At 39.7% G+C, this 42,170-nt stretch carries 44 protein-coding genes and 3 pseudogenes; 16 read left to right on the top strand and 31 right to left on the bottom strand.

Features of this window, described 5'->3' with window-relative positions; all coding sequences use genetic code 11:
* Positions 1-172: 172 nt before the first annotated feature.
* Positions 173-743, bottom strand: a pseudogene (locus ACTJJG_RS17480) (TetR/AcrR family transcriptional regulator).
* An 87-nt stretch (positions 744-830) separates the two neighbouring features.
* Between ACTJJG_RS17480 and ACTJJG_RS17475 the strand changes: the two are divergent.
* Positions 831-2,044: pseudogene (locus ACTJJG_RS17475) on the top strand (oxygenase MpaB family protein).
* Positions 2,045-2,111: 67 nt separating this feature from the next.
* Here the strand turns inward: ACTJJG_RS17475 and ACTJJG_RS17470 are convergent.
* From ACTJJG_RS17470 to def, 4 genes are all read right to left on the bottom strand, one after another.
* Complete coding sequence (locus tag ACTJJG_RS17470; RefSeq protein ID WP_005072046.1) at positions 2,112-2,318, bottom strand: hypothetical protein; 207 nt, start codon at positions 2,316-2,318, stop codon at positions 2,112-2,114.
* A 53-nt stretch (positions 2,319-2,371) separates the two neighbouring features.
* Positions 2,372-4,486 carry a TonB-dependent copper receptor gene (locus ACTJJG_RS17465; protein ID WP_005072043.1) on the bottom strand — a complete coding sequence of 705 codons (2,115 nt, stop codon included), beginning with the start codon at positions 4,484-4,486 and terminating at the stop codon, positions 2,372-2,374.
* A gap of 72 nt (positions 4,487-4,558) precedes the next feature.
* Positions 4,559-4,984 carry a DUF2946 family protein gene (locus ACTJJG_RS17460; RefSeq protein ID WP_032070742.1) on the bottom strand — a complete coding sequence of 142 codons (426 nt, stop codon included), beginning with the start codon at positions 4,982-4,984 and terminating at the stop codon, positions 4,559-4,561.
* Positions 4,985-5,027: 43 nt separating this feature from the next.
* The gene (gene def, locus ACTJJG_RS17455; RefSeq protein ID WP_002114101.1) at positions 5,028-5,558 is read right to left on the bottom strand and encodes a peptide deformylase; all 531 of its coding nucleotides are present in this window, start codon (positions 5,556-5,558) and stop codon (positions 5,028-5,030) included.
* Between the two features lie 122 nt (positions 5,559-5,680).
* Between def and ACTJJG_RS17450 the strand changes: the two genes are divergently transcribed.
* From ACTJJG_RS17450 to ACTJJG_RS17440, 3 genes are read left to right on the top strand one after another with little or no spacing between them, the layout of a single operon-like run.
* A complete protein-coding gene (locus ACTJJG_RS17450; protein ID WP_032070741.1) occupies positions 5,681-6,835 on the top strand; it encodes a LysM peptidoglycan-binding domain-containing protein in 1,155 nt (384 codons plus the stop codon).
* A 20-nt stretch (positions 6,836-6,855) separates the two neighbouring features.
* Positions 6,856-7,989: a DNA-processing protein DprA gene (gene dprA, locus ACTJJG_RS17445; RefSeq protein WP_031945342.1), complete on the top strand. Its 1,134-nt coding sequence runs from the start codon at positions 6,856-6,858 to the stop codon at positions 7,987-7,989.
* Between the two features lie 51 nt (positions 7,990-8,040).
* Positions 8,041-8,610, top strand: coding sequence for an L-threonylcarbamoyladenylate synthase (locus ACTJJG_RS17440; protein ID WP_005072030.1), 570 nt, complete (start codon positions 8,041-8,043; stop codon positions 8,608-8,610).
* 392 nt (positions 8,611-9,002) lie between these two features.
* Here ACTJJG_RS17440 and ACTJJG_RS17435 read toward each other — a convergent pair whose 3' ends face one another.
* Positions 9,003-9,923: a DMT family transporter gene (locus ACTJJG_RS17435; RefSeq protein WP_081309328.1), complete on the bottom strand. Its 921-nt coding sequence runs from the start codon at positions 9,921-9,923 to the stop codon at positions 9,003-9,005.
* A 103-nt stretch (positions 9,924-10,026) separates the two neighbouring features.
* On the bottom strand, positions 10,027-10,680 hold the full coding sequence (locus ACTJJG_RS17430) for a TetR/AcrR family transcriptional regulator (protein ID WP_079380979.1): 654 nt from the start codon (positions 10,678-10,680) through the stop codon (positions 10,027-10,029).
* Between the two features lie 135 nt (positions 10,681-10,815).
* On the opposite strand from ACTJJG_RS17430, the pseudogene ACTJJG_RS17425 reads away from it, so the two are divergent.
* The 4 genes and pseudogenes from ACTJJG_RS17425 to ACTJJG_RS17410 all read left to right on the top strand — a co-directional run bounded on the left by ACTJJG_RS17425 (position 10,816) and on the right by ACTJJG_RS17410 (position 14,219).
* A pseudogene (locus ACTJJG_RS17425) lies at positions 10,816-12,029 on the top strand (MFS transporter).
* Positions 12,030-12,050: 21 nt separating this feature from the next.
* Positions 12,051-12,815 (top strand): AraC family transcriptional regulator, encoded by a 765-nt coding sequence (locus ACTJJG_RS17420; protein WP_005072018.1) that lies wholly within the window; start codon positions 12,051-12,053, stop codon positions 12,813-12,815.
* 120 nt (positions 12,816-12,935) lie between these two features.
* On the top strand, positions 12,936-13,481 hold the full coding sequence (locus tag ACTJJG_RS17415; RefSeq protein WP_005072014.1) for a glutathione peroxidase: 546 nt from the start codon (positions 12,936-12,938) through the stop codon (positions 13,479-13,481).
* A 141-nt stretch (positions 13,482-13,622) separates the two neighbouring features.
* A complete protein-coding gene (locus tag ACTJJG_RS17410; protein WP_025469874.1) occupies positions 13,623-14,219 on the top strand; it encodes a hypothetical protein in 597 nt (198 codons plus the stop codon).
* A gap of 58 nt (positions 14,220-14,277) precedes the next feature.
* Here the strand turns inward: ACTJJG_RS17410 and ACTJJG_RS17405 are convergent, their stop codons facing one another.
* The 10 genes from ACTJJG_RS17405 to ACTJJG_RS17360 all read right to left on the bottom strand — a co-directional run bounded on the left by ACTJJG_RS17405 (position 14,278) and on the right by ACTJJG_RS17360 (position 22,454).
* A complete protein-coding gene (locus tag ACTJJG_RS17405; protein WP_002114076.1) occupies positions 14,278-14,697 on the bottom strand; it encodes a F0F1 ATP synthase subunit epsilon in 420 nt (139 codons plus the stop codon).
* 17 nt (positions 14,698-14,714) lie between these two features.
* Positions 14,715-16,109 (bottom strand): F0F1 ATP synthase subunit beta, encoded by a 1,395-nt coding sequence (gene atpD / locus ACTJJG_RS17400; protein WP_002114045.1) that lies wholly within the window; start codon positions 16,107-16,109, stop codon positions 14,715-14,717.
* 30 nt (positions 16,110-16,139) lie between these two features.
* A complete protein-coding gene (gene atpG / locus ACTJJG_RS17395; RefSeq protein WP_002114131.1) occupies positions 16,140-17,009 on the bottom strand; it encodes a F0F1 ATP synthase subunit gamma in 870 nt (289 codons plus the stop codon).
* A gap of 77 nt (positions 17,010-17,086) precedes the next feature.
* Positions 17,087-18,631: a F0F1 ATP synthase subunit alpha gene (atpA, locus tag ACTJJG_RS17390; protein WP_002114049.1), complete on the bottom strand. Its 1,545-nt coding sequence runs from the start codon at positions 18,629-18,631 to the stop codon at positions 17,087-17,089.
* A 46-nt stretch (positions 18,632-18,677) separates the two neighbouring features.
* Positions 18,678-19,214 carry a F0F1 ATP synthase subunit delta gene (locus ACTJJG_RS17385; protein ID WP_002114070.1) on the bottom strand — a complete coding sequence of 179 codons (537 nt, stop codon included), beginning with the start codon at positions 19,212-19,214 and terminating at the stop codon, positions 18,678-18,680.
* Between the two features lie 12 nt (positions 19,215-19,226).
* Positions 19,227-19,697 (bottom strand): F0F1 ATP synthase subunit B, encoded by a 471-nt coding sequence (locus tag ACTJJG_RS17380; protein WP_001024691.1) that lies wholly within the window; start codon positions 19,695-19,697, stop codon positions 19,227-19,229.
* Positions 19,698-19,735: 38 nt separating this feature from the next.
* Positions 19,736-19,981, bottom strand: a complete 246-nt coding sequence (gene atpE, locus ACTJJG_RS17375; protein WP_000424060.1) for a F0F1 ATP synthase subunit C — start codon at positions 19,979-19,981, stop codon at positions 19,736-19,738.
* An 84-nt stretch (positions 19,982-20,065) separates the two neighbouring features.
* Positions 20,066-20,941 (bottom strand): F0F1 ATP synthase subunit A, encoded by an 876-nt coding sequence (atpB, locus tag ACTJJG_RS17370; RefSeq protein ID WP_002114072.1) that lies wholly within the window; start codon positions 20,939-20,941, stop codon positions 20,066-20,068.
* Between the two features lie 104 nt (positions 20,942-21,045).
* Entirely contained in the window at positions 21,046-21,444 is a 399-nt protein-coding gene (locus ACTJJG_RS17365; protein WP_005072004.1) for an ATP synthase subunit I, read from the bottom strand.
* A 170-nt stretch (positions 21,445-21,614) separates the two neighbouring features.
* Complete coding sequence (locus ACTJJG_RS17360; RefSeq protein WP_032013085.1) at positions 21,615-22,454, bottom strand: metal ABC transporter solute-binding protein, Zn/Mn family; 840 nt, start codon at positions 22,452-22,454, stop codon at positions 21,615-21,617.
* Between the two features lie 127 nt (positions 22,455-22,581).
* On the opposite strand from ACTJJG_RS17360, the gene ACTJJG_RS17355 reads away from it, so the two are divergent.
* From ACTJJG_RS17355 to znuB, 3 genes are read left to right on the top strand one after another with little or no spacing between them, the layout of a single operon-like run.
* Positions 22,582-23,079, top strand: a complete 498-nt coding sequence (locus tag ACTJJG_RS17355) for a transcriptional repressor (protein WP_032013083.1) — start codon at positions 22,582-22,584, stop codon at positions 23,077-23,079.
* On the top strand, positions 23,052-23,840 hold the full coding sequence (gene znuC / locus ACTJJG_RS17350) for a zinc ABC transporter ATP-binding protein ZnuC (protein WP_032070740.1): 789 nt from the start codon (positions 23,052-23,054) through the stop codon (positions 23,838-23,840). Before ACTJJG_RS17355 ends, znuC begins: the two co-directional genes overlap by 28 nt.
* A 3-nt stretch (positions 23,841-23,843) precedes the next feature.
* On the top strand, positions 23,844-24,653 hold the full coding sequence (znuB, locus tag ACTJJG_RS17345; RefSeq protein WP_005071996.1) for a zinc ABC transporter permease subunit ZnuB: 810 nt from the start codon (positions 23,844-23,846) through the stop codon (positions 24,651-24,653).
* A 1-nt stretch (position 24,654) separates the two neighbouring features.
* Here znuB and ACTJJG_RS17340 read toward each other — a convergent pair whose 3' ends face one another.
* Entirely contained in the window at positions 24,655-25,281 is a 627-nt protein-coding gene (locus tag ACTJJG_RS17340) for a LysE family transporter (RefSeq protein WP_005071994.1), read from the bottom strand.
* Positions 25,282-25,439: 158 nt separating this feature from the next.
* Between ACTJJG_RS17340 and ACTJJG_RS17335 the strand changes: the two genes are divergently transcribed.
* Positions 25,440-26,360 carry a Dyp-type peroxidase gene (locus tag ACTJJG_RS17335; protein WP_005071991.1) on the top strand — a complete coding sequence of 307 codons (921 nt, stop codon included), beginning with the start codon at positions 25,440-25,442 and terminating at the stop codon, positions 26,358-26,360.
* 44 nt (positions 26,361-26,404) lie between these two features.
* Here the strand turns inward: ACTJJG_RS17335 and ACTJJG_RS17330 are convergent, their stop codons facing one another.
* Positions 26,405-28,102, bottom strand: coding sequence for an NAD-dependent malic enzyme (locus ACTJJG_RS17330; protein WP_002114135.1), 1,698 nt, complete (start codon positions 28,100-28,102; stop codon positions 26,405-26,407).
* Positions 28,103-28,596: 494 nt separating this feature from the next.
* Between ACTJJG_RS17330 and argS the strand changes: the two genes are divergently transcribed.
* Positions 28,597-30,387 (top strand): arginine--tRNA ligase, encoded by a 1,791-nt coding sequence (gene argS, locus ACTJJG_RS17325; protein ID WP_032013153.1) that lies wholly within the window; start codon positions 28,597-28,599, stop codon positions 30,385-30,387.
* A gap of 155 nt (positions 30,388-30,542) precedes the next feature.
* Positions 30,543-31,157 (top strand): SPOR domain-containing protein, encoded by a 615-nt coding sequence (locus ACTJJG_RS17320; protein WP_032063709.1) that lies wholly within the window; start codon positions 30,543-30,545, stop codon positions 31,155-31,157.
* Positions 31,158-31,192: 35 nt separating this feature from the next.
* Here the strand turns inward: ACTJJG_RS17320 and ACTJJG_RS17315 are convergent, their stop codons facing one another.
* From ACTJJG_RS17315 to guaA, 6 genes are all read right to left on the bottom strand, one after another.
* Positions 31,193-31,861 carry a glutathione S-transferase family protein gene (locus tag ACTJJG_RS17315; RefSeq protein WP_032013151.1) on the bottom strand — a complete coding sequence of 223 codons (669 nt, stop codon included), beginning with the start codon at positions 31,859-31,861 and terminating at the stop codon, positions 31,193-31,195.
* A 113-nt stretch (positions 31,862-31,974) separates the two neighbouring features.
* Positions 31,975-32,382 (bottom strand): OsmC family protein, encoded by a 408-nt coding sequence (locus tag ACTJJG_RS17310; RefSeq protein ID WP_002114081.1) that lies wholly within the window; start codon positions 32,380-32,382, stop codon positions 31,975-31,977.
* Positions 32,379-33,326, bottom strand: a complete 948-nt coding sequence (locus tag ACTJJG_RS17305; RefSeq protein ID WP_032013149.1) for a pirin family protein — start codon at positions 33,324-33,326, stop codon at positions 32,379-32,381. The genes ACTJJG_RS17310 and ACTJJG_RS17305 overlap by 4 nt, the downstream gene beginning before the upstream one ends.
* A gap of 156 nt (positions 33,327-33,482) precedes the next feature.
* Entirely contained in the window at positions 33,483-33,788 is a 306-nt protein-coding gene (locus tag ACTJJG_RS17300; protein WP_002114086.1) for a DUF3861 domain-containing protein, read from the bottom strand.
* A gap of 60 nt (positions 33,789-33,848) precedes the next feature.
* Positions 33,849-34,340 (bottom strand): PadR family transcriptional regulator, encoded by a 492-nt coding sequence (locus tag ACTJJG_RS17295; protein ID WP_032013147.1) that lies wholly within the window; start codon positions 34,338-34,340, stop codon positions 33,849-33,851.
* 190 nt (positions 34,341-34,530) lie between these two features.
* Positions 34,531-36,099 (bottom strand): glutamine-hydrolyzing GMP synthase, encoded by a 1,569-nt coding sequence (gene guaA, locus ACTJJG_RS17290; RefSeq protein WP_002114136.1) that lies wholly within the window; start codon positions 36,097-36,099, stop codon positions 34,531-34,533.
* Between the two features lie 385 nt (positions 36,100-36,484).
* On the opposite strand from guaA, the gene ACTJJG_RS17285 reads away from it, so the two are divergent.
* Positions 36,485-37,702: a DUF445 domain-containing protein gene (locus ACTJJG_RS17285; protein ID WP_170815250.1), complete on the top strand. Its 1,218-nt coding sequence runs from the start codon at positions 36,485-36,487 to the stop codon at positions 37,700-37,702.
* A 67-nt stretch (positions 37,703-37,769) separates the two neighbouring features.
* Here ACTJJG_RS17285 and ACTJJG_RS17280 read toward each other — a convergent pair whose 3' ends face one another.
* On the bottom strand, positions 37,770-38,207 hold the full coding sequence (locus tag ACTJJG_RS17280; RefSeq protein ID WP_002114126.1) for a DoxX family protein: 438 nt from the start codon (positions 38,205-38,207) through the stop codon (positions 37,770-37,772).
* Positions 38,208-38,401: 194 nt separating this feature from the next.
* Here ACTJJG_RS17280 and ACTJJG_RS17275 point away from each other — a divergent pair, with 194 nt between their 5' ends.
* Positions 38,402-39,043, top strand: coding sequence for a DedA family protein (locus tag ACTJJG_RS17275; RefSeq protein ID WP_005071971.1), 642 nt, complete (start codon positions 38,402-38,404; stop codon positions 39,041-39,043).
* Positions 39,044-39,051: 8 nt separating this feature from the next.
* On the opposite strand, the gene ACTJJG_RS17270 is transcribed toward ACTJJG_RS17275, so the two are convergent.
* From ACTJJG_RS17270 to ACTJJG_RS17250, 5 genes are all read right to left on the bottom strand, one after another.
* Positions 39,052-39,642: a LysE family translocator gene (locus ACTJJG_RS17270; protein ID WP_005071969.1), complete on the bottom strand. Its 591-nt coding sequence runs from the start codon at positions 39,640-39,642 to the stop codon at positions 39,052-39,054.
* Between the two features lie 214 nt (positions 39,643-39,856).
* Positions 39,857-40,243: a hypothetical protein gene (locus ACTJJG_RS17265; RefSeq protein ID WP_005071968.1), complete on the bottom strand. Its 387-nt coding sequence runs from the start codon at positions 40,241-40,243 to the stop codon at positions 39,857-39,859.
* Positions 40,244-40,253: 10 nt separating this feature from the next.
* Complete coding sequence (locus tag ACTJJG_RS17260; protein WP_005071966.1) at positions 40,254-41,096, bottom strand: ParA family protein; 843 nt, start codon at positions 41,094-41,096, stop codon at positions 40,254-40,256.
* Positions 41,097-41,172: 76 nt separating this feature from the next.
* On the bottom strand, positions 41,173-41,565 hold the full coding sequence (locus ACTJJG_RS17255) for a SirB2 family protein (protein WP_005071964.1): 393 nt from the start codon (positions 41,563-41,565) through the stop codon (positions 41,173-41,175).
* Between the two features lie 11 nt (positions 41,566-41,576).
* Positions 41,577-41,885 carry a BolA family protein gene (locus tag ACTJJG_RS17250; RefSeq protein ID WP_002114074.1) on the bottom strand — a complete coding sequence of 103 codons (309 nt, stop codon included), beginning with the start codon at positions 41,883-41,885 and terminating at the stop codon, positions 41,577-41,579.
* Positions 41,886-42,170: the final 285 nt, after the last annotated feature.

The raw sequence follows: 42,170 nt of genomic DNA, 5'->3' as shown, positions 1-42,170 counted from the left end.
TATCTGCATCACCGCCGATGGATGTGCATTATAGACCATCTCATCCCCTTTGCAAGCGAAAATTAAAAATTAATGACTTGAGCGTTTACTTTTAAACCACCACACGAATTAAGCTATTGTTTTATATTGATAATTATTTTAATTTTTTATTTTTGACTTAAATAAGCCAGTATCATGCTCGATAATTCGCGTTTAAGTTGTTGTTCTGAGATAAGAAAATTGTTCTGACTTACATATCGCATCATCGTAAAAAGCGTACTATTAATAATTACAAAGGATTTATGCTTTACCTGTTCGAAGTCCCACTGATGAGGATTTCTACTGAATGTATATAGCCCTACTTCAAAAAAATGCTTTTCTAAAATCTGAGCAGCTTGCGAATGACTATAGTCATGCCAGTGTTTCAGCACTTCTATAAAAAATCCATGATCGGCTTTTAATGCATTAAATCCCAACTCTATTGCTAAGGGAATGAGCAGCTCTAAAGGAATATTTCCTTGTCGCACAACTAATTCTTTAAGTTGTTGCCCCAGCAATTCGCTTTTACGGCGCAATAGTTCTTCTATGATTTGATCTTTATTCTCAAAGTATTGGTAAATCGACCCAACACTTACTCCAGATTTCTCTGCAATTTTAGGCGTCGTCGTATGTAGTAATCCATACTGCGCGATACACTGCTGTGTCGCCTCTAAAATATGGTCAACAATAATTTTTGAACGCTGTTGTTGTGGGGCTTTTCTCATCGTTTTTTATTCGTTAAATGCGAATTGAATGCGAATAATTATTCATATTAGCCTATTTATTATTCAGTTCAATAAGTAAGTAACGATATGCAAATGATTAGCCCGACTCGACTTGCTTCTTTTAATGACATGCAAGACAGTAATTTCTTTACTCAGTTTTTAAATATCTGTTGCGAAAAACCTGTACAACCAAACTATAAAGAATATGTGTCTTTACAACGTGCTCTTTGTGAAGGGGACGTTGAAATGGATAAGGTGATTGATTGGGTTATGCAAGATCCTAAAGGTCACCGAATGATTTTTGAGAAGATATTATTTCAAGGCCGCGATAACCTATCTGAGCCGCTACCTACTGAGTTAGAAAATTTCTTTAATTACATTGAGCAAAAGCCTGAATGGTTAGATCAGCGTCAAATTGATGAGGCTGTTAAATTTACTCATCGTTTAGGAATAAATAATGGTTTTATTCTTAGAGATTTATCCTTAATGGCGGGATATTTATATCCGGGATTTAATCAGCCGCTAATTTTAACGGGTGCATTAAAGAAACAGGCGGGTACTCGTTTAGCTGAAACCACAAAATGGTGGGTTGATATTACTGAACCTCAAGGACTTGAGCGTCTAAGCACAGGTTTTATATCAACGATTTATGTTCGCTTTATTCATGCACTCGTCCGCCGACAATTAAAAAAGTCTGATCGTTGGGATAGTGAAGTTTGGGGAGTTCCACTTAATCAATTTGATTTAGCAATGACTAATTTGGCTTTTAGCAGTGTAGTTTTACTCGGTATTAGAGCTTTGGGTGTATGGCCAACCAAACAAGAAACCAAGAGTTTTTTACATTTTTGGCGTTATGTTGGCTGGTTGATGGGTATTGATGAAAAATGGCTTATTCAATCTGAATCTGAGGGTTGGAGGTTACTTTACTGGATGCAGTTTGCTCACCCTCGCTCCGATCACAGCAGTGTTGAGTTAGGATCAAGCTTATCTAAAGAGCTTTTGAGAGAAAATATCTGCATTTACGCTCTTTGCAGCAGAAGCTTGCTTATCGACAACATTTAGAACTTACCCAATTTTTTATTGGTAAGAAGAGAATGAAACTACTCGGATTGCCTCACCAGTCAGCTTCATGGTTTGCTTATTATCTGATTGTGCGTAATTCAATACTTTATAATGGCGCGAAACTTTCACCAAAAATTGAAAAGTTTTTATCCAAATCAGGCCGTAATATACAGAAACTTGGCTTAACGCTTTATCAGAATCAAGGTAAGGCAAAAACCTTAGCGAGTATGCATCAATAATTTTTAAAACCTAAAAATAAAAATGGAAGCCCGTTAATTAGACTTCCATTTTCAAATATTAAGGAACTTATTGAGCTGATGAACTGTGCATTTCAGCGTGATTCATTTGCTCGTGTGACTCCATCATCTGCTTCTTTTTCTGACTTGGCATGTAGTCAGGTTCATTGTTGATTGCCAAGTAAAAAATAATCATAAACAATAAACTCAAGATAGAAGCCACAATAAGTAACTTCCATCCCCACCAAGATTGTTCAGGTGATAATTTATTAGTCATTTCATTTCTCTCATTAAATTAATAATTTCAGTTCTTTAATTCGCTAAAGCTTATTAAAACTTCATGCTCATACGAACCCAGTAATTTCTTCCGATATTGTTAAACTGCTCTTCGCTCGCAAATCCAAAGCCTGCACTACCCGCTTTATTTAAGTGTTCGGTATAGGGCTTATCTAATACGTTATCAATGCCAACAGAGACATCAATATCTTTACGAAGGTTGTAACTTCCGTTTAAAGAAAGTGTTGAGAAACCTTTACTTGGTTTTAGGTCATATCCCACGATATTACCTTGATGTAGACTCACACGGTTTTGCTCAGCAACAGCTCGCCATAACAGACCTAAGTTATATTTGTCAGCCACATAGCGAATATTTAAACGACCTTCTAAAGGTGAAATTTGAGGTAGAGGTTTGTCATCTGTGGTATTTTTGCCCCACGCATACATCGCACTCAAATCTGCCTGAATACGGTCAGTGAATTGGTACCCAATACCCGCTTCCGCACCAGCGATGGTTGCATCGACATTTTTGGCTCCCGCAGTAATATCATGGCTCATATCATGTCCATCCATTCCCATACTTGGGTGATGGTGGTAACTCATTAATATGTAGTCATCCACCAAACCTGCATAAACAGAAGCCCATGTGCTTAAAGCACCATGCTGTTGCTGAAAACCTAGATCCAACTGTAATGTTTTCTCAGGATTCACACCGTTAAAAGTATTGGTTGAACCCGCATTACCATGTTTAGGCGAGAAAAGTTCCCAATAATCAGGCATACGCTCTACATAACCTAAACCGATATAGCTTTTTAGGTCATGCTCAGGATGTTGATTTTCCCAACGGACAAATGCACTCGGTAAAGTCTTTTCAAGTTTAGTATTAAAGCCTTTTGCTTGAGAATCAGCACGCTCATCTTCAACTGTAACTCGATCTAAACGTGCACCTGCAACCATTTTGTTGAAATCGTTCCATTGATAGCCGAGTTCGCCAAAAGCACCATATGATTGAAAACGCATATCTTGGCGATATGGAATATTCATAGAAGGCATTGTTGGCGATGACATGCTACCGCCATGTTTATTAAATTGAGAGTCAACGCCTGTGATCAAACTCCATTTGTTCCATTCAGAAGTTATTGCCAAACGTGAGTTTAATGTACGGCGTGTCACTTGCATTGCCATTGGATTCGGCATCAGCATGGTCATACCATCATGATTCATTTCAACTAATGGCGGTGTGCGCAAACTAAAGTTATCCATAATATGATCGTTATAGCTGTAGTTCACCTGCCCTTCAATTTTCTTAATGACATCAGTGATATTTTTCTTTTCGAATCGCAGACCTAAGCTTTCACGCGCAAACTGAGATCCGTCCATTGAACGTCCAGCATAAAGCGATTCACCATCAGATTTTCCACCAGTGAGCTCGACCCACGTGTTTTCATCTGGAGTAAAGCCAAGTGCTACATCAGCATTCCACTTTTTCCATGCTGACGGCACAGTATTTCCATCACCATCTTGATAACTATTCGATTCTGAACGGTTGGCATTTAAACGGATATATTTTTTCTCATCGCCCACTGCTGCTTCAACATTATGGTCAATACGTCCATATGAACCTAGCAAGACACTCGCTTGACCGCGATAAGGTTTTTCAGAGGTGAGTTTCTCAGGCTGACGTTCAAAAAGGACTGTTGCAGCAGAACCTGTATTGGCATATTGAACTGTTTGCGGACCTTTAATGACAGAAATACGATCATAACTTTCTGGTGAAATATAAGAAGTCGGTGCATCCATACGGTTTGGGCATGCACCTAAGTTCTCAGTTCCATCTGTCAAAATTTTGATGCGTGACCCAAACATACCTCGGAATGTCACATCACCATTCGTTCCCCCACTTTGTATTGAGTTAAAACCCATAATACTTTGTAGGTAGTCTGCACCATCTGTAGCAGGCACTGGCTGAATTGGCTGTTTCGGGTCTGCATGTACAATCAAGCCATTTGCATCGTTGCCTTGTTGTGCTGTAACAACAATAGGTGCTAATGAGTGAAGCGCTTTAGTATCGGCATTATTTTTTTCTGAATTAGCAAAAACTAGTCCCGAATGAGAGACAGCAAACATCGCAACCCATAAAGGTTGTAGTAAAAATTTAGAATGTGGCATTTTTATACGCTCTAAAACATAAATAAAGTGATATCGAAGTCAGTTAAGACCCCAACAAAAAATTGCTTTTATTTATGTAAATAGAGGTGGTGCACGCCCTTGCGGGAGTAGAAAAAGTCGCTGTAGTGCAAAGTAGACATGTCTAAATGCTTGTTGATAAGCGACTAAGCGGACTTGTATGCGGACTAAAACTTCTTTTACGCCAAATTCAGGTGGCAAAACCAGATTGGCATAGACGGTACAATATTGACACTGATGATTTGCATCATGATGATCATGTTGCCCAGAGGCTTGTGCCTGTTCAATATGATGTTCATGATGTGAATGCATGGAATGTGACATGGTTTCCATCTGTGCTTTAGGTTTAAGCAAAGCGAGGGTAATAGTTTCACAGACCGGAGCAATTTGATACTGCTTCGGTAATAGCGGCTGTAGAAATACCGCGACCTGTAAAAATACTGCTGCACATGCAAGCAGTAAACCACTACGAAAAACCAAAAATCACATCCACACTACATTAATGTTTCAAGAATAGAAATTTTTAACGTTTTACTGCAACTTTTTCACGCTCACGTTGACGAACAACTTTTTCGACTTTTTCTCGAGCACGCTGACGCTTAAGTGGCGACAAATAATCCACAAATAATTTGCCATTTAAGTGATCCATTTCATGTTGGATACAAACAGCGAGAAGTCCATCAGCTTCTAACTCAAATGCTTGACCTTCAAGGTTAATTGCCTCAATTTTCACACGTGACGGGCGCTCAACTTTGTCGTATATTTGTGGCACCGATAGGCAGCCTTCTTCGTACTGCTGCTTATCTTCTGTCAGTGGAGTTATTTTGGGGTTAATGAAAACCATAGGGTCATCTTTAGATTCAGACAAATCTATGACGATAAGCTGAATATGACGATCGACCTGAGAAGCTGCTAAACCAATACCTGGTGCCGCATACATGGTTTCAAGCATATCTGCTGCAAGTTGACGAATTTCATCAGTAACTTCTTCAACAGGCTTAGCAATGGTACGAAGACGGGGATCAGGAAAACTTAAAATAGGTAATAAGGCCATACTGACGTCCTCACTTATGCCATTGATTGAAAAACCAAATGAAGGAAATACTTCATCGAAAAATTGTGTGTTAGCCGCCTATTATAACGCATCTGCACGCATAATTTTTAGGAATTATCATAATGAAAAAGGTTTTTGACGGCATGGTTCAATTTCATGCTTTGGGGATAAAAAAGCATTTACTTGCTTTAGCACTTTTTACAGGGGTTGCTTTCGGTACGGTAGCAGAGACTTATGCTGCTAGTCCGAACCATAATCCACCCTCTCTTAAAAGTAATGCACCACATGTCTACGTAGTGAAACGAGGAGATACACTATGGGATATTTCCGGTCACTTTCTGAGTAAACCTTGGCGCTGGCCTGAAATTTGGGCAAGCAACCAACATGTTAAAAATCCACACTGGATTTATCCAGGCGATCGATTACTGCTATGTAGTTTAGATGGCCGTCCATTGGTTGGAAAAGATGAGGGAGATGGCTGTGTCGGCATTATTCGCCGTTACACAGGTCAAATGACAAATTTACAACCTCAAGTTCGTGTGGAGTCACTTAACAATAACGTACCTGTTATTCCTCTTGAACATATCAAACAATGGTTAGAACACAGCACTATTCTACCTATCGATGCAATTCAACATACTCCTTATGTAGTCGGTACTGCCGATCAACGTGTACTGGCGGCAAAAGGTCAGACTATTTATGCGCGCGGACAAGGTTTAGTTAATGGTCAACGTTATGCAGTTTATCGTGAAGGCGAACCTTATTATTTCACAGACAGTAAAGGTAAAAAGCATAGTCTAGGTATTGAGTTGCAACAAGTTGCCTCAGGGATTGCGATCTCTTCTGAAAAAGACATTACCACGCTTGAGTTAACTGATAGCTACAATTCTGAAGTACGTCGTGGTGATCGGGTGATGCCAGAAGAAGAAGCAACATTACCTACTTTGTTTTATCCGGTAGATGCCACTCAGGTGACGGACGGCGGCAAAATTATTCGTGTAATGGGATCAATTGGTACTGCTGCCAAAAATAGTGTGGTGACTTTAGACCGCGGTACGGCACAAGGTATTCAAGTAGGACAAGTTTTTGATATTACACAACAAGGTGAAACCATTCGAGATCCTAAAACCAAAGAATCAATACAGTTACCAGGACAACAAATTGGTAGTCTGATGGTCTTTAGAACTTTTGATCAGTTGAGTTATGCCTACGTATTAGAAAGCGATTTACCAGTTAAAGTTGGTTCAAGCATTCAGCCACCCCGCTTTAATGATTAATGCTGGATGTACCTTTTACAATGCTTACTCAACTTTCTTCACACCATTACCACACGCTTAAAGTGTGGTATTTGGTGCAACACTCTTTAGTCAGCTTTAAAAAAATTATCGATTATTTTGGTAGCTGTGAAAAGGCGGTCCAACCTGCTGGATTATCTCAATGGCGCAATCTCGGGTTACATGCTAATCATTTAAAACGCGTAGATGAATTTCAAACTGCTCAGGGTCAAGCTCAGTTTGAAAAACTAACTGAGCAGATCCAGCAATATACCGACTTTATTTTAACGGCAGATGACTCAGGCTATCCCACTCAGTTATTACCTTATACAGATCACCCACCTATCATTTTTGGAAAAGGCCAAGCTCAAGCTTTGTTGCAACCACAAATTGCGATTGTAGGTAGCCGAAAACCAAGCCCACATGGTCGTCAGGTTGCTTATGATTTTGCCTATTACTTAAGTGAAAAAGGTTTTTATGTGAGTAGTGGCTTGGCATATGGTATTGATGAAGCTGCTCACCAAGGAGCATCAGCACATCAACGTACAATTGCAGTAACAGGAACTGGTTTAGACAGTACCTACCCTGCTCAAAATAAAAAACTTGCAGAACATATTTTAGCTCAAAATGGCGCGATTATTACTGAATTTTTGCCTGGAACACCCCCATTACAACAGCATTTCCCACGTAGAAACCGAATTGTCAGCGGTTTGAGTTTAGGCGTGTTAGTGGTAGAAGCTACATTAAAAAGTGGTTCTCTCATCACTGCGAACAAAGCTGCTGAACAAGGTAAGACTGTATTTGCCATTCCTGGTCATATTTACAGTGAGTTTCATCAAGGTTGCCATCAACTTATTCGTGAGGGAGCAATTTTAGTCGATCATCCTGAACAAATTATTGAAGACCTTGCTTTACCTACTCAATGGCAAAGTCAGCAACAAAACTCCACCGAGGAGGCTGTAGTTTCTAGTACTCCAGAAATTCCTGAGCATTTAATTAACCTTTATCAATCTTTAGACTGGGTCGGGCAAAATATTGATCAGCTTGTCTTACATCACTCTCAGCCTGTTGCAGAACTCACCTCTTCACTGATGGAACTAGAACTACTTGGTTTATGTATGCAACAATCAGGATTGTATTTACGTTGTCGTTCTTAGTATTGGAGCGCACAATAGCAATTCTGTCTGATTGAAAGGAAGAGTATTACCATGATCACCACCTCAGTTACCGAAGCAGCCGAATGTTTACAACAAGGTCAAGTTTTGGCATATCCAACTGAGGCAGTTTGGGGGCTAGGTTGCGACCCTTTTAATGAGCAAGCTTTTCAAAAGATTCTTGAACTAAAGCAAAGGCCTATTGAAAAGGGTGTAATTTTATTAGCAGGTCATATTAGCCAAGTTGAGCACCTGCTAACTTCTTTACCTCAAACAACCCAACAAGAAATTATTGATTGTTGGACTAATCATCAACCTTCAGAAAGAGCAACAACTTGGCTATTACCTGCTGGCGAACATATTCCTTCATGGATTAAAGGTGAGCATCCTCTTGTCGCTGTTCGAGTCACTACACATCCTTTATGTGTGGCATTATGCAATGCTTTTCATGGCTTTATTGTCTCGACTAGTGCGAACCCAAGTGGACAAGAACCTGCACACTCACTACAGGATGCCTGCCAATACTTTGGTTCACAATTAAACTATCTGAATGGTGACTTAGGCCAGAGCCAACAACCAAGCAGAATCATTAACGCTCTTACCAGAGAGATTATTCGCGCCTAATTTCAAACAAAAAAAAGCTCAGTTATATAGGGATAACTGAGCATAAAAAAGGATGGGTATATACCACATCCAGAGGGTTTGGATATCTGGGGAACGAAAGATAATTTACAAAGAAAAGAGCGCCTTTCGTAGTGGCCGCTATTATGTGGCAAGAGGTTCAATGAGAGAAATATATTATTTCTCTAAAAAAAGCATGAAAAGTGTAGGGAATTTGCGGTTTTTTGCCTATAAATTAAAATTATATTAATATTTTTACTCGGCTTTTTTAATATTTATATTACAACCTATTTTTATAAACTATTTATAAATCATATAGAAAAACTTTAACTAAGAAAAAATTGGCATATTTTTATGAGTTTTTTTCAAAATATGCCATAGTTTTTTTACCAACTTTAGTTTTGTTCTTGCACTAATTCGCTCTTTTTAGGACTCACCTTCTTCTGAGCCATAATGATACCAATTAAAATAACAATCCCACCTAGTGTGTGATAAATGGTCCACTGCTCAGACAACCAGACGCTTGCAATAACTGCTGTAAAGACAGGTACCAAGTTCATAAAAATACTTGTTCTATTAGGACCGAGTTGTTGAACAGCTAACATCCAAACTAACGGCGCAATGAGTGAAGCAAATACTCCTGCATAAATAGCACTTGGTGCATTTTCAACATTTAAAGCATCAAGTCCAAACCAGAGAATTAAAGGAATATGAAATATTACAGAAAACCCAATCTGAACATATAAGCTTGTCATAATTGGTAGAGGCAACTGCCATTTTTTAAGAAAGACACCATAAAATGCGTAGAAGAATACGGCAATAATCATCAATGCATCACCAAGATGTCCGCCACCACTTAAAAGCTTATTAATATTTCCTTGGGACATGACATATAGCAAACCTGCAAAAGACAAAATACTGCCAAAAACTGCAAAGCGATTAGGCACATCTTTTAAAATGGCAAGCGAAACAAAGATCGTGAATATAGGAATAAATGCATTCACAATCCCCATATTGGTTGCACTTGTATAATGGGCAGCCGTATAAGCTAAGCCTTGATAAAGTACCATCCCAAATGCACTTAACACAGCAAGCTTAGGTAAATATGGTATTACTAGTCGTCTTTGTCTCCACACAGACATAAACATAAATGGAGTCAAAATAATAAAAGCGATTAACCACCGATAAAAGCTAATGCTTACTGGTGAGATATAATCCGAGACATAGCGGGTGACTACAATATTTAAAGACCAAATCAATACTGCCAAAATGGGAAAAATAAACGCCCATTTGTGATATTTCATGACCTGACTCATAGCAATACACCATCTACAAAAGAGATTTTATTTTGAAGAATGTCTTAATAAATTGAAATATCGTATTTCCGACATTGATATCGAACTTAGGACATTATCCTTTTTAGAATAATGTCCAAGCTTTCATGGCATGTTCTACAACTTTATGTAATTGATCAGTACTGGCACCGTCTCTTGCCTGAATGGTAAGGCCTTGAATGACAGTGGCATAAAAGTCCGTCATTTCTTGTAGAGGAGCATTAGATAGCAAATCACCCTGCTCAACACCTTGTTTGAGACGCTCCAATAATTTTTCTTTGGTTTTTATGCGCTTGTCTAATAGGTTCTGCTGCACATCTTGAGTTGCATCAGAACAATTCATGGCAGCAACCACCAACATACAACCAGCTGGTTTATTGGGTTGAACCAGTCGTTTTACGTTGTCATAAAGATATAACTCAAACGCAATTTTTGCAGTTTTTGCTTCTAAAAAGATGGTCTCAATAGGGCAGGCTTCATGAGCCAAATAGTAATCAATACTTTTATAAAACAGCCCTGCCTTATCACCAAAAGCACTATATAGGCTAGGTGCTGTAATTTCCAAAGCTTGTGTTAAATCACTAATAGACGTTGCTTCATAGCCATGCTCCCAAAAGAGCAACATTGCTTTTTGCAAAACCTCTTGTTCATCAAAGCATTTAGGACGTCCGCGCTTTTTTTTCAGCGTATCTTCTGTAACAGCTAAATTCGTTTCATGCCTATTTGTCATAAAGATCACATCTATTTTTATAACAATCGTTATTAAATTAATTGACGTTCGATTTTTTATCAACTATTTTATTTTCATAATGATCGTTAGTTAATTAATAAATTGCCTTTCTTTACTCCAAATTTAGCCAAGTAAGGATTTCCTATGGACCAATCGTCTATCTCTAAAGCGCGACCCACGACCTCTACTCAAGGAAGCTGGTTTGCCATTTTGGCCGTTTCTATCGCAGCATTTGCCTTAGTTACAAGTGAATTTTTACCCGTTGGCGTTTTAAATAGTGTCGCAACAGATTTAAATATTTCTGTAGGTACAGCAGGCCTGATTATTACCGTACCCGGCATTATGGCAGCAATTGCAGCCCCTCTATTGCCTGTATCAGTAAAACAACTTGATCGGCGTTATGTGCTTATCTTGCTGACAGCTATTATGGTTATTGCCAATACCATTACCGCATTTGCTGAAAACTTTCATATTTTATTGTTAAGTCGCTTAATTTTAGGTATTTCAATTGGTGGTTTCTGGGCGACCGCCATTGCTCTAAGTGGAAAATTAGCCCCCTCACACCTTCCTATTGCTAAAGCAACTGCGGTCGTGATGGCAGGTGTGACTTTTGCTACAGTTCTAGGTGTACCGATTGGAACTTGGTTAAGCGAGTTTTATGGCTGGCGTAGTGCTTTTGGAATTACTGCAAGCATTGGCTTAGTTGTTTTAATCTTACAATTAATCTTTTTACCTAAACTTGTACCAGATTCGGCAATTCACATGAAAGATTTGCCAGCCCTATTACGCACTCCTAAAGCACGTAGTGGCATGTTGATTGTTTTATTGATCGGACTCGCTCACTTTTGTGCCTATAGCTATTTAGCACCTTTCTTTAAAAATGTTGCTGGTTTTAATGGGACAACCATTAGTTCATTATTATTGCTCTATGGAATTGCTGGTATTTTCGGAAATGCTTTTGCCGGATATAGTGGGAATCTAAATGTCCGTTATACATTAGCTTTTGTGGGTACATGCTTTGCAATCGTATTCTTTGGATTTCCTCTTTTTGCCGTTCATGAGTTTGGTGCTATTGTCTTACCGCGTTATGGGGATTTGCATTTGGTGCCTTCCCTACCTCAGCAAATATTTGGATGTTTGTACATGCGCCAAATGCAGTTGAAAAAGGTATGCCGCTTTTTGTAGGCATGTTTCAGGTGATGATTGCGACAGGTTCATTATTAGGGGGATATGTAGTTGATCATTTCAATGAAAATACTTTAATTTATGGTGTATTAAGCTTCGTTGCCCTAGCATTACTGAGTACATTTACCTTAGCGAAAGGTCTTAATAACCCTAAAGCTACTTGTGAAAACTAAAATATGAGTCAGAGCATATAGATGAACAATGAGGATCAGCAATTTTCATTATTAAACAGTATAGAAGTTCATGAATTTCTATACCAAAAAGAAGATATTGTTCGTCCTCATGCATCTCTTTGGGGAGATTTTAATTTCAGTTTAAATGGCATATTAGAAATGGAGATTGAAGAACAGCTATATCTTTCTCCACCTAGCTATGGTCTTTGGATTCCCCCTCAAACTGTTCATCAATCTACTCATATTGACCATGAAATTCACTATATCTGTATTCGACTACACCCTCGCTTATGTTCTATTTTAGGAAATAGCTGTCGATGCTTTAGTATTCAGCCTTTTTTTCGCACTTTAGTTTTACAAATTCTAGAGCAGCAAAAACAAACCGAACAACCTGAATATTTAGAACATCTTTTACAAGTTTTATTCGATCAACTCAAACAAGCTCCTGCATATTCACATTATTTACCGCAAACGCGGCATCCAGTTTTATTGCCTATCTTAGAAAAACTTTCAGATCCTTTACTTTTTGATCAGTCTTTACAACAGTTGCTACAAAACTTTTCGGTCAGTGATCGCCACTTATTACGTTTGAGTCAACAAGAGCTTCAGCTTTCGTTGTCCGAATGGAGAAATCGGGCCAAAATTGTTTATGCCATTCATCAGATTCGCCAACGGACGCCTATCAAGCGTTTAGCATATGATTTAGGTTATCAACATAGCTCAAGTTTTATTGAATTTTTTAAACGTTACACTGGGCAAACACCTATCCAAATCAGAAATAACTAGAATTCAGCGTATCTTTAAAAACTTTTTCTTTTTTGAACACGAATATTATTGCACTACCCCTCAATAGCAGTTAAAACAAATGCGTTACTTGATATCAATTACAATCTTTAGGAAAGACTCATGACACAATCCGTATATCACATTCCAGTAAAAGCCATTTCAGGCGAAACGGTTGACCTCGAACAATACAAAGGAAAAGTTTTACTTATCGTAAATACTGCTTCTAAATGTGGTTTAACTCCACAATACGAAGGCTTAGAAAAACTTTATCAAGCAAAAAAAGACCAAGGTCTTGAAATTTTAGGTTTCCCAGCAAACAACTTTAAAGAGCAAGAACCAGGTTCTGATGAAGAAATTCAACAGTTCTGTTCATTAAATTATGATGTTCATTTCCCTTTATTTTCTAAGGTTTCTGTAGTCGGCGAAGATAAGCACCCACTTTACCAAACTTTGACAGCGGCTCAGCCGGAACGCACTGGTGAAGGTCCTTTCCGTGAGCGTTTAGAAGGCTTAGGTATTCCAACCAACCCTGCTCCAGAAGTTTTATGGAACTTCGAAAAGTTTTTAATTAATAAAAATGGCGAAGTCGTAGCTCGCTTTGCTCCAAACCTAACAGCAGACGATGAACAAATCGTTAAAGCAGTTGAAGCAGAGTTAGCAAAATAATATTTTAAAGTGTGCGAAAGGGCGTTTTATACGCTCTTTTTTATGCTCTCCTCAAAGTGTTGTTCGTTTGCAAAAATACAATCTTTCTTCATATTTTATACCTATAGTATCTATTTGCTTTATTTGATGTTGTTTGTAGTTATGAAAAAAGTTTTACAGGGCGCATTTCTTCCTTTTGTAATTTTTGCCTCAGGCATGCTTTTACTCGGGTGCGATCAGGCACAAGACCATGCTACCGAACAAGAAAAGACTGAAATAACTGAACAGGCATCTGACCAGAACATTGAACAACAAGCAGCAGAAATTGCACCCAACAAAGCCGAACTTAAAAGCGGCAATATTTTTTATATGGTCCGCGACGCTGCTCATTTACAGCTTAAAGCTGGTGACTATGTTGAACAGCTTAAAGATACCCAGCTTGATGTTGAACAAGCCATCCAAGATAAGAATCAGAATGAACTAAAAACTACTGTCACTACGTTAAAACAGCAACTAGAAGGTTTAAATCAAGCACTTTTGACTTTAGATATCAAAAGTCAGGAAATTGAGAATATTCGCCAAAGTTTATTACATGCCAACCAACAAGCTCTTAGCATGCCATTACTCAATGGGAAATTAGATCAAATCAATTTTGACCAAATTGAAAAACAGCTTAATACCATTCAAATGGATATGGTGAAGCTTGCTGCCATGATTATGGCAGGAGATGAAAAGTCAGATTCAAAAACTGAATCTTAAAAAAACAACTTATAAAAAAAGCCACCTTACGGTGGCTTTTTCAATCTCAAACCGGCAATTATAGTGCGCGGTTTTTGATTTTACGGATAGTTTCAAGCTGTGCAGCTGTTTCTGCCAAGGCAGCCAACGCAGCAGCTGAGTCCAAATCACTCTTTTGGTTTGCAAGCAATTGTTCAGCATTTTTACGTGCTTCTAAAATTGCCGCTTCATCCAAGTTGTCTGCACGGATTGCAGTATCTGCAAGAACCGTTACAACATGAGGTTGAACTTCTAAAACACCGCCAGATACATAGACGATTTCTTCTGTACCATTTTCCAACTGAACACGAATCGGGCCCGGTTGAAGCAAGGTTACAAGTGGAGCATGTCCTGGCAAAATACCAAGCTCACCACCAGCACCTTTCGCGATTAACATCGTTACTGCGCCAGAGTAAATAGACTCTTTAACACTTACGACATCACATTGCATAGTCGCCATGAGATGATCTCCTTAAATTAGAGTTTCTCAGCTTTAGCAATCACTTCGTCAATACCACCAACCATATAGAACGCTTGTTCTGGGATGTGATCGTATTCACCAGCTAATAGACCTTTAAAGCCACGAATCGTTTCTTTAAGCGGTACTAATTTACCAGGAGCACCAGTAAACACTTCAGCTACGTGGAATGGTTGAGAGAAGAAACGTTGGATTTTACGCGCACGGTAAACAACCAATTTATCTTCTTCAGCTAATTCATCCATACCCAAGATTGCGATGATGTCTTTAAGCTCTTTATAACGTTGCAATACGTTTTGTACTGCACGCGCAATTTCATAGTGCTCTTGACCAACAACTAATGGGTCTAACTGACGTGAAGTTGAGTCAAGTGGATCGATCGCTGGATAGATACCAGAAGATGCGATGTCACGGCTCAATACTACTGTTGCATCTAAGTGAGCAAATGTAGTTGCAGGAGATGGATCTGTTAAGTCATCGGCAGGTACATATACCGCTTGGATCGATGTGATCGAACCAGATTTAGTAGATGTAATACGCTCTTGAAGAACACCCATTTCTTCTGCAAGTGTAGGTTGGTAACCTACCGCAGATGGCATACGACCTAACAATGCTGATACTTCAGTACCCGCAAGTGTATAACGGTAGATGTTGTCGACGAATAATAATACGTCACGACCTTTACCATTTTCGTCTTTTTGATCACGGAAGTATTCAGCCATAGTCAAACCAGTTAACGCTACGCGTAAACGGTTACCTGGTGGCTCGTTCATCTGACCGTAGACCATTGCTACTTTGTCAAGAACGTTAGAATCTTTCATTTCGTGATAGAAGTCGTTACCTTCACGAGTACGCTCACCAACACCAGCAAACACAGATAAACCTGAGTGAGCTTTCGCGATGTTGTTGATCAACTCCATCATGTTAACGGTTTTACCAACACCAGCACCACCGAATAGACCAACTTTACCACCTTTTGCGAACGGGCAAAGTAAGTCAATTACTTTAATACCAGTTTCTAAAAGATCAGTAGAAGCTGCTTGTTCAGCATAAGAAGGGGCTTGACGGTGAATCGGCAAACGCTCTTCAGTCGCTACAGGACCTGCTTCATCAATTGGGCGGCCCAAAACGTCCATGATACGACCAAGCGTAGCTGGACCTACTGGAACAGAAATCGGTGCATTTGTGCTAGTTACATTAAGGCCACGTTTAAGACCTTCTGTAGAACCCATTGCGATGGTACGAACAACACCATCGCCAAGCTGTTGCTGAACTTCTAATGTAGTTTCAGTACCGTCAACTTGGAGAGCGTCATAGATCTTAGGAACGCTATTGCGCTCAAACTCGACGTCGATAACCGCGCCGATGATCTGAATGATACGACCGCTACTCATTGCTGTCTCCTCAATTCAAACTTAATAATGTTAAACGGCAGCGGCACCGCCAACGATCTCGGAAATTTCCTGAGTAATCGCGGCTTGACGCAGCTTGTTGTAAATGAGTTGTAGGTCTTTAATCAATTGTCCTGCGTTGTCTGTCGCTGCTTTCATCGCGACCATACGAGCTGACTGCTCACATGCAACGTTTTCAATCACACCTTGATAAACCATAGACTCGATATAGCGAACCAACAAACCATTTAACAATTCTTCTGCTTCTGGTTCGTAGATATAGTCCCAACCATAAGTACGGTTGAGATCATCGCCTTCTTCTGCTGGTGCTAAAGGAACAAGTTGTTCTACTTTAGGCTGCTGAGTCATTGCATTAACGAAGCCATTTGATACGAGATAGATACGATCTAATTCGCCTTTATCAAATGCATCAAGCATAACTTGGACTGAGCCAGTTAACTGTTCCAAACTCGGCGCATCGCCAAGTTGGGTAGTTGCACCGAGCACTTTACCGCCGTAATTCTTAAAAAACGAAACCGCTTTTTGACCAATTAAAGCAAATTCAACTTCAATTGACTGCTGTTGTTGTGCTTTGACATGCTGCACAACTTTCTTGAACAAGTTAATGTTCAAGCCACCTGCCAAACCACGATCTGAAGACACTACGATATAGCCAACACGCTTAACTGGGCGGTCAACCATATAACGGTGTTTGTATTCAGGGTTTGCTTGTACCAAGTGAGCAATTACACGGCGCATATTATCGGCATACGGACGGCCCTGAGCCATGCGCTCTTGCGCACGACGCATTTTAGAAGCAGCTACCATTTGCATCGCGCGAGTAATCTTTTGCGTGCTCTTGATACTAGCTACTTTGGCGCGAATTTCTTTTAAATTTGCCATACGCTTAACCTAGTATTCGAAAGCTCTTTCGAGCTTCCGAAGGTTGATCCGTGAACCAAACTTAACTAAAACTAAACTTAGTAAGTTTGAGTCGCTTTAAAGCTTTCAATACCTGCTTTGATTGCTGCTTCGATGTCTTTGTTGTAATCACCAGTTTCATCGATTTGTTTCATCAACGGAGCATATTCTGAGCGGAAGTAAGAAATTAACGCAGCATCAAAGTCTACGATTTTCTTAACTTCTACGTCAGCCATGTAGCCTTCGTTAGATGCATAAACAGAAACAGCTTGGTCAGCAATTGAGTAAGGAGCATATTGTTTTTGCTTCATTAACTCAGTTACACGTTGACCATGTTCAAGTTGCTTACGAGTTGCTTCATCAAGGTCAGAAGCGAACTGAGCAAACGCAGCCAATTCACGGTATTGTGCTAAAGCAGTACGGATACCACCAGACAATTTTTTGATGATCTTGGTTTGAGCAGAACCACCAACACGAGATACAGAGATACCCGCGTTCACAGCAGGACGAATACCTGCGTTGAATAATGATGTTTCTAAGAAGATCTGACCGTCAGTAATCGAAATTACGTTCGTTGGTACGAATGCAGATACGTCACCTGCTTGAGTTTCAATAATTGGCAATGCAGTTAAAGAACCAGTTTGACCAGTTACTGCACCATTAGTGAATTTCTCAACGTAGTCAGCAGATACACGAGAAGCACGTTCAAGAAGACGTGAGTGAAGATAGAATACGTCACCTGGATACGCTTCACGACCTGGTGGACGACGTAAAAGTAATGAAATTTGACGGTAAGCAACAGCTTGCTTAGACAAATCATCATAAATAATAAGAGCGTCTTCACCGCGGTCACGGAAGTACTCACCCATTGTACAGCCAGAGTACGGAGCTAAGTACTGCATTGCAGCAGGATCAGCAGCCGCAGCAGCGACAACAGTTGTATACGCCATAGCGCCAGTTTCTTCTAGCTTACGTACAACGTTTGCAATTGTTGATTGTTTTTGACCAATCGCAACGTATACACATTTAATGCCAGAGTTTTTCTGAGCGATAATCGCATCGATCGCCATCGCTGTTTTACCAGTTTGACGGTCACCGATGATCAACTCACGTTGGCCACGACCAACAGGAATCATTGTATCAACTGATTTATAACCAGTTTGAACAGGCTCATCTACAGATTGACGCCAAATTACGCCTGGTGCTACTTTTTCAACAGCATCAGTTAATTTCGCATCAATTGGGCCTTTACCATCAATTGGGTTACCCAAAGCGTCGACAACACGGCCAAGAAGTTCAGGACCAACTGGAACTTCTAATACACGACCTGTACAACGAGCTTTTTGACCTTCTTGAAGGCTTAGGTAGTTACCTAAAACAACGGCACCCACTGAATCCTGTTCTAGGTTCAGTGCCATACCAAATAAGCCGCCGTCGAATTCGATCATTTCACCGTACATTGCATCAGCAAGACCGTGAATGCGCACGATACCGTCGGATACCATAACAATGGTACCTTCGTTTTTAGCGGTCGCGCTGGTGTCCAGATCTCCGATACGCTGTTTAATGAGCGCACTGATCTCGGATGGATTCAGTTGTTGCATTGCGCTATTCCTCAATCTTTTATTAGTTCAGTCTTCATCATTTGCATTATGCAAGAAGACGAGTACGCATTTTTTCAAGCTTGTTAAGCGCAGAATCATCTATCACTTGATCGCCTGCACGAATTACAACACCTGCAATAAGCTCAGGTTTAACTTCAACTGAAACAGTTACTGTACTGTTAAAACGCTTTTCTAAAGCAGATTTCAACAGTTGCTCTTGTTCAGCAGTTAACGGGAAAGCCGATTCAATCACGACATCCACATTGTTGTTATTCTGTGATTTAAGCTGTTCATATTCTGCTTCAATTTCAGGTAACAGCATTAAACGATCGTTATCTGCAAGAAGTGTCAAAAAGTTAGACACTGCTTGAGATTGATCTTCACCTAAAACTTTAGCAAAAAGCTTCACTTGCTCCGCAGGAGTAAGTTCAGGGCGATTTAAATAAGCGGAAAATGCTTCGTCTTGCACCGCAGCACTGAGCACTTGTAACGCATTCGACCAATTGTCTGTTGCACCTTGCTCAGAAGCATAAGCAAATGCTGCTTTGGCATACGGACGTGCCAACGTCAAGAGTTCAGCCATAATTCGCCTCGCTTAAAGTTTAGCAGCCAGCTGAGACAGCATGGCGTTATGAGCTTCTGCATCAACTTGCTGGTTCAGGATTTTTTCTGCACCAGTTACTGCCAAAGCAGCTACTTGTTGACGTAATTCTTCGCGAGCAGAATTGATTTCTTGATCAACAGCTTCTTTAGCCTGTTGACGAATACGCTCACCTTCAGCCGCAGCTTGAGTACGAGCTTCTTCGATCAATTGCGCTGCACGACGGTTCGCTTGTTCGATCAATTGAGCCGCTTGTGCTTTAGCTGCATCAAGTTCTTGCTTAACTTGCGCTTGTGCATCGGCAAGGTCAGCTTTCGCTTTTTCTGCTGCATTTAAGCCATCAGCGATTTTACGCTGACGCTCACTAATCGCATTGATTAGTGGTGGCCAAACAAACTTCATGCAGAATGCAACAAAGAATGCAAACGCAATCGCTTGACCAATCAATGTGAGGTTGATATTCATTGCAATTCCTCAAATAGTGGATTTAGGAATTAAGATGATTAACCTACAAATGGATTAGCGAAGATGAAGAACAAGCCAATACCAACACCGATCATAGGCACAGCATCAAGAAGACCCGCGATTAAGAACATACGAGTTTGAAGTTGTGGAGCCAATTCTGGTTGACGAGCAACAGCTTCTAAAAAGCGACCACCCAAAAGACCAAAACCAATCGCAGTACCCAAAGCACCGAAAGCGATCAAGATAGCAGATGCAATTGCAACTAGACCTAAAGTGAGTTCCATGAAAAATTCCTCAGAGGTTAGGTTATTACCAAATTAAATTAAAAAAATTCAGCCCAACCATCATTTGATAGTTAGGCAATACCATTAATGTTTTTCGCTTGCCATGCTCAAGTAAACGATGGTAAGCATCATAAAGATGAATGCCTGCAACGTGATTACAAGAATGTGGAAGATCGCCCAAGGCACAGACAACGCCCATTGAATCCAGAACGGCAATAAAGCAATTAGGATAAAGATCAACTCACCGGCATACATGTTACCGAATAGTCGGAGAGCTAATGAAATCGGACGAGCAAGGAATGTTACCAATTCCAAAATCAAGTTCACTGGAATAAGCAACGCTTTTGCAACTGGATTACTTGGGTTAAATGGGTTAAGTGCCAACTCGCCAACGAAACCACCAACACCCTTTTCGCGGATGCTGTAGAACAAGATAAGTACAAATACAGATAAAGACATACCTAAAGTAATGTTTGGATCTGTAGATGGAACGATCTTGAAGTAAACGTGGTGAGGGTCCATACCAAATACGTTTGCACCTACAAACGCTGCAACTTGAGGAATCCAGTCAACTGGGATCAAGTCCATTAAGTTCATGAGGAAAATCCACACGAAAATAGTGAGTGCAAGCGGAGCGATTAAACGTGATTTGCCATGAAAAGTATCACGGACACTTGAGTCAACAAACTCAATGATCATTTCGATTGCTGACTGGAATTTAGTTGGAACACCTGCATTTGCAGCTTTCGCAACGATCCAGAACATCAAACAGAAAATCACACCAAGGCCAATTGACCAACCCATTGAATCCAAGTGAATTGCAGTGAACCCCATCGAATGAGCTTCTTCAGCAGTCTCAGCCAATTTCCATGTACCGTCTGGCATTTTGCCATAGGTCATATTGGTCAAGTGATGCTTGATATACTCTGTCGAAGTGAGGGCATGTTCTTCAGCAGCCATAAATCACACCTGGTCAATGTCAATTACTAAAAAGAAGGAAAACGAACATCGGCGTACTGTCGATATCTCGCCACCCTCCAAAAAATCTTCAATTCTTCTTGTTTCTACACCCGTTTTTGTAGACGTGACACCCAAAACGGAGCGACCCACGACATTGCCTGAACGAGAATAAAACCAAACAGCAATGCTAACGGTGATAAAGGTTTAACATTGCTCAAAATCAAAATAAATCCAACGATCATGATTGCAAATTTGCCTAACATGCCCCTATACATGTTAGACAGCACTTGTTTTGATGCTCGTGCACCTGCTGTTCTGAAGGATTGCCACGAAAAATAACCCGTAGCAAGCCAGCAGACCAACGCACCAAGTGCCGCACTTAATGCTGCTGTCATGTCTTTTATGCTCCACGCTACAAGAGCGGAAACAGGGATCATACATGCTTGTAAGAAGACCAAAGCTTTTGCTAATCGTCGGTCAATCAAGCGACTAGTTTGGCTCATTATTTATCCACTCACAGCATAAATGCTTGACAAGTTTAGCTGATGATCGCTTTTAATCGCAGGCATTATAGAGTTACACCCCTGAACATGCAATCTTTTCCCGACTTTAGTCGGGGTTTTTCATGACAGGTGGTGCTGACGCTACAGTCAGCCTTTGTTTACTTTTTATCTTACTTTTGCGTACTTAACACACATTTATCAGTTTTTATTGCCAGTTTCTTCCATGCAGTGACGAAATCATCCTCATTATTCATGCTCTCGTCTACTGGTTGAAAAGTAATGTTACCTAATTTTTGATATTGACTCTTAGTGGTAAAACTCTCTGCCAACAAACACATCTGATTTTTTGGTCGACTATCATTAAGATACTTAATTTGAGCTGCTGTTGGTGCAACGTGAGGATCATCTGTTAAAGCACCAGCGAACTTTAAGTTTAGTGAGCGTTCTAAATATTGATAGGCATCATGATATGCCCAATACGGTTTGCCATTACTTGAACTATCGTAAGCTTGTGCCGCCTGCAACATTTTACGAGCAAACACATTGGCGTTATTCCAGTACTTTGCCTTATTTTCAGGGTGTTGCTGAGAGCGCAAAGCAGCAATAAAAAAGCCAATTCGAACCGCATTGTTTGGCTCTAACCAAACATGGGTATCTATTGTGTTAGGTAAAGCTGCACCACGTGTACTGCGCTGAGGCAAAACAGAAACGATGCCACTATCTAATAAGGCAATTGCTTTCTTATTATTACCTAGTAATTTATTTAGAGGTGCTTCATGGGCCTTACCCAACCAAATCACCAAAGAAGCATCATTAATTGCTTTACGATGCGCTGGGGTTAATTGTACGTCATGCCCAGTTTGTCCCTTTAATAAGAGTTGTGGTTCTTCAACCCCTTGAGTGACTTCTTTTGCAATCAGATAAATCGGGTGCGTAGAAACCACCAAACCCTGACTCCACCCTAACGTACTCAAAAGAGAGAACATACTGAAAACAAAAAAACGGAACATGACAGACCATCAATTTAAATTAGCTCGAAGCATGTTATAATATAACAAAGTTACAAAAATACCTAAGATTAATCGAATGAAGCATCGCTTCATGCTAATATTCCGTTAAAAATTCGAGGTTATCCCTATGAGTTCCTGCTTGCATGAACATCATGATTCTTTGCATGGTGTGCATGATCACCATAATGTCGCAAGCCGTTTAGCTGAAGCAGAAAGTTTATGTTCTGCGACTGGCGCACGCCTTACACCTTTGCGCAAAGAAGTTCTGGAACTCATTTTAAATGCGTCGGGTCCAATGGGTGCCTATGACTTATTGGCACGTATAAAAAGTCAAACCGATCGCCCTGCTGCGCCTCCAACTGTATATAGAACTTTAGATTTCTTATTAGAAAAAGGCCTCATTCACCGCCTAACTTCTATTAATGCGTATATTCCTTGCTGCCACCCGCGTGAAGGCCATCAAGCAGCATTCCTGATTTGTACCGAATGTCATATGGTTAAAGAAGCTTCTTCTCAAGGCCTCACACACCAGCTTGACCAGCTTGCAGCTTCAGATGACTTCGTGGCTCAACACAGCATTATTGAAATTTCGGGGAAATGCCAACAGTGCCGCACAACTCCTTAAATCCTGTATTAATTCAGCTTGAGCAGGTTTCTGTTCATCGTGATGATCGGGATATATTAAAGAAAGTTGATTTTGCCCTACATCAAAATGAAATTGTGTCTTTAATTGGACCCAATGGTGCAGGCAAATCAACACTAATTAAAGTTCTACTCGGTATTCTTCAACCAAGTAGCGGGCGTGTTATTAATCATAAAAAACTTAAAATGGCTTATGTGCCACAAAAGTTTAATCCTTCACACAGCCTTCCTTTACGTGTTCAGGACCTTCTTGATTTAGAAAAATGCAGCCCTGCCCTTCGTCAGGAAATTATTCAAGACACAGGTATTTCAAAGTTACAACAATCAAAAGTACAACAACTTTCAGGTGGGGAACGCCAAAGAGTACTATTGGCTCGTGCACTGCTTCGTCAGCCAGATATTTTAGTTCTTGATGAACCCATGCAAGGCCTAGATATTCAGTCAGAAGCGGAACTTTATGATTATGTTCGTAGCCTGCCAGAACGATATAGTTGTGCGATCCTAATTGTTTCTCATGACTTACAATGGGTGATGCAAGGAACACACCGTGTAGTGTGTTTAAATAAACATATTTGCTGTAGCGGGCTGCCCGAAAATATCCAACAACATCCTGAATATCAGGCAATATTTGGAACTCAAAGGGTTTTCTATCAACATCATCATGACCATTGTGCTCACGGTGATGCTGCACACCCCTGCCCTCATAATGACCGTCCTCATATTCACCCAGAACCGGAAGCTTAAGCCATGATGGAATGGTTACAATTATTGTTACCCGCATGGATTATGGGAACTCTGCTAGTATTTTTAACCGCACCCCTGGGTTGTTTAATGCTTTGGAGACGCATGTCTTTTTTTGCTGACACGATGGCGCACGGAACACTACTTGGGGTAGCTATTGCGGGAGCTTTAAGTCTTCCATTATGGCTTGGTGTTGCAGGTACGGCGGTTTTATTGGTAGGCGTTTTATGGGCCTTACATGACAACCGTTTACCCAATGATGCTCTGCTAGCCTTATGTTCAGCGACATTACTCTGTAGCGGTTTACTATTTATTCAACATGTTCCAAGTTTAAGGCCAGAGCTTTTAAGTTATTTGTTTGGCGATTTACTGAGTATTGATTGGCCAGATCTTCCTGTTTTCACTTTAATTATTGCGATATCACTCGTAATTCTTTACCGTTTTTGGCAGCCACAAATACAGTTTGCAATTGATCCAGATATCGCAATTAGTGAAGGGGTGAATGCAAACTGGCAACGCCTTATTTTTATGCTGTTATTAGCCTTATTTACAGTTTTAGCTTTGCGTGCCGTAGGTTCTTTGCTAATGGGCGCATTACTCGTAATACCAGCCTTAAGCGCTCGTCTATTGGCAAACTCACCAAAGCAAATGGTTATTTGGGCATTCGTGTTAGCCCAGCTCGGTGTTAGTGTCGGTTTATGGTCAAGTGCAGCACTTAATATCTCTACAGGTCTTAGTATCGTTTTATGTATGGCATTAAGTTTTGCCGTTATTTTTATAACTCAAAAACTAAAAAATCAGACACAGGCGGCCTAAGTTAGGACGCCTGATGAACTGTGCTCAATAATAAAGCCGCACAGCTAAACATCACAGCAAAGCCCCGATTTAAATATTTTTGCTGTCTAGGGGATCGAAGTAATCTTAAAACCTTGGATGCCAGCCCCGTATATCCAGCCATTACAATCAAATCGATCGTAATCATAGTAGCCGCCATAATTAAATATTGTATCCATTGAGGCTTACTTAAATCTAAGAACTGCGGTAAAACCGCCAATAAAAATACGATCGCTTTAGGATTGCTAATATTAACCACAAAACCATTTAATAGCAGAGCTAAAGCAGACTTATCTCTTTTTTCTTGTTGAATTTCTATATCTTTTACAGGTGCTGTCCACTGCAAATAGGCCAAATACAATAAATAAGCTACGCCAAACCACTTAACGGCCTGAAAAGCTAAAGGAGTTGTGGCAAATAAGACCCCAACACCTGCTGCCACCACCATAATTTGAAGCACTAAGGCAACTTGCAAACCGATTGCATTCCAGTAACCATGTCTAAAACCATAGTTTAGACCACTCGACATTGAGGCAATAGCTCCCGCACCCGGAGAGACACTAATGACCCAACAGGCCAACATATAGGCAAACCAAACTTGCAAAGACATAGTAAAAATAGACAATAAAAGTGGAATTATACTGTTTTATAAAACTATATTGATGAGAATTCAAACAATAAAATCAAGAAATAGACTACTAACCGCTCTTCGCATCAGGCACAATAATTAAAGCTCATACTAAATTATAATTGAGGAGATACCTTCCAATGACTGCTCAATCTGTCATTTTGCCGTTGCCATCAGATCATGCCCGATTTATTGTTCTTCGTTTAAAAGACTTATCAATTGATGAATTAAAAGAACAACTCGAAGCGTTGTTTGAAACACGCGACCGTCTCATTACTCAGCATTCAGACGCGCAAATTAAAACAGCAGTCGCTTTTGGTCCAGAACTTTGGAAACAACTTTACAGTCAATCTCCTGCTGGCTTTAAACAACTTGAACCAGAAAACGGCGCATTCAATATGCCAGTCGTACCAGCTGATGTCCTCATCCATATTGCTAGTATGCGTTCTGATATTTGTTTTGCATTAAGCCAAGCATTTTTTGAAGGTATTAAAGATAAAGTGGAAGTTCTTGATGAGCGTGTTTGCTTCCGCTATTTTGATGGCCGAGATATTACAGGCTTTATAGACGGCACAGAAAACCCTCAATTTCCAGATGACCGCGCAGAAACAGCCCTATTGCCAGAAAGCGCGGGAGTTTTTGCTGATGGCAGTTTCATTTTCGCGCAGCGCTATGCACATAACTTAGAAAAATGGAAAAAACTAAAAGTTGATGCTCAAGAAAATGTCATGGGTCGTACTAAGCTTGAGTCAATTGAACTGGATGATGACGTTAAACCAGAAAATGCCCACGTTGCCCGTACTGTTGTCGAAGATGATGAAGGCGAAGAAATGGAAATCTTGCGTCATAGTCTGCCTTATGGTGACGGCCGAGGTGATCAAGGTTTATTTTTCATTGCCTACACCAAGGACCTGAACATTATTGATGCCATGCTAAAACGTATGTTCGGTACAAGTGGAGATGGTATCCATGATCGCCTATTGCATTTCGTGACACCACTAGACGGCGCATATTACTTTGCACCTAGCGAAGAGTTATTAGAAGAAGTTTTAGAAGACTAAAATAAAAAAGAGGAGCTTAAGCTCCTCTTTTTACGTTCTCAACCTTAGAAAGGAATACGCTTATATTTGCGGTATTCAGGTTTCCAGAATGATTGATCTATTTTTTGCTGTAGTAAGTCATCACTAATCGTTACAGCCACGCCATCTGCCATGGCAGCTTTCGCAACTTCAAATGCAATCACTTTAGAGACTTGCTGAATTTCCCCTAAAGGTGGTAATAAATCAGCTTGCGGATCTTTTAGTAGAGGTGAGCAATTCGCTAAAGCACTACTTGAAGCCATTAACATATTTTCAGTAACGCGTTTAGCACCCGATGCCACCACACCCAGCCCAATGCCCGGGAAAATGTACGAGTTATTACACTGAGAAATATTATAAAGTTTGCCGTGATGATTCACAGGAGCAAACGGACTACCTGTTGCGATTAACGCTCTACCTTCAGTCCACTCCACAATATCTGCTGGCACAGCTTCAACACGTGAAGTTGGGTTAGACAATGGCATGACAATTGGTCGTTCACAATTCGCTGCCATGGTTTTAATAATCTCTTCTGTGAAGAGACCCGGTTGACCAGAAACGCCAATTAACACTGTAGGCTTAGCATTTTTAACAACATCAAGGAGTGAAATCACTTCTTCAATATTGCCCCATTGATCAACCACCTCAGCTTTTTGCGCCAATTTGCGTTGGAAGTCCAATAAGTTTGGCTGGTTTTCGGTAATCAAGCCAAAACGATCAACCATATAAACGCGTGCACGTGCTTCAGAATCAGTCAGGCCTTCAGCAACCATTTGCGCAACAATTTGCTCTGCAATACCGCATCCCGCAGAGCCCGCGCCTAAGAAAGCAATTGTTTGATCTTTTAATTGCTTGCCTGCTGCACGACTTGCAGCAATCAAACTACCTACAGATACCGCTGCTGTTCCTTGAATATCATCGTTAAAACAACAAATCTTATCGCGATATTTTTCTAAAAGTGGCATCGCATTTTTTTGTGCGAAATCTTCAAACTGAATTAATGCTTTTGGCCAACGACGCTTTACAGCTTCAATCACCATATCGACAAATGCATAATATTCATCACCACTAATACGTGGCTGACGCCAACCCATATAGATCGGATCATTTAACAATTGTGGATTATTTGTCCCCACATCAATTGTGATTGGCAATGTATAGGCTGGACTAATTCCGCCACAAGCGGTGTAAAGTGAAAGCTTCCCAATAGGAATACCCATACCACCAATGCCTTGGTCACCAAGACCTAAGATACGCTCACCATCAGTAATGACGATCACTTTTACATTATTTTTATTTACGTTTTGCAAAATATCATCAATCACATCACGATCTGGATATGAAATAAAAACGCCACGATGACGACGATAGATATCGGAGAAACGCTGACATGCTTCACCCACTGTTGGGGTATAAATAATCGGCATCATTTCTTCAAGATGATTTTCGATTAAATGATAGAACAAGGTTTCGTTGGTATCTTGGATATTACGCAAATAGATATGTCGATTGATATCATCAGTAAAAGCGCAATATTGCTGATAAGAGCGCTGGCTCTGCTCTTCAATAGTTTCAATAATATGGGGGAGTAAACCGTGTAAGTTAAAGTTACTTCTTTCTTCTTCAGTGAAAGCCGAACCTTTATTTAAGAGTGGTAACTCTAAAAGTGTAAAACCTGCATATGGAATATAAAGGGGATGTTTACTTGGGTGTCCTGATATCATTGCCTATCTCATTTTCCAGCTTAGAGTAGAGAAAAACACGTTTTGTATGGTCTCTAAAACTCTTTGTGCGTATAAGCTTAAGCCTAATTCGATCAAAATAGATATTTTAAACCGTGATGTTAAAATTAAACACTATTTAGTTAAAACATGTTTAAAAATAAATAATAAAAATCAGTATTTTAATATTTTTATGATTTTAAAAATTTCTTTTATTTTCTCAACTTTAAAAGCCATAATTATATGATTTAGCGGAAACAGGTATTTCCTCAGGAAATAATATTCAATTAAACACATAATTTATTCATTAAAATTACCCAAAAGGCTTGTAATTCTTCATTTCTAGAATAATTAGACGATTCATCAACCGACATTCATTTAAAAAATAATCATCAGTAATTTGCATAAAGAATTATTGGAATATTAAATCCCCTCCCCTAAGTCATCGGAAATTTGCTATATTTGACGTTTTTCTGCGACATCTATTTTCGATTGATATGAATACGGCAATACAAGCAGCTCTCGACCATGCAGTGCAAACTCTTCAACAAGAAGGGGTGCTTCCTTCCGACTGGAAAAACACAAGCAACTTAACACGCACCAAAGACCGAAGCCATGGCGACTTTGCTTCTAATATTGCCATGATCGGCTCGAAAGCTGCTGGTATGAAACCACGTGATTTAGCTGAGAAAGTTCTCGCTGCATTACCAGAAGTGGCAGATATCAGTAAAGCTGAAATCGCAGGACCCGGATTTATTAACTTCTTTTTAAATGCAGACCAGCGTTTTGCTATTCTTGATCAAATTCAAGCACAAAAAGAAATTTTTGGTCGTAGCCAAGCAAATGCAGCGAAAAAGATTCAAGTCGAATTTGTTTCTGCAAACCCAACGTCTAGCCTACACGTAGGTCATGGTCGTGGTGCGGCATACGGTATGACTGTTGCTAATTTACTTGAAGCAACAGGTGCTAAAGTTGACCGTGAGTACTACGTGAATGATGCTGGCCGTCAAATGGATATTTTGGCGACTTCTACTTATTTACGTTATTTGGAACTACTTGGACAAGACCTTGTATTCCCTAAAAATGCATATCAAGGCGATTACGTTAAAGAAATCGCACAAGGCATTATTGATAAAGATGGCGATGCTTACGTTCGTGAAGTTGCACATGTTTATAAAGACGTACCAGAAGATGTGCAATATGCTGAAGAGCTAGATAGCGAAGGCAACAAAGTTGTGTTATCTGGTGATAAAGAAAAGCATATTGATGGCCTTATTGCCAACTCACAACAATTATTAGGTGAAGGCTACCGTGTATTCCACCAAGCTGCTCTTCACGCCATTTTAGATGATATTAAAGATGACCTTGCTGACTTTGGTGTAACGTTCAACCAATGGTTTAGTGAAGCATCGCTTAGTGCAAAAATTGATGAAGCTTTAGAAACACTTGACCAACGTGGCTTCCTTTATGAAAAAGATGGCAACATCTGGTTTAAATCGACTGAATTTGGCGATGAAAAAGACCGTGTTGTTAAGCGTCGTAATGGTCAAACGACTTACTTTGCATCTGACATTGCATACCACTTAAATAAACTACAACGTGGTTATACTGACCTAATCGATATTTGGGGTTCTGATCACCACGGCTATATTTCTCGCGTAAAAGCGGCGATTGATGCAATGGGTTACGACTCTAAGAAATTGACTGTTCTTTTAGTTCAGTTCGTAAGTTTATGGCGTGGCGGCGAGATGGTTCAAATGTCTTCTCGTTCAGGTCAATTCGTGACTTTACGTGACTTACGTAAAGAAGTGGGCAATGACGCAGCTCGTTTCTACTACGTAATGCGTAAGAGTGAACAACACATCGACTTTGACCTTGACCTTGCTGTTTCACAAAGTAAAGACAATGCTGTGTACTATATTCAATATGCACACGCACGTATTTGTCGTATGTTAGAAAAAGCAGCAAGCACAGATTTACAATTCGATGTAAACGCTGCTCGTCCACATGCAGCTCGCTTGTCTCTTGATGCAGAAACTGAGATTCTTGCTAAACTGGCAGCATACCCAGACGCGGTATTACGTGCTGCAAATGCATATGAACCTCATCAGGTTGGTAACTACTTAAAAGAGTTAGCTGCCCTATTCCACGGTTGGTACAATGAACATAAAGTATTAAGCGATGATGCAGAGCTTACACAAGCCCGTTTATTGCTTTCAATCAATGTACAACAAGTGCTTCGTAATGGTTTAGAATTACTTGGTGTATCTGCACCAGAATCTATGTAATAAATATATTGCATGACAGCAAATTAAAGGTCATGCAATATAGTAAGCGGTGGTTTGTATAGTTAAAATATCAATACAAACCACTGTTTTTAGCATCGTAAGACGAGACTCAAACTCGAATTAAAAAACAATCAAAATACAGAGGAATAATCCACGTGTTTGGCAAAACGCAACGCGGTGTATCTGAAAGACCTAATAAGCCTAAAAAGCCCATAATTCCCAAATGGTTAGGGACACTTGTCGCTATTTTGGCGGTCTTATGTATCGCTGTAATGCTTATGCTTTGGAAACCTTGGCAACCTGTTCCTGCGAAAAATCAGATTACTTCTGAACATTATCAAGAAGAAGATACTAATAAAGACTATCGCTTCTACGACCTATTGCCTCAACAACAGGTTACCCCTATTCCTGAACAAGCGATCCCTGAAAGTAAAAATCAAGGCACTGCTATGATCGTTGAAGCACCAAGTACCACTCAACCAGCCGCCTCTGAAAGTGTAGGAATTGATCCGAATCAGTCAGCTACAACTCCTCAGCAACCTACCTATATTTTACAAGTTCGTAGTTATAACGATCCTGATCAGGCTGATGCCCGCCGTGCAGAAATCATTTTAAATGGCTTATCTGCGGACGTAGTCAAAAGTACTGAAAACGGACAAACATGGTATCGCGTTATTTCTGGACCGTATGATACTCAAGATGCTGCCTTGGCTGCTCAGCAGACCTTACAACACAGTGGCATTGACTCAATCGTGATCAAACGCAAGTGAAAATAAAGAAGGAACAAATATTTGTTCCTTTTCTTTTAAATATCAGCACAATTCCTTTCATTAGAACCCATTCCCTTTTGTTTCGCTTTCTGAAATGCGGGTCTTTGCTGAATACGATGTAAAAAAGCCTGAATATTAGGGTATTTCCCTTGCAAACGTGATTGCAAAGCTTCCAGTGGGAAACTCATTTGAATATCAGCAAATGAAAAATCACCTGCGAAATATTCATGCTCTGCCAAATAGTTTTCTAAAAAACTAATATGATCTTTCATACGTGGGCGAACAAAATTTGCCTTCACCCCTTCCGTGATTTTTCTAGCTACTGGTTGAATTAACCATGGCACATGCTTGTTTACACTATTCATGACCAAAGTCATGACTAATAACGGCATAAGTGAACCTTCTGCATAGTGCATCCAGTAAATATACTGCTGTAAATCTTGTGGCTCTGTAGGTTTAAATTGTTGCTTCTGATCATAACGCTGCTGTAAATATTCTAAAATCACAGCTGATTCTGCGATGACTTGTTCATCATCAGTCAAAATCGGAGCTTTACCTAAAGGATGAATACATTTCAATGTTTCTGGAGCGGAATAGTTAGGTAGACGTTGATAATAATGAATATCATAATCTAAGCCCAACTCTTCTAAAGCCCATAGAATTCGAAACGATCGCGAACATTCCAGGTGGTGTACACTAATCATGTTATTGCCTGCTTTTATTTTTCTTTTTTACATAAAAAACAGCATTTGAACATGCTGTTTTATTCCATTTGTGGGATGGATATAAAATCATCCACCTCAACAAAATAGCATTTTTACGCTGTAACAAGCACAGTATGAATGTCTAAACTACGTAACAAAGTTTTAGTGACTGGGGTTTTACCGCATACCGCTAAGATTTTTTGTTGAAGCTCTTCGTTTGGCAAGTCTTTAAAAACAATACGACGTTCTATATGTTCTTCATGTTCTCTATTGGTATGAAAATCGATTTCAACCGAAAACTCACCAAAATCATAACCCTTATGCTTTGCGTACATTCTTAAAGTAATGAGCGTACACGCGGCTAAACTTCCAGTGAGCAAATCATATGGCGCTGGGCCTTGATCTTGCCCTTCTAACTTTTCTGGCTCATCACAAAAATATTGGTGACGACCACTGGTGATTTCGCCCTTCCATTGTTCAGCAAGGGGCTTTGCTTTACTGCTTGCGATTACTGCTGTCATTTTGATGCTCTCATTTGATCTGGAAGAACAGGGGCTTCTAAACGTGCACCAACATAATCTGGAATTTCACCAAAACGTGCATCATGGTTAATCCATTGCTCACGGGCTTCTTTTAAATCATCCATTGTACGTGCAACAAAGTTCCACCATAGCAAAATTGGAGTCTCAAACGGTTCACCACCAACTAACAGCACACGGTTCCCTTTCTTTACTTCAATTTCGATCTCACTAAGACCAGTATCTAATACCACCATGTTGTCAGCCGTTAACTCATGGCCATTCACATGGGCAACACCATCTAATGCCATAAAACCATATTCAAACTCAGGATTTAATGGAATGCGGGTTTTAGTATCTTCGGTAGCAATGAGGTCAACACCCACTAACGGTGTATGTACAACTACTGGAGAAGTAGTTGCCAAATATTCACCCACAAGCACGGTAAACTCTAGACCGTCTTTCTCAACAACAGGCAGTTCAGGATAATGTTCAAATTTCGGATCCATGTTGCGCTTAGCATCTGGTAAGGCAATCCAGAGCTGAGCAGCGTGCATTTGAGTTTCTGTATCAGGTGCAACTTCTGTATGTGAAATTCCGTGACCTGCCGTCATTAAATTAACTTGTTTAGGTCGAATCAGTTGTTTTGAGCCTAGACTATCGGTATGCATCATGGTGCCTTCAATCATCCACGTGAAGGTTTGCAAACCAATATGAGGATGAGGACCAACATCTAAACCATCACCCGCCGGAAAAGTTACTGGGCCCGCATGATCTAGGAAACACCACGCACCAATCATTCGTTTTTGTCGGCTAGGTAAAGCCCGCTTAATGACTGTCCCCTGTCCAATTTCAGCAGAGCGAATTGGAAATTCCTGAATAAACTGATTGGCAAATTTTTCGCAATCCTTTGAATCAGAAATATCGTAATCATTATTATTGCTCATGATATTACTCTCTTTTACCTATGCTTTTGCAATGAGTCGTTGTAATGATCTTAACAATACACTCATTATTCAATATAGTCTTTTAGTAATACACAGGGTGCTATGAATGAGACAATCATTTGTTAATTACATAAAATTAAAGCTGCATTGAGCAGCTTAAGATGATTGAGTTTTAACGAGCTGTTTTAGGTTTTTCATAAATTGACCAAATTGTGGGAGAAACTCTTGAAATAGTGGGTGGTCACGGTTTTCAAGCATAACCTCACTAAAAAGTTTTAGCCCAACTCCAAAAGATTTTGTTGTTTCATCATCAAAAAAATCTGCTTTTTTTAAGCGTTCAACAATTTCAAAAATATCGTCATGATTTCCCGCATAGAATTCAAGGCGTTCAGTATAAGTTGAAGCTTCTCCTTTTGCATTTTTTAAGTGTTGTACCGTGACATGATATTGATGTTGTTTCATATATAAATTCTCTCTTAAAAATTAATAACTTTGAAAAATTTCAACTTGTTTAAGGTCGATTTATAGCCGCCCAATAGCAACAGCAGCCTGATCAATTTTTTCGGCAATTTGATAAATGTGCTCTTGCTGTAAACCTGCCGAGTTCAACTTCAAACGCAAGGCTGTTTTTAGGTTTTCCATTGCACGGTGAATTTCGATTAATTCATCATTACTGTGGATTTCTCGTCTTAAGCGTAGTTTTTCTAATAACTCGTTCAACTTGTCTTGTTGTTCAGTTAAGTAAGCCTTCCCAAATTCCGTGATTTGATATTGCTTACGCTCTACATCCAGCAAATTAATCAAATTCATTTCTTCAAGACTTGTTAATGTTGGATAAATTGTTCCTGCGCTTGGCGTATAGCCATCGCCTACCAAATCACTTATTTCTTTAATGATTTCATAGCCATGCTTTGGGTTTTGCTGAATGAGATGAAGTACCAAAAGTTTCATGCGTCCAGCTTCAAAAAGTCTTCCACGGCGTCCCGAACGATGATGTTCTGATTGTTGTTTCATCTCTAAAGATTCTCTAATGTGTTTAATTTATGTATATTACGATATATCTTAATATATCTTTGATCAAGTAAAAGTAATAAGAGTTGATCTATTGCTTTGATAGTTATCAAAATTAATTTTGAGCTTTAAAAGCTAAGTAATAAAAAAGGACGCTAATGCGTCCTTTTCTTTAACAATAAACAGCGGAAAATTATTCCCACTCAATCGTTGCTGGTGGTTTAGATGACACGTCGTATACAACACGTGATACATCTTTAATTTCATTCATAATACGTGTTGAGATTTTATCAACTAATTCGTATGGCAAATGTGCAAAACGAGCTGTCATAAAGTCAACTGTTTCAACTGCACGAAGCGCAATTACCCATGCATAACGACGACCGTCACCTACTACGCCAACTGACTTAACTGGTTGGAACACAGCAAATGCTTGAGCAGTTTTATCATACCAACCGCTGTCACGAAGCTCTTGCATGAAGATGTCATCAGCAAGACGAAGAATATCAGCATATTCCTTCTTCACTTCACCCAAAATACGAACACCTAAACCAGGGCCCGGGAATGGATGGCGGTAAATCATGCTATGTGGCAAGCCAAGTGTAGTACCTAATTTACGAACTTCGTCTTTGAACAAGTCGCGTAAAGGTTCTACCAATTCAAATGCTAAATCTTCTGGTAAACCACCCACGTTGTGGTGTGATTTAATTACGTGTGCTTTACCTTGTTTGCTTGCAGCAGATTCGATTACGTCTGGGTAAATCGTACCTTGTGCCAAGAATTTCACGCCATCAAGTTTACGTGCTTCTTCAGCAAATACCTCAATGAATTCACGGCCAATGATTTTACGTTTTTTCTCTGGATCAACTTCACCAGCCAATGCAGTTAAGAAACGTTGTTCAGCATCTGCACGAATAACACGGATACCCATGTTTTCAGCAAACATTTGCATCACTTGATCACCTTCGTTTAAACGAAGTAAACCATTATCAACAAATACACATGTTAACTGGTCGCCAATTGCTTTGTGTAAAAGCGCAGCAACGACAGATGAGTCAACACCACCAGAAAGACCTAAAAGAACTTTTTCATTACCGATTTGTTCACGTAATTGTTCTACACGTAAATCAATGATGTGTTCAGGCGTCCAAAGACCGCCACATCCACAAATTTTATGAACGAAGTTTGCAAGTAACTCTTCACCTTTTGCCGTGTGTGTTACTTCTGGGTGGAATTGCACGCCATAAAAACGACGCGCTTCATCACTTACAGCAGCAACTGGACAGCTTGGTGTGCTTGCAGTAATGGTAAAGCCTTCTGGAATCTGGCTAACTTTGTCACCATGACTCATCCAAACATGAAGTTGGTTTTCACGGTCTTGTAAGTTACCAATCAGTTGATCGCGTTTAACGATATCAACTTCGGCATAACCAAACTCATGTACAGTACCCGGCTCAACTTTACCGCCTAACTGTTCAGACATGGTTTGCAAGCCATAGCAAATACCCAATACTGGAACGCCTAACTCAAACACTACTTGTGGTGCGCGAGGGCTACCTTCTTCATGCACACTCTCAGGTCCACCTGACAAAATAATGCCATTTGGCTTAAAAGCACGAATGTCTTCTTCAGACATATCAAAAGCATACATTTCAGAGTAAACACCAGCTTCACGTACACGACGTGCAATGAGCTGACTATATTGAGAGCCGAAATCCAGAATCAGGATACGATCTTCAGTAATTTGAGTATTGGTAGTCATGACAAACCACTAAATGGCAAAAGAATTAAGCGCGCCATTTTAACATTTTTCGCGCTTGGACGCACCGCAAATCATCATATATCTTATTTTTTTCATATCAGAATCATTTCTATAATTGAATTGTTTGATATAAATCAAAATTTACTTATATTTATCAACTGTATGGGTTACGCTTAAAAACTCCATGTGTATTGATAAATTCATCACATTCTATGCAACATCGTCTTGGATTTGATGTTAAGATGAGCCGATAAAACAGGCATTACCATGGAAAGGTAAATACCATAAGCGATATTTGTCTGTGCTTAAACAATTATCCATTTTTATGGCTTGTTGCCCCCTATCAAAATCAATAGAAATCTAAGGAACAACAATGCTTCAAACTATGATTGCAGATTTCCAGCAACATTTTTGGTTGTATGTCTCTATTCCTTTTATGAGTGGTTTAATTGGCTATATCACCAAGGTGGTCGCCATCCAGATGATGTTTTCACCACTTGAATTTAAAGGTATTAAACCATTTTTGGGTTGGCAAGGCATTGTGCCTCGCAAAGCCGAGAAAATGGCAACCATTGCTGTTGAGCTCATGACAGCAAAGCTCATTAAGCCTGAAGAAATTTTTGCACGCCTAGATCCTAAACGTATTGCCAAAGAAATAGAAAAACCCCTACTTGCAGCGGCTGAAGATATTACCCGTGACGTTGCTCAAGAGTATCAGCCTGGTTTATGGGAAGGCATGCCAGAATTTGCTCGCCAAAGACTCATCCGTCGTGTGCAATCCAAAGCACCAGAAATTGTTGAACACATCATGAGCGAAGTACAACGTGATGTGAATCGATACTTTGATATTAAACATCTTGTTATCAGCAACTTGCTTAAAGATAAACGTTTGCTCAACAATATTTTTAAACGTGTAGGGAAACAAGAATTTAAATTTTTCAGTAATGTAGGTTTCGTATTTGGCTTCGGTATTGGTGTGGTTCAGATGCTGTGCTGGATTGTCACTCAAGGAAAATATCCTTGGATGCTACCTTTGTTTGGTGGTTTTGTGGGTTTCTTCAGTGACTGGATTGCACTGCAAATGATGTTTAGACCACTTTATCCCAAAAAGATATTGGGTTACACATGGCAAGGTCTGTTTATTAAACGTCAAAATGAAGTTGCAGCTGACTATGCAGCTTTAATTTCTAAACAGCTTTTAACTTCACGTCACATGATGGAAGAGTTATTTTCGGGTACACATTCTGCGCGTGTTATTGATCTGGTTAACCGCCATGTCAAACAAGAAATTGATATGCAAGCTGGGGTTATTCGTCCGTTAGTTGTATATGCAATTGGCGGAGAAAAATATCAGAATATGAAATCACAAGTTGCTGAACGTATTATGCAACAGCTTCCAGAGACGATGAAATATGTAGAGTCTTATGCAGAAGATGCAATGAATATTCGTAGCACACTCATTGAACGTATGCAAAAATTAACACCTTCTGAATTTGAAGGGATGTTACGTCCTGCATTTAAAGAAGATGAGTGGGCCTTGATTGCAGTCGGCGCAGTTCTTGGTTTCGTGGTTGGTGAATTGCAAATCCAATTTATGCTTTAATTTTTAAAATAAAGAAATAAAAAAAACCGGATGAATTGCTCATCCGGTTTTTATTTTGTCTTGAATATTATTTCTCGATTGCATGATCCAAACTAATACGGCCAGCACCATGAAGCATTAGGAAGAATAAACCACCTGCCATTGCTAAGTTTTTCATAAAGTGGATGCCATTATTGTATTGTGCCGCTGCATCAGCCCCACCTTGGTGGAACAAGAATGCGGTTAAAATACTGAAGATACCAAGACCGAAAGCTGCAAAGCGTGCTTGGAAACCAAATAACAAGGCTAAACCACCACCAAACTCAACCAAGATAACTAAAGGAAGAATTCCACCTGGTACACCCATTGCTTCCATATATCCTGCAGTTGCTGCATAACCGGTAATTTTCCCCCAACCAGCAACAAGGAAGATATAAGCCATAAGAAGACGAGCAATAAGACTAATAAAACTGTCCGCGCCTGATTGCGTTACGATATTTTTGACCACTACATTTGGATTAAACATTTTGCCACCTTTATTTAAATGCTTATTTATTGATGAGCTCATTCTAGGTTTGGGACATTGATAATTAAATACTCAAAATCCATATATATCGTTGCACAAACAGGATGATCAATTTGTATATTTTTGATGTTTTATACTGACTTTCTATAGGGTCACTGCTAGGATTTGAGCACGGTTTACCACTTAATCATCTCATGGAACTTCTTGATTTTATTCTACACGTTGATCAACATCTCGCCGAGTTTATTACAAATTACGGGACGTGGATTTATGGCATTTTATTTTTAATTATCTTTGTCGAAACCGGTTTAGTGGTTATGCCGTTTTTACCAGGAGATAGTTTACTATTTGCAGCTGGTGCTTTAGCAGCATCTACAGGTGCGATGGATCCATGGTTATTGGGTGCTCTACTCTTCATTGCTGCCGTTTTAGGCGATACAGTGAACTACCATATTGGTCGTTTTATCGGTCCACGTGTATTTGAAATGAATTCACGATTCATTAATAAGCAGCATTTAATTAAAACTCAAGAATTCTTTGCTCGTCATGGTGGCAAAACAATTATTTTTGCTCGCTTTGTTCCATTTGCCCGTACTTTTGCCCCTTTTGTTGCGGGTGCTGGCAGCATGAACTATAAGTTTTTCTTAACTTATAATGTGATTGGGGCATTTTGTTGGGTCGCTTCTTTTGTGGCGTTGGGCTATCTATTTGGAAATATGCCAATCGTTAAAGATAACTTCACTCATCTTATTTTTGGCATCATTATTATTAGCGTTTTACCGGGCATCATCGGCTTTATACGTGAAAAGCTAAAAAGCCGGAAAACCAATGCTTAAGGCTTAATTTAGAAGAAACGGAATACCACTGGAAGCATACATAAAATAAGCAACATAGCCGATCCTTTATATAAATGATCGGCTTTTATTTTTTGTACTGGGCCCGTTAATAGTGCACGTCCAAAAATCATCCAGAAACTCGCAGCTGGAATGAGCGTCAATGTAAAAACACCAAATACTATTAGACAATTTTCAGGCGAATTCCATGTTTCGGCAGGGAAAATACCTGCAGCAAAAAGTAAGGATTTCGGATTTTTTAAGGTTGAGAAGAATAATTGACGTGGGCGAATGTTACGGTGAGTTTGACTAAATTGTTGTAAATGGGTGGTTTTCCATAATCGGAATGCCATCCAGAACACATATGCCACACTTGTAATATGTAAAATGAGCAATAACGCAGGCCAAACTGGTGCTGCCAAATGAATAAACACAGCCCAAAAGCTAATACCGTAGGCATAGCCTAACCATTCCATAGGAATAAGCCAAAACGCTTTAGATAAACCTTGAGAATGAGCAGCGGTTGCAAGTAAAGCATTTGTCGGCCCTGGAATGAGCAAAACAGCCAACATTGCCAATACAAAAAACCAACTCTCAATCATAAAGTTTCCATAATATCCAAGATGGGGCCACCTTAAACGAAACAGGCAAAATATAGCAAGTTTATAAGGCTTTTTGATTACAGAAAATACAGAATTTTGGAAGCTTAAAAATTGATAAACCACTTATTTATATTAATTTTATTATGAAACATTTTGCTAAACTTTATTCATCACAACATGCCTTAGTTAGCATATTGTGATGCAAAGCTGACTATTAATTGGCCTTTTTACGAACAATTATTGGACAATTCTTGAACTGAGCAGCCTGAACAATTGCTTCTTGTTGGCCTAAAACACGTGAAAGTTCGGTGTTTTTCGTTGAAGAAGACTGTCCCATATTTACAGAAATAGATGGACCGAATCCCCAACCACCTCGTCCCCAGCCACCACCGAGTCCAAGACCAACACCCATACCTGTACTTTTTGGAGTTTGCACGCCATTGTCGATATATTGCTGAATACGGTTATATTCACTTTGTAGCTGTTGGCAGCTCAAAGATTGATATTGTGTCGGAGACACATAAGTCGGTTTTACCGTTGTAGCACAAGCGCCAAGGAGTAAAGTGGCTGCCACCAAAGGCGCAATATATAAGCCTTTCATCATTTTTCTCTTATCGTTTTGGCTCAATCTCACCAAACAATGTCTCATAAGCTTGAGTCAATTTATGTTCGGGTGCCAAATGGGCCAAAGGTAAATTTTTCTGATGCGATTCTTTCATCAAAATCGAAGGCGGTAACATGCTATTGAGTACAGGCAACCCTTCATCTTTTAACTGCTGAACCACTTCCCGAGGTAATTTTGCTTGGGATTGGAATTGATTCACCACAATTCCTTCAATTTCCAAGCGATCATTATGATCATCTTGCGTTTCGAGAACATTTTCAATCAATGTTTGTAACGCACGCTTTGAAAAAACATCACAGTCGAAAGGAATGAGTACTTTATCTGCCGCAATCAGAGCAGAGAGAGTAAAAAAGTTAAACGCTGGTGGTGTGTCTATATAGATACGGTCATATCGCCCAACTAAGTTTTGAATCGAATCACGTAATTTATAAATTTTATGTTTACTTTCAAGCGCATGTTCAAGCGCGCCAAGTGTAGGACTTGCTGGAAGCACATCTAATTTTGCAAAAGGAGTTGAATGAACAAAACTGTCGAGATCTTTATTTCTTGGAGCTTTTAAAATTGAACCTAATGCGTTACCGATTAAACCCTTTTGTTGATTGTTGCCCAACACATCATCAAAGAAATTTTCGATATTTGGCTCTAAAATTGATTTTTCAGCAGAATAGGTTGCTTCGTCACCTAAAAGATACTGACTAGAATTGGCTTGAGGATCAAGATCGATCACCAATGTTCTTAAGCCATGTTTGGCACTAATTGCAGCCAAATTTACAGTAATACTTGATTTCCCTACACCGCCTTTTTGGTTAAACACCACACGAGTTAACATGTTTCCCTCTGCATATTATTTTACTGTACGCAGTTTAACCTAGAGCTTAATCAAAAAGGCAAAGAATGTAGAACAATTAAGCAAAAACAGGTTTCACAATCACTAAGATAATAATAGCAATAAATGCAATCGCACTAATGACCAAACCTGCACGACGCTGTGCCAACAAAAGAGTGTCATCTTTTTTAAAGGCTTTCATCAGGGAAGATAACAACACTAAAAATAGAATAATTTTAGCGTAAAACCACGGTTGTACTTGAAAGTCTTTCATGACTAACAAAATTGCACCCGTAATGAAAACCACGGTAAATGACAAATGTTGTAAGGCAACTAATACTTTACGCCCTGCTGGATTGGGTTGTTCACCTTGAACACCTATAAACAGAGTTGAAGCGCGTAAAACAAAGACCATAAGTGCGGCAGCTACTGCAGTCATATGAATAATTTTAGTGAGTAAATGTGCATCCATGAAATTAACCCTTAGCTTTTAGGTGCATGTGCACATTCTGGGCTAGCAGGAGCTTGACCTTGCCACTCACTTGGCAAATAAGCATGAATCGCTAAAGCATGAATTTGGCCTGGATTCATCAAATCAGAAGCTAACGCGTATACTTTTTGATGACGTTGAACCAAACGCAATCCATTAAATTCGTCGCTCACTATAATCACTTTAAAATGAGATTCCTTACCTGGAAAATAACCACCGTGCCCGGCAGACTCATTGATCACTTCCAAATGGCTAGGTGCAAGTGTTTGTAACCGTTCAATCAACTGTTGTTCAAGGCTCATAGCTTTTCCTTTTACGATTATTCGTATATTTGCACCTAGTATACCTTGTCTACACACAAACAAAAGTTGCTCTTGTATGCTTTGACTTCAAACAAAATGTCTATTTATTCGGCAACTTAACAATAAAAATACCGCTAAATGCTCATTTCTGTTTTTATTTTATGCAATCAGCATAATTATTTGCATAAAGTTGTTGACCCTTGTTTTGCTTAATGTATTATAAGCGGCACGCGGGAATAGCTCAGTTGGTAGAGCATAACCTTGCCAAGGTTGGGGTCGCGAGTT

Origin of the sequence: Acinetobacter sp. 22512 (assembly GCF_052044755.1) — a bacterium.
In the GTDB taxonomy this organism is placed as follows: Bacteria; Pseudomonadota; Gammaproteobacteria; order Pseudomonadales; family Moraxellaceae; genus Acinetobacter; species Acinetobacter pittii.
The sequence above is the reverse complement of the archived record's forward strand: the minus strand, read 5'-3'. Positions and strand labels throughout refer to the sequence as shown.

Coding starts and splice junctions, on each gene's coding strand:
- ACTJJG_RS17470 (WP_005072046.1), bottom strand. CDS start 2,318: ATGACTAATAAATTATCACCTGAACAATCTTGGTGGGGATGGAAGTTA.
- ACTJJG_RS17465 (WP_005072043.1), bottom strand. CDS start 4,486: ATGCCACATTCTAAATTTTTACTACAACCTTTATGGGTTGCGATGTTT.
- def (WP_002114101.1), bottom strand. CDS start 5,558: ATGGCCTTATTACCTATTTTAAGTTTTCCTGATCCCCGTCTTCGTACC.
- ACTJJG_RS17450 (WP_032070741.1), top strand. CDS start 5,681: ATGAAAAAGGTTTTTGACGGCATGGTTCAATTTCATGCTTTGGGGATA.
- dprA (WP_031945342.1), top strand. CDS start 6,856: ATGCTTACTCAACTTTCTTCACACCATTACCACACGCTTAAAGTGTGG.
- ACTJJG_RS17440 (WP_005072030.1), top strand. CDS start 8,041: ATGATCACCACCTCAGTTACCGAAGCAGCCGAATGTTTACAACAAGGT.
- ACTJJG_RS17435 (WP_081309328.1), bottom strand. CDS start 9,923: ATGAGTCAGGTCATGAAATATCACAAATGGGCGTTTATTTTTCCCATT.
- ACTJJG_RS17420 (WP_005072018.1), top strand. CDS start 12,051: ATGAACAATGAGGATCAGCAATTTTCATTATTAAACAGTATAGAAGTT.
- ACTJJG_RS17415 (WP_005072014.1), top strand. CDS start 12,936: ATGACACAATCCGTATATCACATTCCAGTAAAAGCCATTTCAGGCGAA.
- ACTJJG_RS17410 (WP_025469874.1), top strand. CDS start 13,623: ATGAAAAAAGTTTTACAGGGCGCATTTCTTCCTTTTGTAATTTTTGCC.
- ACTJJG_RS17405 (WP_002114076.1), bottom strand. CDS start 14,697: ATGGCGACTATGCAATGTGATGTCGTAAGTGTTAAAGAGTCTATTTAC.
- atpD (WP_002114045.1), bottom strand. CDS start 16,109: ATGAGTAGCGGTCGTATCATTCAGATCATCGGCGCGGTTATCGACGTC.
- atpG (WP_002114131.1), bottom strand. CDS start 17,009: ATGGCAAATTTAAAAGAAATTCGCGCCAAAGTAGCTAGTATCAAGAGC.
- atpA (WP_002114049.1), bottom strand. CDS start 18,631: ATGCAACAACTGAATCCATCCGAGATCAGTGCGCTCATTAAACAGCGT.
- ACTJJG_RS17385 (WP_002114070.1), bottom strand. CDS start 19,214: ATGGCTGAACTCTTGACGTTGGCACGTCCGTATGCCAAAGCAGCATTT.
- ACTJJG_RS17380 (WP_001024691.1), bottom strand. CDS start 19,697: ATGAATATCAACCTCACATTGATTGGTCAAGCGATTGCGTTTGCATTC.
- atpE (WP_000424060.1), bottom strand. CDS start 19,981: ATGGAACTCACTTTAGGTCTAGTTGCAATTGCATCTGCTATCTTGATC.
- atpB (WP_002114072.1), bottom strand. CDS start 20,941: ATGGCTGCTGAAGAACATGCCCTCACTTCGACAGAGTATATCAAGCAT.
- ACTJJG_RS17365 (WP_005072004.1), bottom strand. CDS start 21,444: ATGAGCCAAACTAGTCGCTTGATTGACCGACGATTAGCAAAAGCTTTG.
- ACTJJG_RS17360 (WP_032013085.1), bottom strand. CDS start 22,454: ATGTTCCGTTTTTTTGTTTTCAGTATGTTCTCTCTTTTGAGTACGTTA.
- ACTJJG_RS17355 (WP_032013083.1), top strand. CDS start 22,582: ATGAGTTCCTGCTTGCATGAACATCATGATTCTTTGCATGGTGTGCAT.
- znuC (WP_032070740.1), top strand. CDS start 23,052: ATGCCAACAGTGCCGCACAACTCCTTAAATCCTGTATTAATTCAGCTT.
- znuB (WP_005071996.1), top strand. CDS start 23,844: ATGATGGAATGGTTACAATTATTGTTACCCGCATGGATTATGGGAACT.
- ACTJJG_RS17340 (WP_005071994.1), bottom strand. CDS start 25,281: ATGTCTTTGCAAGTTTGGTTTGCCTATATGTTGGCCTGTTGGGTCATT.
- ACTJJG_RS17335 (WP_005071991.1), top strand. CDS start 25,440: ATGACTGCTCAATCTGTCATTTTGCCGTTGCCATCAGATCATGCCCGA.
- ACTJJG_RS17330 (WP_002114135.1), bottom strand. CDS start 28,102: ATGATATCAGGACACCCAAGTAAACATCCCCTTTATATTCCATATGCA.
- argS (WP_032013153.1), top strand. CDS start 28,597: ATGAATACGGCAATACAAGCAGCTCTCGACCATGCAGTGCAAACTCTT.
- ACTJJG_RS17315 (WP_032013151.1), bottom strand. CDS start 31,861: ATGATTAGTGTACACCACCTGGAATGTTCGCGATCGTTTCGAATTCTA.
- ACTJJG_RS17310 (WP_002114081.1), bottom strand. CDS start 32,382: ATGACAGCAGTAATCGCAAGCAGTAAAGCAAAGCCCCTTGCTGAACAA.
- ACTJJG_RS17305 (WP_032013149.1), bottom strand. CDS start 33,326: ATGAGCAATAATAATGATTACGATATTTCTGATTCAAAGGATTGCGAA.
- ACTJJG_RS17300 (WP_002114086.1), bottom strand. CDS start 33,788: ATGAAACAACATCAATATCATGTCACGGTACAACACTTAAAAAATGCA.
- ACTJJG_RS17295 (WP_032013147.1), bottom strand. CDS start 34,340: ATGAAACAACAATCAGAACATCATCGTTCGGGACGCCGTGGAAGACTT.
- guaA (WP_002114136.1), bottom strand. CDS start 36,099: ATGACTACCAATACTCAAATTACTGAAGATCGTATCCTGATTCTGGAT.
- ACTJJG_RS17285 (WP_170815250.1), top strand. CDS start 36,485: ATGATTGCAGATTTCCAGCAACATTTTTGGTTGTATGTCTCTATTCCT.
- ACTJJG_RS17280 (WP_002114126.1), bottom strand. CDS start 38,207: ATGTTTAATCCAAATGTAGTGGTCAAAAATATCGTAACGCAATCAGGC.
- ACTJJG_RS17275 (WP_005071971.1), top strand. CDS start 38,402: ATGGAACTTCTTGATTTTATTCTACACGTTGATCAACATCTCGCCGAG.
- ACTJJG_RS17270 (WP_005071969.1), bottom strand. CDS start 39,642: ATGATTGAGAGTTGGTTTTTTGTATTGGCAATGTTGGCTGTTTTGCTC.
- ACTJJG_RS17265 (WP_005071968.1), bottom strand. CDS start 40,243: ATGAAAGGCTTATATATTGCGCCTTTGGTGGCAGCCACTTTACTCCTT.
- ACTJJG_RS17260 (WP_005071966.1), bottom strand. CDS start 41,096: ATGTTAACTCGTGTGGTGTTTAACCAAAAAGGCGGTGTAGGGAAATCA.
- ACTJJG_RS17255 (WP_005071964.1), bottom strand. CDS start 41,565: ATGGATGCACATTTACTCACTAAAATTATTCATATGACTGCAGTAGCT.
- ACTJJG_RS17250 (WP_002114074.1), bottom strand. CDS start 41,885: ATGAGCCTTGAACAACAGTTGATTGAACGGTTACAAACACTTGCACCT.